Raw genomic sequence first — 54,764 nt, forward strand, 5'->3', positions numbered from 1 at the left:
CTAAGCGGAGAAGAGCCCATATTCTTATCCGCAATATGTATTAATTGATTAATATTGGCTGAATCTTTAGGAAAAGAGGCAATACCGATACTGGTTGAAAGCTTTGCTCCCACTCCATTATCCACGAAGAAATTCTCTTTAAAACACGCTTTAATGTGGCGTTGCATAATGCTCAGTTCCATCGCATCTACGCTATGGATGATCAGGGCAAACTCATCACCCCCCATACGAAATACCGAATAATCAAAGGTTGGAATCGAATGTGTTAAGCGAAACGCTACTTGCTGCAACACACTGTCCCCTGCTTTATGACCATTTTGGTCGTTAATGGGCTTAAAGCCATTTAAGTCGAGAAGAAAGAGAGAGAAGGGGTTGTTGGTAGAAATTTGATTCAGCTCTTCAAACATAGCAAGGCGGTTAGCAAGCCCAGTTAGAGGGTCAGTTAATGCTAAGGTACGCTGAGCAACCGCTTCTTTATGAAAAATATAGCTAACTAAGCCAATGCAACCCAGCATCAAGAACATCAGCAGAAATTGTACCTGTGTTAGCCTATTTGCTTTTTCTTTTTGCTCTAGATAGATAGGGCTTTGCAGTTGAAAGTTTTGGTTTACATAGCCGATAACTTGGTCGTAAATCAAGTGGGCATGTTTTTCAAATACAGCCAATGACTTTTGATCTTTAACGGCCAGCAATAAGCTTTCTAATATTTTGAAATCATCAAAGTTGTTCTTAAAGAAATGCTGGGAATCCGTTCTACCCATAAAATTATCCGATTCCTTACTCGTTAGAATCAAGTCAAAACGGCTCCAAATCAGCTCATACTGCAACCAAGTGTGCGCTCTCTTCTCCTTTGACTCTAGGTAATAAGGAATCGAAGCAACCAGCTCAGAATACTCTTTGGTGAGCTGGAATAAATACCAAGTTGCATAGTTACGTTGGTCGGTATAGGAGTTGGCTAAAGAGCGTGTGGTCGAAAGTATATACAAATTAGCGACGATCAAGGCGACTGACAGGACAATCAACAGTGTTTTTGCCCGGTATAACAAGGGGTGTAAAGTGCTGTGTTTTGTAAAATTCATTATTTACCGTGAATCAATAGTTTTTCTAACTGCCACACCATTTGGGTGTAATAAATGTCATTATCTATTTGTGGATATTTATCTAGATTGTAGATCAGCCAAAATGGCCCCTTGTTTCTTATTTTCATTTCATCGCCATTCATGTGATACGCAATAATGGGTTCATAGCGAGTTAAGTTTTCAATTGCAATATTAGCGGCGTAATCATTAATGGCCAAAAATGATACAGAAGAAACCTGTCCAACTTGCAAATGATTAATTAAATCAATAACTTTAAAACCAGTGAAAGTATTTTCTTTTGGTAACCAAGGAAGCTGAGTCGTGAAGGTTTCACGAGGCAGTATCTCTGCCAATTGTGCAAGAGAATAAGTAACCCGATCTTGGTTTGGGAGGGTAATAGTTAAGCTTGCAGCATGAACAAATAAGCTGAAAAAAATAAGTGGTAAAGCGGTTATCCATCTCATCATAAACTACCTTATTTACTTCTGCTTTTTTCTTAGAGCATAGGCTAAAAGTATAAGGTGATAATTTAATCAATGAAATTATTTTCTATTTATATTTCTGTTAATTTGGTCGAATCAATCTTTAGTTTAGAACAAAAAAATCCCCACATAAGTGGGGACTTGCATATTGAAATGTTATTAGTGCCGTTACTGCCGCATTGTTTACTAAAAAATGAGATGTGCTACACCAGCTATCACTGGCAGTGTAATGAGCGTACGCAGAATAAATATGACAAACAGCTCAAGGATGTTGACAGGAATTTTGCTGCCTAACATTAATGCACCCACTTCAGACATATAGATCAACTGAGTCACTGACATGGCCGCAATCACGAAACGTGTCATTTCATTATCAATGGAAGCTGCAAGAATCGCGGGAATAAACATATCCGCAAAGCCGACCACAATGGTTTGAGATGCTTGAACAGCCTCAGGTACACCAAGTAATTCTAGAAAAGGAATAAACGGTTGGCCCAATACAGAAAATACAGAGGTGTATTCTGCAACAATCAGAGCCAGAGTACCCAAGCCCATCACGACAGGTAGCACACCAAACACCATATCAACAGCGTTACGCATGCCTTCAGCGAAGATCGATTTCGCAGATTTAACTTGGCTTGCTTTCGCCAGTGCTAATTCCATCCCCCATGAGAACGAGGTATGTCCGCTTGGAACTGCATCGGCATCTTTAGCTGGAGAGGTACCATCAATATAAGTGTTCTTTTTGAAACTTAATGGTGGCAGGCGAGGAATGATGATCGCTGCAACAAAGCCTGCAAGGCAAATGGTGCCATAAAAAGGTAGGAACAGATGCTCTAGCTTAACTTGCGCAATAACGACTAAGCTGAAGGTAATTGAAACGGCAGAAAACGTTGTACCAACAATAGCGGCTTCACGCTGTGTGTAGAATTTGCTTTCGTACTGTTTGCTGGTCAGCAAAATACCGACACTACCGTCGCCCAACCAAGAAGCCATGCAGTCGATTGCGCTACGGCCTGGAAGGTTGAAAACTGGACGCATGATTCTGCTTAATAAACTACCAAATAGCTCCAGTAGCCCGAAGTTAAGTAGTAAAGGCAGCAAAAGCCCTGCAAAAATAAATACAGAAAATAAAGTGGGTAATAAACCCTCAAGAACCATACCGCCAGTGTTTTCTTCCCAGATAGCCTTAGGGCCGATTTGGAAAAACGTCATAATGACGGCGATACCACCAAATACACGGACGGCTAACCAAAGAGCAGATGGATTAAAAAGCCCATTTAAGAAAGGACTCTTTGTAATGAATGCAGGTTGAAAAATTTTACATAAAATGGAAGCTGCAGACATAAAGGCGATGATCACTGTCACTATTGCAACAAGGTAATCACCCAAAATAGCTTGGATAGATTTAGCAAGGACGGCAACTGGAATGGTTAAGTCACCTTGGTAGCTAATTGGCGCCATAAACAAAAATAGACCAATTAACGAAGGGATGAAAAACATCCAAAAGCTACTTTGTGTTGGTGCTACAGGAGCTTCAATAGTTTGAGCGTTATCTTGCATGTCGTGTCTCGTATTACTGCGGGTCAATAGTCACCAACTTGTGGCATAAAAATGCACTAAATAGCTCTATTTAGTCATTGCAGGCAAGAATATCTATTTTTAAGATGGCTTGCAATACTATTCATTAATCAAGGTTAAGTATTCAAACAAAAGAGCTGTTATTCTCAGATAACATGGTCATTTGTTTTGTTATTGTTGCATTGGTTAATAATCTGTTGGTGGTTGAGGCGTGCGTTTTAAAAAGAGTTAAGGAGGGCTGAGGAAAATTGGGCGGTTAAGGTAAGAGGGACGGGTCAGTCAAAGGCCTTTAACCGTAGGCTAAAGGCCAAAAATGTATAGGTCCAATGAGCTTTATTGAGCTGTACTGATATTCAAACGTTGTAGGCTAACGCTGAGCGCATCATCGAATTGACTAAAGAAATTATCTTCACCGACCAAATCAACAATCCCCGCTTTTTTCAGTTTCATTGCAACACGAGTATTTGCACCAGAGATCAACACTTGCACATTCTTTTTATGGAAGTTTTCGATCATTTCCTCAATGGATTGCAGGCCAGTAATGTCCATAAATGGAACCCATTTAAGGCGAATAATTAAAATTTCTGGCTGCTCTTGAATGCTGCTCATCACACGCTCAAAGGTTTCAGCCGCAGCAAAGAAAAATGGGCCTTCTAAGGCATAAACGGCGAGCTCTCTTGGTAACTGAGTTTGCCCATGACGAAGCAGCTCAGCACTGAGCTCATGGTGTGTACTGGCTTTTACCTCAACACTAGATGCCATACGTTTTACAAAGTGAAGGGTAGCGATGATCACCCCGATGTTGACGGCGACAACTAAGTCAGCAAACACGGTTAATCCAAAGGTTAGCAACAAAATAACCACATCGGCTTTGGGTGCACGTTTAACCAATTTAATAAAGTGGGGAACTTCACTCATGTTCCATGCTACGACGAACAAAATCGCACTGAGTACTGCCAGTGGAATATTGACGGCTAATGGTGCAAGTGCAATAAGGATAATGACCAGAGTGAGCGAGTGCACCACGCCCGAAAGTGGGCTTGTCCCCCCGTTGCGTATATTGGTTGCAGTACGTGCAATGGCGCCTGTTGCTGCAATACCACCGAAGAGAGGAGCAACGATATTAGCGATACCTTGGCCGACTAATTCTTGGTTTGAGTTGTGTTTGGTGCCCGCCATACCATCGGCGACCACCGCCGAAAGCAATGATTCAATCGCACCTAGCATGGCAATCGCAAAAGCAGGGCCAATCAATAGAATAATTTGAGAGAAGCTAACTTCTGGAAGCGAAAACTCTGGCAGTCCTTGAGGTATGCCTCCAAAAGCCGATCCAATCGTGCGGATCCCTTCAAAGCCAACAAAATATTGCAACACGGTAACTGTGACGAGAGCAAGCAGTGGCCCTGGCACTTTCGAGAGCTTCGGGATCTTAGGACCGAAGATAACCAGCGCGAGTGAAAATAACGAAAGGCCTGTTGTGGCCCAATCCATCTGCGGAAAGGCATGGAAAATAGACACTAATTTTTGATGAAAATGCTCACCTTCGATCTTGGGGAGGCCGAAGAATTCTTGCCATTGCCCAACCCAGATAATGACACCGATACCGCTGGTGAAGCCGACGATTACGGGGTCAGGAATATAGCGGATGATGCTACCGAGTTTTGCGACCCCCAGAACCAATAGAATCACACCGGCCATCATAGTGGCTATCTGCAACCCGCTGACCCCATACTGGCTAACAATTCCAGCGAGTATCACGATGAAAGCGCCCGTTGGGCCGGCTATCTGCACTCGCGAGCCGCCAAACAGTGAAACGATAACGCCTGCAATAATGGCGGTGTATATCCCTTGCTCCGGTTTCACGCCAGAAGCAATAGCGAATGCCATCGCCAGTGGCAGAGCGACAACCCCTACAATCAAACCTGCACTGATATTATTTAGCCACTGTTTTGGTCGTAGCAGACCGGCTTTATAGGATTCATATACGGCAAACATAATTGATAACCTTATTGAAAATAGGGGAAAATAGAAAGCGCGGTGGATTCTACGCTCATTTAAAATGCTGTAAAGAGGGGTGAATATTCAACTGAGGTTATAAATATAGTGGTTCGGCGGCGGAATTTTTACTATTTAGAGTTGTGGATGTGAGTCTATTTTCTTATGATTCATTAGGTAGGATGTTTTTTATACAGAGATGGAGTTTGTGATGATCAATAAACGTTTTTTTAAAACAAAAGAAGAAGTCGAAGTGACCTTTGAAGTGGACGTCCCAGATACGGCTGGCAATGTTGCGATAGTAGCGGACTTTCTTGACTGGCAACCAGAACCGATGAAAAAGGTGGCGAAAAGTAATAGTTTTAAATTTAAAACCCGTTTACCTAAAGATGCTGAATTTCAATTTCGTTACTTGTTGGATGACCAACAATGGGTTAACGATCCTAGCGCTGACCAGTACATTGCCAATGGTTTTGGCGAAGAAAATAGCCTAGTGACGACTTATCAATAGGTTGTTGATAAATCTTGTGAAAGCGTGAAATATGATTAGGACAGTACTCATTTTTACGTGTAATTGTTGATTTATTATAAGGCACTCCGGTGCCTTTTTTGACCATAGAATCACACGATATAGGTGACTTTTGAAACAGAAAGTCTTAATCTTGAGGCTCTTTTGACTTAATCCACAGGATAGATAGTGCTTCCTCGTTCTCTCATTCTGCGCTTTTCTGAGCTTTCACTTCCAAAAAAAGCGTCGATTATTGGCCTACCGATTGTCGCGGCCATCGCATTTTCCTCGTCTATTCAGGATAGCTCCTTACAGCGCCAAATTGAGCTCTCTATTACCGAAACTCAAATTGTTCAGTCGATTTTATCTGATGCTATTGAGGTAAAAAATCTTCCGGATTTTGAATATGAGATTAAATCTGGTGACAATTTAAGTACTATCTTTAATCAACTTGGCTTTGGTTACCAAGACTTGATGAAGATTATGGAAACCGATTTAAACTACCTCGCATTGGATACGTTAAAACCTGGCAACATCCTCAGGTTTTGGAAAGCGCAAAATGGAAATGCGCTTTCCAAAATGGAGCTAGAATTTAGCCTAGTCGAGCGCGCGGTATATTCACGTTTAGATGATGGTACCTATGAGTTTCAAGATGTTAAAATACCGGGTGTATGGAAAGAGTTCGCCATGGTTGGCGAGATCCAAGGCAGTTTTTCTCAGTCGGTCAATTCGATAGGGTTAGGCAGCGCTGAGATAGAACAGATCGTCTCTTTACTTAAAGATAAACTCAATTTCTCTCGTGATCTTAGGGTTGGCGATCGATTTGAAGTGGTTCAATCTCGTCAATTTGTCGGTGAGAAATTGACGGGCAATCGTGAAATCCAAGCGATTAAAATCTACAGTCGAGGCAAAGACGTTTCTGCTTATTTACACCGTGATGGGCAGTACTATGACAAAAATGGTGATAGTTTACAGCGCGCATTTCAACGCTATCCGACGACAAATAAACGCATTACCTCTAACTTTGATGCGCATCGCCTGCACCCAGTCACAAAAAGAGTGGCTCCGCACAATGGTACTGATTTTGGTGTACCAGTCGGTACTCCGGTATTCTCGACTGGCGATGGTACGGTGATCATGACGCGTAAGCACCCTTATGCGGGTAATTACGTGGTGATACAACATGGCAGTACTTACAAAACACGCTATTTGCATTTGAGTAAAATTTTAGTGCGTAAAGGTCAGAAAGTATCGCGAGGTGAGCGGATCGGTTTATCTGGGCAATCGGGCCGAGTCACTGGGCCTCATCTGCATTATGAGCTGATGGTTCGAGATCGCGCAGTGAATGCCATGACCGCCAACATACCAATGGCAAACTCAGTGCCTAAAAAAGAGATGGCGGGGTTTGTTGCAAGGCGTAATGAACTCGATTCTATGCTTCAGCAGCAAGAACTGCGGTATGCCACCAGTGAGTCTTCGGCTGACCAAGAGTCTTAATGTGATAGCATAATGGATATTAGTAATCCCTCACTTTCAGAGTGAGGGTTTTTTATGCGCGCCGTACATGGCTCATGTTGTTCCAGTGAGTCACGATAGAGTGCGGTGTTTCTGGCTTTGAAAAATAGTAACCTTGGATCTGTTCACAGCCCATAGCATAGAGTTTCTCCAGAGCTTCTTGGTTCTCCACCCCTTCTGCGACGAGATCAACTCGAAGTTGATTTGCCAATTGAATAATCAACCAAACTACGCGCTCCGCTGTTTCGTTACACACCATGTTTTTGATAAAAGTGGCATCAATTTTAATGCAATCGATGGGGTAGCTATGGATGTAATTCAAGCTCGAATAGCCAGTGCCAAAGTCATCAAGCGCGATGGTAAAACCAAGTAGTCTGAGCTTATCTAAGATGTATCTAACTTCACTGGTTTGTGAAAGTAGTACTGTTTCGGTGAGCTCAATTGTGAATTCATTAGGCTCAAAGCCGTATTGAGTAATGGTTTGCATTAAGTGTTCGAGATAGCGCTTGGAGTTGATCAGTTCATGTGCCGAACAGTTAAGTCCTAATTTTACCTTGTAGCCTAAGCCCTCCTCTAGCTCAACTTTTGCTAGGCATGCCAGCTCAACAATGCGTTCTCCTAATTCCACAATTAAACCTGACTGCTCAGCAGTATCGATAAACTCAATCGGTGAAATCGCACCCAGAGTTTCGCTATTCCAGCGAGTGAGAATCTCAAAATAGTTCCACTGTTCTTGGTGACGACTGACGATCGGTTGCGCCACCACAAATAGTTCACTATTTTTACTGGTTAACTTATTGAGTTCACGGCGTAGAGCTTCTGTGATTTGGGTTTGACGATGGTATTGGTCACTCAGATGGGTATCATAGCAACGGATATTACTACCGCGAGTTTGCTTACACTCTTTGAGTGCTAAACAGGCATTGAGAATCAGTTGATCGGCCGTGATTGTCTCTTGAGTTTTCCTTGAAATGCCAATGCTTAAGCTAATTTTAATGCGATGTGATGCATCGACATAACCTGTATTTAGCTTATCCAATATACAGCGGCAGATTTGCAACGGATCATTAGAGAAGGTGATAAACGCATATTCATCCCCAGCGATTCGAAATGCCAAATTCTCTTCCGGAACGCTTTTAATGATGGCATTAGCCACAAACTTAATGATTTGGTCGCCAATATAGTGCCCATATAAGTCATTGATCGATTTAAAATTATCGATGTCTAAATAAGCAAGAGTAAACGGTTCATTGGTTGTTTCAACTAAGCGTTCTAATTTGTCAGCTAGATAACTGCGGTTCATTAAATCGGTCAGGTTGTCGTGAGAAACTTCGTAACTAAGTTGATTAACCAAGCTGTCAGAGCGTTCGCTCAACCACTTATTGCGCAGGCTGTGAACGACTATGTTCGCAATGATTCGGTGGTAGCCAATCACGAATTCCTCATCTTCGATGGGAGAATAGAAGGTAGACACGAGCATTCCGAGTATTTCGCCATTCTTGGCACGTAGTGGAATACCGATATAGGCATCAATCTTATTTTCAATTAGAAACTTGTCATCAGGAAAAATTTTGGTCACTTGTGATGGAAACAGACAGTATTCCTGTTTTGATTTCCACACTTGCTCACACGGTGTTCCCCTGAGCGGATAACCCGTGTCGTTGTTGTCTGGCGTCTCACCAGCATGAGATAAGGTGTGAGCTCTGTAATGCCATTTGTCTAACTCGACGATGCATGTACAGCAGGTTTGAAAATGTGTATGCAGCACCAATGTGGCTCGATCATGTAACTCAGAGCCATCGAGCAGCATGAGCTCGTTAATGGTGTTTAGACTAACTGCATCCCTAGCCAATGATGTTTTAGTCATATGTCGTACTCTGTTTTTTTAGAATATGCACTTAGTGACTATGGTCGACATTGTGCAGTTTTGCCACTCGCAATGATGGGTACTTGAGACGCAAAAAAATAAAATATTGGTTATTCAGCGGCTTAGTTGCAGAGTTTTATGAGTACTTTTTTGTCTAGGATAAATTTGCTCTGGTGGACAATTGTGTGATGGAAATAGACGTAACCCCAATTTAGTTACCTAGCTTCATTCGTTAATTTTTCTTTTAAGTAGTTGAGAAATAAATGAGTTCGAGTGTGTTGATAATCAAGTTTAGGGTAATAAGCGTAAACCGTTGCTTGATCAACGGTGATATCGGGTAGCAAACGTACCAGATTGCCCAAACGTAGCTCTTCTTTGACCATCACGTCGTTGGTGACAATCACTCCCATGCCATTTTTGCCTGCATAGAAAAGTGCTTCTGGATTGGTTGTCGCGAAATTACCCGATAACGATAGGCGTTTGCCCGTTGAGGTTTTTAATTCGCGCGTTGTGTGTTCTCCCCAAATCAAGACATTGTGCTGCTGAAGCTGTTCGGCAGATTTGGGCATACCATATTTTTCAATATAGTTAGGAGAAGCATAAAAGCCGGCCCTATGTTCAAATAGGGGTGAGGCTTTAAAACTGAGGGAGTTGAGTTGGTCAATTTCTCGGCTGATGAATAAATCAAGGTGAAGTTCGGGCAATTGCCCCGGAGTTGTTGTGGTCAGTTGGATTCGAATGTCAGGGTAGCGCTGTAGAAATTCATCTAAATACTGCACCAAAAATTTTGAGCCCACAGAGAGTGTCGCCCCAATTTTTAGCAGGCCAGCGGGAGTTTGGCTGACAGATCGTGTTTCATCAACCACCGATTGCCAACTTTCAAGTTGTGCTTTTGCTCTCTCATAAAAGAGAGCACCCGCTTCGGTTTGTGTCACCGTTCGTGTGGTGCGCTTAAGTAACTGCACGCCAATTTTCTCTTCCAGCCAATGTACTCGTTTACTGATGGCTGAGCTGGTGGTATTGAGCTTACGTGCCGCGCCGTTAAAGCTGCCTTCTTCAACCACTCGCATGTATGTTTTTACATTTGGTATCCAATCCATCGTTACCCTACTCATTCCTCATTGGAACTAATTCATTTCCTGAGTGCTTTATTATCAAATCTGAGTTGCCAATATATACTGAAAACGTATTTTGACACCACATCTACCGACGATAAGAGCTCACTTAGCAACCCATGAAAACTCTCGCTAGCACACCATTTAAAAAGACGCCGATGTTATTGGCGATGATGATCATTGCCACGGGCCAAGTTGGGGTGAGCATCTATTTACCTGCACTGCCGTTGATCAGCCGAGACTTAATGGTTGACCAAGCCAGTATTCAATGGCTCGTCACGCTTTTTTTAGTGGCGTTTGGAATGTCACAGCTTTTTTACGGGCCATTGTCTGATGCGGTTGGTAGACGCCCGACATTTTTACTCGGGCAGGGGATCTACTTGGCCGGTACAGTATTGTGTGTCTGTTTTTCGGATAATTTTCATGCGTTGACTGCTGGTCGCCTACTGCAAGGGCTTGGCGCGGGAAGTGCTTCTGTTCTTGGCCGCAGTGTGCTGCGTGACAGTTATGATGGTCTGCAATTAACAAAGGCGCTTTCTTACATCGCCATCACCGCCTCAATTATGCCAATTATTGCCCCCGTACTCGGTGGGTGGCTTGCCTTTCATTTAAGTTGGCAGTCCGTGTTTGTGTTCGTATTAATGTATATCTGTACCATTTTTATTTTAGGTTGGTGGATATTGCCAGAAACGTTGCCATACGCGAAACATCGGTTTCAACCTAAGGCCGTATTGCATAACTACTTGCTACTCTTGACAAATTCCCAAGTGCTGACCAGTGCCAGTTACAACTGGATCAGCTATTTATCTAGCTTAGTAACTCTGTCGGTGCTGCCTTTTCTCTTGCAAAACAAGTTGGGTTTAACGGCCGCTGATTATGGAACTGTAATGATCGTCCCTTCCGCGGGTTTGATGATAGGCAGTGTTGCCGTTAACTTACTCAATGATCGTTTTTCATCCCAGCGTTTACTTGCTTTGGCGATTGTCATTATGGCTTTTGCCGGTGTTTGGTTACTGATAACACCGATGAGCGTGTTCAATTTAGTGTGGGGATTTACTTGGTTAACGATTGCGCAAGGTATCTCATTTCCGTTATCCACCAGCATGCTGCTCGGGCCACACAAAACTCAAGCGGGTTCCGTTGCGGCTCTATCTGGCTCCATTCAAATGTGTTTAGCTGGATTTTTAGGGGGATACTTGGTGGAAAGATGGATCACGAGTCAGATGTCGCTAGGCTGGTTCTATTTAGTAACCAGTTGCGCTATGTTTTTGGTGTTGTGTTCTTCCTATCGCTTACGTCAAACCAAATTCGCTTAATGCTGTTTATACCCTTCCGGTTTGAAGCGGTTTAAGTCTAGTGGTGCATTTACATCGTACATGTCGGCACAAGAGAAATAATTTGAGGTATAATCTCGGCGACATTAATTCGACGGAAAAATCAATGCAACAAGATGAATTTCAAGCATTAGTCAAAAGCTTGTGCGAGCAAAAAACACTTCCTCAAGCGTTAGATATGCTGAAAGTATTTGAAGATCAAGATATTGCTGAAGCAGCCTTATCGTTAGTGGGTCAGTTTGCTTTAGCCGAAGTGGATGGGGAGCAACGCATTTACCACGTCGTGTTGCAAGAAAATGAGCAAGGTGAAGAAGAAGAGTTTGTCGAACACATTATGAATGAAGGCGATGACGTTATTAAGTTTGTTGCTTGGTTTTTTGAAACCATGTTTGAAGTTAAGCAGAAAGAAACTTACTTGGCTGCTGGTAAAACCTATAAGCAGCCTAAACGCGGTTAACTGAAAATTAATTACTTTATTTTGTGACTCAAGTCTTGTTTTTGTTCTTTTTTGGACTAATATACACCTCGTCAGGTAAATAAATTACATGTTGAGGTGATTCATGGGTTATGAATTAGGTGGTGCTTACGTTGGTCAATTGATCGCAAAAAAAGCGATGTATGATGCAATGCATGGCAAACCACAAGCAAAGAAAAAGTCTTTCATTAAAACGCTAGTGAAGAAATTCAGTAAATAGTGAATGCCTAAGAATTAAAAAGCCCTAGCTTGGTAACAAGCTGGGGCTTTGCTTTATTTACTGGGGTAAAAATGACTGTGCAAATTCGTCCACCATTCGTCCACAAAGAGCCCGTATACCATTACTGACTAAAGAGTCGGCGGTTTCTGAGGTGTCAGTACTTTTTCTTCTAAAGTAACCAGATGCTCTGGGGCACTACTGATTTTTTTTGGTTAGCCAATCTTCCAATTTATCACACCCGCCGATATAGCGGCTTTCTAGCCAAATTTGTGGCACGGTGACGGGTGTTTTTTGACCAATGATGGCTTTAACTTCTGGGATCATCCGGTACAGCGCCGCACTTTCTTTGACGACATCATGATAGGTGTATTGAATTCCTGCTTCATCCAGCAATTTCTTTGCTTTTACGCAGTACGGGCAAGTGGCTTTTCCATACACAATATTGCCAGTTAACTCGTCACGTTGTGCCCACTCTTTGATCACAGATTGAACCAAAACACCTCGATTTAACGCTTCTCCTTGGCTGATCACTTTACCTTCAACGACCAATATTGGGGCGTGCCATGCGCCCAATTTCAAGGGTTCCCACCAGTACGATAGCCAGTCTTTGACTTCTAACTCGATGGGAATGCCCTCCAGTTCATTATTGAAGGTGTCAGTCAAAATGTCCTTGGTGAGCGTACACTCGCCGCAAGGGATGGTGACTTTAAATGGACCCCAACTTCCAGCCCATCGGTATAGTGTGATTTTTATCGGTTTTGCCATCGTGTTTTCCTCAAGAAGCATTGCTTAGAGAATAGGAAAGAGTTGAGTGACTTTTTATTTCAACGCGAAGATTTTTTTGTTTCCCAGTGAGTAATAAAGGCCACTGAAGCGATAATGATGGCAGCGCCAAGCCATAATCGCCCGGGTGGTGCCCAGCCAAACACTAACCAACCCGCCAAAACATTCAGTGGCAGCTTCGCGTGATCAAAAGGTTGCACAAAAGACGCATCTGCCACCGCATAGGCTTTAACGATCGCCCATTGAGCCAGTGCTGTCATCGCACCCGCAAAAAGCAATATGAGCCATAGAGTGCCCCCTTGAGGTGTTTGCCAATCTGGTAAAGCGAGCAGTAGATTGAACGGTGTGATCAGTACTAAAAGGTAGACCACCATAGTAGACGGTGAGTCATGGGCAGACAGTTTTTTCACCATCAAAGAGTAACAAGCCCAAAAAAATGCCGCGCCAACAGGCAGCAACGATGCCCAGTTGAAATCGTCAGCCCAAGGTTCAAGGATGATCATCGCCCCGACAAAGCCAGTTAATGTTGCTCCCCAGCGCGCTGTACCCACTTTCTCTTTTAAAAAAAGGCCTGAGCCAATCGTGGCAAACAGAGGAGAGGTCATCAACAGTGCAATACCTTGCCAAATGGGTACGGGATAGGCGAGTGCCCATAACCAGAGTTGTATGCCAATCACAGATAAAAACACACGGAAAATATGCATGCTTAAATGCTTGGTGCGCAGCGAGTAGCGGATCCCTAACGTTGATAAATACGGCAAAATAACGACTAACGCGATGGCATATTGAACCAGCGCCACCGTGGTAGATGACAGGCCATAATTGATACTGGCGACTTGAGCAAGGCTATTGACTATCGCAAAGGCGAGGCCTGCGATTAGCATCCAACTTGCCCCTTGGATTGGGTGGTGAAGTATTTTGGTCATAGAGAAGAGGGTTATAGAAAAAGTCGTTGAATCATACTGACTTATCAGCGTTAAACCAATCTCTGAAATGAATGGAGTGGTTCAATAAATTTGAGCAAGTGTTATCCCTGCTGATTTCCACTTGTCTGAAACGCCAAACATTTTGCGTATGGGCTGTGGTGATGGGATAAAAAAAGCCCCCTAAAAAGAGGGCGAAAGAACATGAACGGCCAGTGCTCTGCCTTAGCACTGAAAAGAAGCACAAACGCTGCCATGCATTTGTACTTATTACAATGCAAGTTGTGTGCCACCTTTAACTTATTGAAAAATAGTGAACTTATATTGTTGGCTCTGTTAAGTATGGTCTAGCCTAGTGCAATGTGTTTCTTTGTGGTGCAATGCGGAAAATAAAAAAGGCCAAGCGGGTGCCTGGCCAAAAGGACAAAATCCTTAGGGAGTATATGCGTTCGTATAATTAAAATTAGAAGTTGTAACGTAGACCTAGGCGAATAGAGTCTTTTGCATCATACGCAGTGCCGAGGTCTTTTTTATCTAGGTTGTTCATTTTGTAGGCAACGTAAGTGTAGATTGATTTATTGAAATCATAACGTCCCGTCAACTCAGCAAAATCACTTTTCGTCGTTGTGACGTTTGCAGTTTCATTTTCCGTTTTTTGATACACACCAATCAAGCGGAAGTTACTTGTGATTTTGTATTGCGCAGCAAATTCAATCCCGTTGAATTCGCTCTTCGCTTTATCGTCCAAATCCCCTTGTGTATAGGTCAGGCCTAAGTACAAATCGTTCAACGTGTAATTCACACCGGCAATAATTTGATTCGCCGCACCTTGGCCTGTTCCATTATCGTTGCTTGCGTAGCCCAAGCCTAAACCAAGGCCGATAGGTAAGTTATAAATTGCAGAAAGACCGAAGCCATCGGTGTCTTTTTCTTCGCCTGCAATAAAGCTTGCTTTCACATTGAGGGCATCAAATGTAGCTGCGTAGAGGAAAGTGTTGTTGATTTGCTCATTACCTGCGTTGATGAACTCTTTTTGAGCGCCAGTATAAGTACCGATGTCTGACATTTGAGAAATTTGCACGCCAGCCGTATCTTGGCGGCCGACAGAAATAGCACCAAAATCAGCTTGTAAACCTGCAAATAGGTAACGTTGGTTGAAATCAGAATTTTTATCGTTGCTGGCGGAGGAATTAACCGTTTGCTCTGCTTCATAGGTTGCAAAACCTTTCAAAGAGTCAGAGATTTCTGTTGAACCTGTAATGTTCAAACGCGCACGGCTTTTGTTTTTCATCGTGCCTTCAATTTCTTTGCCTTTGTCATCACCACCGAAATCGCCACGAAATTCTGCACGTCCACCAACTTTAAGCTCATTTCCATCCGCTTTGTAAACGGTTGCAGCAAAAGAAGAACCTGATACCAATGCTGTAAGAATTGCGGTTGCGATTGTTGTTTTTTTCATTTTATTTACCTTATTCATAATCAATGAGCTTCAGTGCTCGAACGGTTTGATGTGAGTAAAGTAGATGTTTTAAATGAATGTTTAATTACTGATTCATGATGTTTACATGTTGTTTTTATTGATGATTTATTAAAGAGAATGTTATGTAGTGATGTTCAAAATAGTCAAGGTGCCATGAATTTTGAGTCGAAGATCTTACTTTTATCTAATGAAGATGCAAATCCATTCACTCGCGCTGTAGATGAGGTAAACTCGACGATCTTAGTCATCTCAAGGAAGAGTATATGTATTCGGTTCGTTTGGATAAACAGAAGATAACCCCGTCTAAAGTATTGTGTGTTGGACGGAACTATATTGAACATATTCAAGAGCTTAATAACACAATTCCAGAACAAATGGTGGTGTTTAATAAACCCAACACGAGCATCACAACCACTCTATCCTCGTTTCACCAAGAGACGCTTCACTATGAAGCTGAAATTTGTTTTTTGATCAAAAAAGGTCAATATAGCGCGGTTGGCTTGGGGTTAGATCTGACTAAGCGAGTACTGCAATCTCAGCTTAAAGCAAAAGGTTTACCTTGGGAGAGGGCGAAAGCATTTGACGGTTCAGCAGTACTTAGCCGATTTGTGCCATTGCATGGTATCGACATCAATAAGTTGCAGTTAGAGCTATTCATCAATTGTGTTCGGGTTCAGTGCGGTGGTGTAAACCAAATGATCTATTCACCCGCCATCATTTTAGAAGAGCTGAAATCTTACACATCGCTGCGTGATGGTGACGTTGTGATGACCGGAACGCCACAAGGAGTTGGAGAAGTGCATTGTGGCGATCTCTTTTTAGGGCGTCTTAAATGTGGAGAGCAGACCTTAATCGAGATTGAATGGCTAGCGCAATAAAACTGATTTGCGCTATTCGGGCTGCGGTTATTATCAGTATTCACCGCAGCCTCTGTCTTTAATGGGCTAAGAGCGTTAAATTTAGCAAAAAGAAAGTCGCCATGCTGATGATCGTGGTCAGCAGGACATTCTTGGTTTTCCATGCAATCAGTCCCGCTAATGCTGCGGCCCACAAGTAGGGATTATGGCGATCAAGCCAAAGTGTTTGCTCTGGCAGGAACACAATCGGAGCCCAAATAGCAGTTAATACAGCAGGGCTAGAATAAGTGAGTAAGCGCTGGATAACTGGGTTGAGACGCAGCGGTAATTTAGGCTCTAAGAATAGATAACGGCTCATAAAGACCAAAGCGGTCATGGCGAGGATAGAAAGCAGAATCATCGTTGGTTCCTCCTGCTCGAACAGAGTAAAACGTCAGAAACATAACCTGCACACATTGCGCCAATGCTTGCTAGCATTAAGCTACCTTCAACTTGCCAAAGAGTCAGGCTTACCGATAACACCAGGGCACTGATGACAGCAACGAGTATCGGTATGCTTTTAATGTTCGGAATGACAATGGCGATAAAAGTAGCCGCGACTGCAAATTCCAACCCCAACTCGTTTAAAGCGGGGATGTAGCTGCCCGCAATAATGCCGACCAGTGTGGCCAAATTCCAAACTAAATAGAAGCTTAAACCCGCACCAAGCGCGTACCAACGGTTAAACTGTTTTTCATTTTGTTGTCCGCAGACCGCAAACAGCTCATCAGTGAGCAGAAAACCCAGAATTAAACGCCAACGTGTCGGGAGTGGGCTGATTTTGCTGCGCATGGAAACGCTGTAGAGAAAATGGCGAGAAGTGATGAAAAATGTGGTGATCAGCAGAGTCAACAGCCCTGCACCTGTTTTAAACATCCCCGTGGCGACGAGTTGCGCTGAGCCTGCAAATAAAACCGCAGAGAGTGCTTGGCTCTCTAATACGGTCAGGCCACTTTCAATCGCAAATGATCCCGCCAATAAGCCCCATGGTAAAACGGCAATACTCAGCGGTAGCATGGCCAGTGCGCCTTGCCCAAAGAGGCGACCTCGAGGTTCTAAATGTACGTGGTTCAATAGTGTGCTATCCATAGTAAGTCCTTTGCTGGAAGTGATGAATCTATCAAGCCACAAGGTTGGGTCAAGCGATTGTACAAAATTGCGCTTGCTATTTGGCTAAGAACTGTTTTGGCGTTAAGCCCATTGCACGCTTAAAGTGGCGATGTAGATGACTTTGGTCATGAAACCCAGATTCTTGCGCAGCATCTGAAATGGGATGACCACTTCTCAATAGTGTTTTAGCATAACGCAACCGCGCTTGAATTTGATAGGCATGCGGTGGGAAGCCATACATTTTTTGAAATGAACGAACCAAATGATAGGGGCTAACTCCAGCTAGTTTTGATAAATCTTCTAATGAGACATCGGCCTGAGGAAAGTCATCTAAGAATTCTTTAACCGTATAGAGCGACTGCTGAATTTTAGTTTTAGGTAGTGAGATAGGAGGACTTTTGGCATGACGTGCTACCAGTTTGGTTAGGGTCGCGTACACTAATGTTTCGCGTAATAGACGGTTACTCGACTGCTCTAACGTATCAAAAACTAAACGAAATTGGTTTGCTAATTCAGGATCGTAGACTACGGGTTCTGGAAAATAAGGAGCGCATGAGTTAAAGGAACCTAACTCTTGAAGCACGGTACTAAATTGTTCTGGAAGTGGATACATGGCTTTATAGGCCCAACCACCTTCTACAGCAGAATGGCCATTATGGATTTCTTCGGCATTAACCAAAATAATGCTGTCTTGTGGAGCAATATGATGACCACCGGTGCGGTAAAATCGTTGAGCACCGCGTTCAATTACTCCAACCGTGTATCCTTCGTGGCTGTGGCGCGAAAAGTTTTGTGTTTCGTATTGTGCATCGAGAAGCTCAATTCCGCCAAGTTCATTAGCGATATAAAACTTGGCTAGTTCTCTCTTTTTGCTTTTCTGCTTGGGCATTTCATATCCTACCTTTTTGCAACAACCAGTGTAGCCGATTTATTCAGAATGGTTTTGTACAAAATTGCGCATATCAGTGTTATCCACTGAAGGCAAAAGAGTGTCGCGATGGTGCGCAACCTAAACAGATGAAATAAAAATGCCGCCAACAGTGAACTGAAGGCGGCCTGTTATTTCGTTGTGCCTATCCGGCAATGAGCGCTACAAACTGTGTTGGTGCTCTGCGATGAGCATCGCCATTTGCTCGTCGGCTTTTTTCTCGGCGCTGGCGAAATCTTCTTCTGCTTCGAAGGTTCCAACGACCTCGTAATAGCATTTCAATTTAGGCTCAGTGCCCGACGGGCGCACAATCACTCTCGCTCCACCTTCCAAGTGATAGGTCAATACATCGCTAGCAGGAAGTTGAATCGCTTGCGTTGTTCCATCGGCAATATAACGTGTTAGTGATTTGAGATCGTCGATCATGAGCACTTTTCGACCGGCGATTTCCGTTGGCGGTGTGGCGCGAAGCTTATCACCGATCGGCGGTGAGTTAGGGTCTAACTTAATGCTACGTTGTGCATTAATGTAAAAACCGTGCTGGCGGTAAATGGTTTCGAGTTGATCCCAAATAGTCTTACCTTGGCTGTATAATTCGGCCGCTAGTTGTGCAAATGCCACCATGGCCGAAAGGCCATCTTTATCCCAAACGGTTTGCCCTATGGTGTAACCCAATGCTTCTTCATAGGCCAATAAGAACTGCTGTTCATCGCTTTGTTGTTGCATCGCCACGTTAGTCAACCATTTAAAGCCAGTCAAGGTTTGGTAGTATTTTGCACCTTTCGCCTGCGCAATATTACCGAGTAAACTGGATGAGACGATGGTGTTGCCAACCAACTGCTTTGAGGCATCGGTTTTGGAGAGCAAATAGTCCCCAAATAGTGTGCCAACTTGATCGCCAGTCAGCATTTGGTATTGACCATCCGCTCGTTGTACGGCAACGGCAAATCGGTCGGCATCTGGGTCGTTGGCGCAGGCCAGTTGTGCATTTTCAGCATGAGCTAACGCGATAACCATATCCATCGCCCCCGGCTCTTCAGGGTTGGGGAAGTTGACGGTCGGGAAACGGCCATCTGGTTCGCGCTGTTCTTTCACACTGATGACATGGGTAAACCCAGCGTCATGTAGCAAAGTTTCAGCCATCTCAGCGCCGACACCATGCATCGCGGTATACGCAATGGTAAGGCATTGCGGATCAGTGTGGTGGTTCAACAATGGGCTTTGATTGAGGATACGACGGTAAGTTTGGTAATACTCTTCTGTTAGCCATTGCAAAAGGCCTTGTTGGTGCGCGTTGTCTAACGGCATCAGAGAAATAGCTCGCGTTGCCGCTAAGTCGATTTCTGCTGCAATACCTGAATCGTGAGGTGGGATAATCTGGGCACCATTTTCCCAGTACACCTTGAAACCATTGTATTCGGGTGGGTTGTGACTGGCGGTGACTACGACGGCGGCGGCGGCATTAAAGTGTTTTACCCCAAAAGCGACTACAGGGGTCGGTGCCACTTTATGCGTGAGATACACTTTGATCCCCAGCGCGGCGAGTACGGAGGCGGTATCATGTGCAAATTGCTGAGAATCTGGCCGGCCATCATAGCCAATCACCACCCCACGTGTTTTGGCATTGCTGACTTGCTGAATGAGATAGTGTCCTAAACCCGTCGCCGTTTCTTGAATTACCAGGCGGTTCATACGATTAGGGCCGCATCCCACCATGCCGCGTAAACCCGCGGTGCCGAACTCAAGGCGTGATTGAAAGCGAGCTTTTATCTCATCTAACTGATGCTGATCGACTAGTGCTTGTAGTTCTTGGCGAGTTTTAGGATCGGGATCTTTTTCTAACCACTCGGAAACGTGTTGCATCATGGTTTCACCTTCTTACATTCATGTTGAATTGATTCTAAATGATATTCATTCTCAATAATGGGGGCGCAATCGCTAAACATCGTTCTTCTTTTGTTTCTCATCACGTGTTGCTTCTCTTTGATTGGTTGCGCAACTGACGCTGACAAATTCCTTGTTATCTAGTTAGAGTGATGAAGCGAGAGATGGCGTAAACTGCGTAGCTCGAGCCGCCTAAACAGTAAAGAGAGGCTTAAACATAAACCTAAGTATGCACCGCCCACTAACAACCATATTTCAAAAATAAGCCCAGAAGAGTTAGCGATTTCTGTGCCAACAAACGTCATTTCTTGAATTGAAATTAGCGATACAATCGAAGAATCTTTGACCAAAGAAATTGCTTGCCCAGCTAAAGCCGGCGTGATCGCCGCCAATACTTGAGGGGCAATGACGTATCGGTATTTTACCCATCGAGACAGCCCTAAAGAGTGCGCTGCTTCCCATTGACCTTGAGCGATTCCGGCCAAACCTGAACGAACAACTTCAGCGATGTAGGCCGATGAAAGCATCCCAATACACACAATTCCAGAGAACAAATTTTCCCATAGATGAGAAGGACCAAACAGCCAATGCTGAATGGCATTGGTTGGCTCATGGTGTTCCCGTAGTAGGTTTTCTAGGCCCAACAACGGGATCAGTTGATTGGAGACAAAAAAATAAAAAATGAACACGAAAACCAGCGGCGGAATGTTCCTAACTAATTGCACAAAAGCGTTAGCCGGAATTCTGAACCACGAAAACTGAGAGTGGCGTGCTACGCCAAGCAGTGTGCCTAACACAAGGGCCAGCACCATCGCCCAGACACTTAAGCGCAAAGTGGCGACCAAACCTTGAAAGAAATAAGGAATGTCGCCATTGCTGGTGGGAGTGAAAATCAGAGCAAAAGCTTCTCGCCAACGCCAATTATAATTCACCCCAAGCTCAGCTCGGTGTGTTAACCAAATAACAAAGCCTAACAGTACTACGAGTAACGCATAATCGAGCTTATTGAGCGATAATCGTAACCATGGTTTAAGGCTCCGTTTTTCATACAGCATGGTTTTTGTTCTATTCACATCCGCCCCTCAGGCTATTGCCCTGAGACGATTTGGTTTTGCCAATCTAGTGTTGAGAACCAATATTCGTAGCGTTCACTCAACCAGCCGTCATTAGTTCTTTCAATAATCCATTGATCAAAAAAGGCTTTTTTGTCCTCTTCACCTAAGCGAACGGCAAACGCTTCGTTCCCTTTGGATAACCGTTCATTAAAAGGAATGAACAGTTTGTCACTGTGTTTCACTGTTTCATGCTCAGGTTTAGGGCTTGACGCAATCACGGCGTGTGCTTGGCCGTTTAATACTTCTTGAAAGGCTTGTGCATCGTCATCAAATTGCAGAATTTTGGCTTTGGGGAAGGTTTCACGAGCGACTTGAACGGTAAATGCTCCGCGTCGCGCTGCGATAGTCACTCGACGAGAGTTGAAGTCTTCAATGGTGGAAAATCCTTTAGCGAGGGACTGATTAGCGGCAAGTTGTACTCCTGAATGTGAATAGGGAGCAGTGAACAGGACGCTTTTCGAGCGTTCTGGCGTGATAGACATGCCACCGATAATGACATCAAATTTCTGTGCTAAGAGTGCTGGAATAATGCCATCCCACGCGGTAGGTACAAATTCCACTTTCCAACCTGAATCTTCAGCAAGACGTTTGGCAACATCAATTTCAAAGCCAATTAGGTCGCCTTGCTTGTCGCGCATTGCCCAAGGCACAAACGTAGACATACCCACACGCAATGTGCCTCGTTCAGTGATTTTATCAAGGCTAGGCGTTTCACTGGCAAAGGCGGGTATGGAAATGGTTATCCCTAGTAACATAGTTAACCCGAGCGATAGAGCGGCGATAGCCTTCAACCCAGCGCGTTGCCACGCTTTTGTTGCAGATTGCTGCATGATGTTCTCCTTTTAAGGATGATTATTGAGCGCGCCATTGCGCCCCGAGTTTGTGTTCTAACCATGCTGAAAACCCTGATAAAGACAGAGTTAACAGTAAATAAATTGCAGCGACGGTAAACCATATTTCAAATGGCATCGCCGTTTCTGAGACAATATTTCTACCTTGAGTGGTTAAGTCAAAAATAGCCATCACACTGACGATAGACGAGTTTTTAATTAATGACACGACTTCATTGGTCAGTGGAGGTAATGTACGTTGGATAAGTTGCGGTAAGATCACATCAACATAGGTATAAAAACGAGAAAGCCCTAATGTTCGTGCCGCTTCAAACTGTCCCTTCGGAATGCTGTTTAAACCACCACGAAACACTTCGGCAGTATAAGCGCCTTGAAACAGTGCCAAAGCTAAAATGGCGGTAGAGAAGCGATCTAAGCCCAGCACTGGGCCAAACACAAAATAGAGCAGGTATATCTGCACCAGTAGCGGCGTATTGCGGATAAGCTCAATATAAATATTGGCCAGCCAACGCCCTACCACGGAATTGGAAAGCTTCAACAAAGCGGTTGTTAAGCCAATGACTAGCGTAAAAAATAGGCTGACCGTTGAGATTTGCACCGTAACGGCTAACCCTTCGAGCAGTTCCGCGGGCCACCATTCCCCCTCGTCGTAAAAAGCGATGAAATCAGGCACACGATGCCATTGCCACTGGTAACCCATAGCATGTGCGCCAGAATCAAGTAGCCATACCATCCCCGCCAGCAGTAGAACTATCTGTACTAGAGCGGAGAAGATCGGTTTTATCAGTACTTTTATCATCAATGGCTCAATATTTGGTTGAGAAACTGTTGAGTTCTTGGGTGTTTTGGCTGACGAAATATCTCTTCCGGCGTAGCGATCTCGAGAATTCTTCCTTCATCCATAAAAATGACGCGATCCGCTACTTTTCGGGCAAAACCCATTTCATGAGTGACGCACATCATGGTGATGCCATCTTGAGCAAGATCTACCATGACATCCAGCACCTCCTGGATGGTTTCAGGATCGAGAGCTGAAGTGGGTTCATCAAACAATAAAATTTCTGGTTGCATACAGAGTGAGCGTGCAATGGCAACACGCTGTTGCTGACCGCCAGATAATTGCACCGGATATTTGTCAGCTTGGTCAAGAATATTCACTCGCTGTAAAAAATGGCTCGCTCTTTGTCTTGCGGCTTGCTTACTCAATTTCAGTGTACGAATTGGAGCTAAAATAAGGTTTTCAATCACCGTCAAGTGAGGGAAAAGGTTGAAATGCTGGAAAACCATACCGATTTTTCCCGCAGGCTGTGTGATGTCGGAATGGTTAGAGTTCAGGGTGATCTTGCCCGCGGTGATAGCTTCTAACCCATTGACCGTTCGGATTAATGTTGATTTTCCTGAGCCTGAAGGGCCACAAACGACTAAAATTTCCCCTCGACGAACCTGAAGAGTAATGTCTTTCAAAGCGTGAAAATTATTGTACCACTTGTTTACTTTTTCAAACTCTATCGCATTCATGGTTGAATATCTTGTTGCTATTTTGTTATCACCTACCTTAGCAATATCAACGAGATAATGCACCTACGAAGCTCATATTAGCGTTAATTTGTGGGTTCCAGCATAAAGGTGTAACTATTTTTTTACGCAATGATAATTCTGTAAAAAAGTAGCCAATATTGCCTTTTGTTGAAAATAATGATTGAAGTTGTGGTTTTTAGTAGATAAGTTACAGGGGAGAGCCGAAAGCAAGGCTGCGTATAGATCCAACCTGTCCGTTGTTCGGTAGGCAGTAGAAAAGAATAAGGAAGAAGTAAGCAATGTTTCAGACTGATGATGTAAAAATTAAACGAGTTAAAGAGTTATTACCTCCTGTTGCGGTTCTAGAAAAGTTTCCGGCAACAGAAGTTGCTTCTTCAACCACATTTCAGGCTCGAGAAGCCATTCATAATATTCTACAAGATAAAGATGATCGCTTATTGGTGATCATTGGCCCATGTTCAATTCATGATCCTCAAGCGGCTGTTGAATATGGAAAACGTCTTAAAGTGTTACGCGATGAACTAGGTGATCGCCTTGAAATTGTCATGCGTGTCTATTTCGAAAAACCTCGTACGACCGTCGGATGGAAAGGGCTCATTAACGACCCTTATTTAAATGATACCTATAAAATTAACGATGGTTTACGCATGGCGCGTAAGTTACTGCTTGATTTGACCGATATGGGGATGCCGACAGCGAGCGAATTTTTGGATATGATCACACCGCAGTATGTGGCTGACCTTATCAGTTGGGGGGCTATTGGTGCTCGTACAACAGAATCTCAAGTTCACCGTGAACTCGCATCGGGTCTATCTTGTCCGGTTGGGTTCAAAAATGGGACAGATGGCAATATCAAAATCGCTTCTGATGCGATTCGCTCTGCCAGTGCATCGCACCATTTCTTGTCGGTCACTAAGTATGGTCATTCGGCCATCATTCAAACGGCAGGCAACCCTGATTGCCATATCATTCTACGAGGTGGTAAAGAGCCAAACTACAACGCTCAACATGTCGCGGCTATCAAGCAGGAACTAGAAATCTCCGGTTTACCACAAAAAGTGATGATTGACTTTAGCCACGCAAACAGCTCTAAACAGTACCAGCGTCAACTGTTGGTATCACAAGATGTGAGCGAGCAGATTGCATCGGGTGAACATGCTATTTTTGGTGTGATGATTGAGTCTCATCTTGTTGAAGGACGTCAGGATCTCGTGGATGGTTGTGCGGCCACTTATGGTCAATCGATTACGGATGCATGTATTGGCTGGGATGACACTGAAGTGGTATTGCGTCAGTTGGCTGATGCCGTAGAGGCTCGTCGCGCACGCTAAATATGGCGTCACTCTATAATATAAAGTGTCAACAGAGCTCCCGATTTGGGGGCTTTTCTATTTAGGCTTAGACTCAGCCCTGATCGCGTCACTTTAAGCACTATGGTTGTGAAAAGTGCTCAGATAATGCTGAACGACGATTTTTACTTGGGTCGCCATTTTCATCGTTTTCTACCGTGCTTTCATAGCCTTGTTTGATAAAGCGTTGTAAAGGCATGACAGGTTCAATACGCTTGAGTTGAGGGGAGTTTGTTGTCCCAGCAAGTTGGTAAATGGTCACACCACTACCAGTGTTAATCACAATTTTATCCCCATCATATTCAAACTGAGTGCTGACTAAGCGATTATTTCGAAACACGCCATTTGAATTGAGAGTGAGAACCTCAGTGCTATAACTGGGTGTACCGATTTCGATCCATGAACCATAGACATTTTTAGGGCTTGTATACTCTTGATAGCTCACTAAAAGTAAAGTGGCAAAACTAGCTGCGATAGTGAACAGCACTATCCAAAAAAGACTTTTTAATACCCACTTTTTTTTCATAGGGTGACCTGAAGAGGCTTTATTTGCATGCGTGAAACCCTTAACTGCCATTCCCACTCCATAACGTAAGCAATCAGCGACTAGTACCGGTAAGGCTAACCAATTAAAACAAGGTTAGAGAGTGGAATATGTCGTGTGGTTTAGCAAATGTCACACTGGAAAATATGATCTTTTTTCCAAAACTAGTACTAATGGATGACAAGATGAACATTGCACCATGAATTTTGTTGACTTACCGATCAGTATAGGTCGCGTTTCACTATTTGTTTAATCCCAATTGCCACTTGTGTATTTTTACGATTTCAGATAAAACGGCTTACAAACGTGTTATTCACCATATTTTGGTGGTTTATTTTACAAGGAAGAGAAATGATCAAAGAAAACACATACTTCGATGGGGCGGTTAAATCTTTAGGTTTTGCTCACCAAAGTGGTGACAGTTCGGTGGGCGTAATGGCTCCTGGCGAATACACCTTTGGCACGGCCGCTCCTGAGCGTATGACAGTCATCAAAGGTTCGTTAACGATAAAGCGTTTAGGGGATGAACATTGGTCTACATTTAAAGCGAATGAATCTTTTGAAGTCGCTGAGAATTCTTCCTTTGATTTGAAAGTTGCCGAAGCAACAGCTTATTTGTGCGAATATTTGTAGTTGAAATAGGGCTTAAAAGCCCTATTTCTTATTGAGCTGTTAAGCCAAATTTTGCATAGATGGCTTCGATCCTTCCACTTTTTACCATTTCAGACAGAGCGTCTTGTAATGCATCCGCTTGTGGATGGCTTTTAGGCATACCGTAATAGTTGCCGATAGTGTTTGGATAGTAGTAGGTTGCTACTTGGTAGTTACTAAAATTGATTGTTTTTAATTCCACTTCTAGCGCAGGTAAATCCAATACGATAACGGTATCTATTCTCTTTGCCTCTAGCATTCTTGCTAGGTTGAAGTCATCATTAACAACCGTTCTATTTATCTCTTTGTCTTGATCAAACGCTTCGAAATAAGCGGTACCTCTTTTCACACCGACATTCAGCTCTCGTAAATCTTGATAATTGTTGATTGCTGGCCCATCACTGCGAGTGACAAAAACAATATTCCGTGTTTGCTCACTTATAGGACCGATAAAGCGAACAAATGCTTCTCTGTCTGCTGTTCGTATGACACGTGGAACAATGTCAACAGTACCATTTTCTAAAGTAGCAAGGCTGCGAGGAAATGGAATGTTTCGCCACTCGATATCGAAGCCTATATTTTTTGCTGCTTCTTCAATGATTTCCTTTAATGGGCCGCTGATTTTTTGACCATCTGGACTGATCACCATTTCTGGTGGTCGATGCCTAAAATCAGCTTTAAGGGTGTTAGCAAAAAGCGTTGAGCTGAGCAGCACTGCTGCCAATGAAATGAGAATATTTCTAGTCAATACCCACATATTTCGTGCCTCTCGTCAAATTTACTACTTGAGTATAGGCAAACTTTCTGAGAACCCCAAAATGACACTTAAGATCAGCCGGATGGTTACCCTATGATTAATACTGTTCAAACACACCTGAGTTGTAGTCTTTAATTGCTTGTTCTATCTCAGAAAATGAGTTCATTACAAACGGCCCATAATGCACGACAGGTTCATCAATGGGTTGCCCCATTAGCAACAATACTCCGCTCGTATCATTGGCTGTTAATGTTAAGAACTCACCTTTTGAGAGCAACGCTAGCTCGCCTTGCTCCAACACTTTACTGCCTAGCTGTGTATTGCCTTTGTAGGTAAATGCCATGACATTAAAGTGATTCGGAGTGACGATCTCTAATTGGCTACCCGGTGTTGCTTGCCAGTCGGCCACACTCAATTTAACGCCCGTTTTTGTTAATGGGCCTGTTACTATCTGGTTGCCACAAGTGACATCACCCGCGAGTACTCTCAGCAGGCCAGTCTCTTGGGAGTGGTATTCGGTAATGGTTTCGGGTTGAAAGTCGTGGTATTGCGCTGGCGCCATTTTTTGGCTAGCAGGCTGATTGATCCAAATCTGAAAACCGTGCAACTGACCTTCAGTCATGATTGGCATCTCGCTGTGAATAACACCTCTTCCTGCGGCCATCCATTGGGCACCTCCAGAGCGTAATTCACCGACATTACCCATATGATCTTGATGTTGGAAATGCCCATTTAGCATATAAGTGAGAGTTTCGATTCCTCGGTGTGGATGAGGAGGGAATCCGCCAATATAATCGGCTTTTTGATCAGATTTAAATTCATCGAGCATTAAAAATGGTGAAAAATTAGCATTATTAAAGCCAGCAACGCGGCTAATTTTTACGCCATCTCCATCCGAAGTGGGTTGTGCGGGGATTATCTGTTTTATTTCACGTTGCGTTAGCATAATGATTCTCCTTGTCGGTATAACATCAGTCTAAGACAAGGTGCTGATAAAGAAGAGCGCTGTGTTTTGAAGGTCTTCGTCGAGAAATTCGAACATATATTGAGGGGGGCTATAATTAGAGTAGGTTGGATCACGAGGAGGATGCCCAATGTCTATGTTGCCCAAACATGAAGATCAGAATCCGCATTATGATCCCAAAGAGGATTTTACGCTTGAGCAGATGCACCGATTTACCAAGGTGGCTAATCAAGCGCAGAAAAATCGCGATACGCTTGAACAACTCAGTGACAAAGACGTTTCCATTGTTGAAGCAGCAAGGCGTGCGGCAATGAGGCCAGTGATTCACCCTAAACCAAATAAACCTAATACAGCACGCTACGCCGCATGGATGGTGGTGGTATGTGCAGTAGGTTTGTGGATTATGTATATGACTCGCTAGCTTTCTTTATTGGTGTCACTGTTGCTGAATGGGTTGCAGTAGATGCTTCAGTATGGTCAAGTGAAAGATGTTGGTAATACTGATATTGATTTTTGCCGTTGTGTTTTGCTGCGTACATCGCTTTGTCTGCGCACCGAGTCAGCTCGGCCAAGTTATCAGCATCAGAAGGAAACAAAGCAGCGCCGATGCTGACGGTGAGGTTATTGATCATTTCTGACCCTTGATATTTATCCTCAAACAGATAACAAATCCGGTTGAGAACACCATCCAAATCCTTAACCGTTTTGATATCGTAAAGTAGTAGCACGAACTCATCTCCGGCAAATCTCGCGATGGAGTAATCGTGTTTATCGGTCTTCCGGTCTTTATTTCGGACGTTGTTTTTTAAACGATTGGCGAAATATTGCAAGACTCGATCCCCGACCTCATGTCCGTAGCTGTCATTAATGGACTTGAAATTATCAATGTCTAGAAAGACGAGTGCGGTGATGGTTTTTTTATCAGTCTGCTGGGAGAGTTTTTCACGTGCCCAAGTTTCGAAACTCCAACGATTGGCGAGCCCAGTCAGTTGGTCGGTGTAGGCAAGGTCTTCAATTCCCTCTTGATAAAGATGCTGGATATAGCAAACCGCTTTGTTGTAGTAGTAAGAGGAAATATGACACATGCAACAGAGTGCGATGAGACTGAGAAAAAACCGATCTATGGGGAGATATTGAGGAAGAATATCGGCACCGGAGAGTTGTACTGAGACGCCAATCAGCATAAAGAAACTGCAGCTAAAAACTAAGCCTATACGAAAGTCATTAATGAAGATCACCGCCGCAATAATTGGAAACAACCACAGCACATTGCCGACCATATGCTGTCCATATAGTAGTAATATGACCCCTTTTGTTAACAAGATGGCACTGAGGAATAAATCAGCATAGGAGGTATTATCAGAGTGATGGTAGAAATAAAGGTAATTAGAGGCAATGGCGATCAAGCATAATAAATTAAAAGTGCTCAGATAATATTGCTGTTCAAGAAAATGAAGAATGCCATAAAAGGCGAAAAGTAGCACAGACACAAACGAGCATAAGGCAACGACCCTACGCTTGCGTGACGCTCGCATATTGGCCATCTCTTCTAAATGTCTACCTACCAGTTCAGTCATACTCGATCTCGATGCTATCCTAAAGTATTAGGTACCGAGTTAAGTCTAGAATAAATAACAGAGTTTTGTGGACGAAGTGCATGGAGTCAGTTAAAAAATACAATGGCTAATCATTTTGCGTTTTCGTTAAGTCATTAGGCTATTAATAATCGGTGATCAATGGTCTTATAACTTATTGTATTATCAGCATGTTTTGTCGATTATTTTAACGTTGTCCAAATAAGCCATTATTTAAGCCATTATTTTTTTATAAAAAAATGAATATAAGCAAATGTGGATATAGCAAAAAAATCTAAGCCGTCCTGTCGTTACATTACAAATTTAGTTACATCGCAAATTCTTTTTTGATCCAACTTCTTAGCACTAAGATACTCTCTTGTTTCAGTTGCTCTTTGGCACAAACGAAGTAGTAGTCTTGATAGGGATTAGTCACTGCGGAACCGAGTTCTTGTAGTAGGCCTAACTTGATGTCATCTTTTACAAAGAGGCGATGGGTAACGAAAATACCTAATTGGCGGATAGTTGCTTGTACGGCTTGTGCTGAAGAAACAAATGATAGGTTTTTGCGACTTTCTGGCATGGTAAGTTGATAAGCATCGCACCAAATTTGCCAGTCTTTTTTGCGGCGCTCGTTTACAGCGATAATCGCTGGGTGGCATTTAAGTATGGATGAAAGCGTCTGCTTATCACCTTGTTTTATGAGGTCAGGTTTTATGAGTTCAGGGCTGCATACCAGCACCAATTCATCTTCGGCAAGTTTCTCACAATAGTAGTCTTGCCACTCATCTTGTTTACCATGAACAATCGCGATATCAACGTTCTCTGATGTTAGAGAAAAAGTGCCTGTTAAACTCGATATTCTCACGTCTATATGTGGCGCATGCTCTTGAAAGCGGTTAACTCGTGGTATCCACCAGTGCAGCGCTAATGAGTTGACCATGTTGAGTGTCAGTCGGTTATGGCGCTCATCTCTCATAAGCACTTCAGTTGCTTCAACGATTTGCTCCAAAGCAGGCGCAATTCTCCGATAGTATTTTTGACCAGCATTATTGAGTACGACGTGACGCCCAGCGCGATTGAATAGCGGCTGGTTTAGCTGGTTCTCTAATGCTTTTATTGATTGACTGACGGCTGAATGACTAACATTAAGGTGCTTTGCTGCATCCGTCATGCTGCCTGTTTCTGCTACGGCAATAAATGAGTAGAGTGACTTGAGCGGAGGTAGTTTTCGCATTGGTAAGTTTCTCTTACAGGTTTGGTTAATATTACTCGTTATTTTTCCTTTCGTCATTGTTCTATGATGGCTGTACTAGAGGAGAGTTGTATGAACCCACGAATTTTGGCTCCATTATTTATGTTGTCCTCCACATTTAGCTTGTCATTGACAGGGCTACTGTCTAAGTTTCTTGCACATGAGATACCGCTACAAAGTCTCAGTTTTCTCCGATTTTTACTCCCCGCGCTTATATTGTTGGGAGTAATGAGCTTGACTCATTTCCGTTTTCCTCCCAAAGGTATGAAACGGGCTCTGTGGGTTCGCTCAGTATGCATTGCAGGCTGTCAGCTCTGTTTTATTTACTCACTTCAGCACCTTTCTTTGGTGGAAAGTGTCGTATTGTTCAGCACTGGTCCACTGTTTATTCCTTTGTTAGAAAAATTAATATTTGGTGTAGTGATGAAAGCAGGCACGGTTGTGAGCTTGGCCATTACATTTATCGGGGTGTTACTGCTGGCTGGCGATGTTTCGGGCATCCATTTACGGATGGAGTTATTGGTCGGTTTACTTGCGGGAGCGCTGAATGCGGGATCGCAGTTAAGCTTGTATCGAGCGACGAAAAGTGATATGCGATCTATTGATATCAATGCTTGGACGTTTGTGTGTGCATCAATCTTATTACTACCTTTGTTATTTCTTCCTACCTCGGACGCGAATGTACTTCAACAAACCTGGGGCAGCTTGCAGCAGTTAGCTGTGGTTATTGCCTTGAGCGGAGTCTCTATATTAGTCATCAACACTCAAATTTTTCGAGCCAAAGCCTACCGTCTGGCACACTCTGGCTCGCAGCTCGCTCCGTTAATTTTTACCAATTTGCTTTTTACCGCTTTATGGCAACAGTTGTTTTTTAATGTGCAGTACTTGCCAACACAAATGGTAGGATTGGGCTTGATTGTGATGGCAACTTTTACCGGAATTCTTATCCCGAAGCTATTTAAATCCTCAGTATCGTCAAACCAGCTTAAATCAGCTTAACCCGCTTATTGCTACTGTCTGATGAGCCCATAAGGCAGGCTAGAAAATACCTTAGGATTATTTTTCACTGTGGGCGCTTGGTTGGTTTTCTGCCAGTCAAGTAACATAATGGCAAGTACATTGCGGTGCTCTCCGTCGGCAAGGTCAAACACACCTGAGGTAGAGGGGATCATCCCTTTCTTTTTATCAATCGCTTGTTGAATTGCGAGACGAGTTTTTTCTACAACAGGATCCTTTTCTAAACCTGCGAGTAGAAAAGTGATCCCAACTTCAGCAACCACATCTTCCTTCGCTCTTAGCAAAATGGTATAGATATTATTGCGAAAGTAGTCGAAGATCCATTGATGCTGCTGCTCTTTAATGGGATTTTGATAGTATTCCGAATCGGCAAAAATAATGTGTGTCATGCCATACAGTTTATTGCCATATTGTTGCGCGGAGAGTGCTTTATCAGCAGAATCTGGGTATGTTTTCCTAAAGCTATCAATGAATGGTTGTACGACATCTTGTTCACCTAACTGGCGTAACCAATAGACTTGGTTAGCAAGTTGTGCGGCCCACGCTTTAATCATTTCTTCATCAGTGGCGTACTTAGTAAAATCATAACGGCGGATCACTTGGCGCAAAAGCTGATCTTCTTTATGTTTCAAACCATATTCGTTGGCACGGGCCATAGAGCCTAATAGGTCGACGCCTAAGTAGAGGTATTCTGGCATATGTTTAGTGGCGATATAGCGTAATTGGCTGCGTTCATCTGCGTCATCGAAGTATCCAGCCAAACGTTGCTCAGAGTAGAGAAAAACCTGTTCAGCAGTTGAAACTTCTGCGGAAAATTGATTAAGTCGGCTCGCCACGCGAGCAAGATCACTCCACACCGCCGCTGAATATTTAGGGTCTAGAGTTTGGCGATACATCCGTAACCCATAGTGCCCCTCTTTGAATGCCGGCAATGTGAAAAGTTGCTCTTCATAGGTTTGACGAATAAGCTCCGCAGATTCAGAAAAAGTGTTATTCGTTGTTGGCGCCGGCTCTGCATAGCCAGAGGCAGGCAACCACAATGCAATAGCTAATCCCAGAAATAGGCCACTCTTTTTTAATAACATGATGAAAACACACCTCTAAGCTAATATTCATAATAATATTAGCATTTCATGGATTTATTATTGTTGGTGATATGTCAGGTGTGCGTAAAATGACCGCTTTGAGCCGTCGTTAGGATAATGCGTTTAGCTGATTGTGCTTTTTACGCTATGCAAATGGATGAATTAAAATCTTACTATGTTAGCAAAAAGCTACGAGTTCATTTGGTTATATCAATAAATTTGTAATTAATTTGGGTATTCCCTCATTAATTACGTTAATCTTAAGTAAGAAGCACTATTCTAAATAGAGCAAGTAAAACCATACACATGTAGTGATTGCTACAGGCTAGTGAGGGAGAGTTGCATGAGACATATCTCAGGCAAACAGTGGTCTGTCAATTTGCTTCTCGTTGCCTTCATCATTTTTTGTGGAGGGTTGATCGAAATTATCAATTTCAATCAACGAAGTTTTATCCGAGATAATCTTCAAACCAGAGCAAAGGAAGAGCTTTCGATTATTCGAGCTCAGTTAGAAGCTGCCATTTTGTCTGACATCTATGTAGCAAATGGGTTAACCAGTTTAATTGCGATTAACGCCCATTCTCAGTTCGAAGATTGGGAAAAGATTGCGGCTAATATTTTACATGAAGGTAGACATTTGCGCGTGATTGGGCTTGCGCCTGATGATGTGATTCGTTACACCTATCCATTGAGTGGAAATCACAAAACGATAGGCTTAGATTACCGTACCGTTCCCAAACAGTGGGCCACGATCTTAAAAGCAAGGGAGATCCAAGAGATCTTCATTGCAGGCCCTGTGAACCTAGTTCAAGGTGGGCGAGGCCTTGTTGCTCGGATTCCTATATTTACTGACCCTCCTGATAACCAACAATATTGGGGGGTATGCAGTGTCGTGATCGATTTAGATTCTCTATTACTTTCCACTGGCGTTGAACGTTTTACTCACCGCTTTAATTTGGCGATACGTGGGGTAGACAGTACTGGTTCGGAAGGCGAGGTATTTTTTGGTGAACAAGAGGTGTTCACGAAAGCTTTTGCAAAACAAAGTGTTCATTTTCCCTATGGCGGCTGGGAAATTGCTGTTGCGCAGAAAAGCGATGTTTTAGGTCAAGTGCCTTGGTATCAGGTTCACATTGTACGGTTGTTAGGTTATCCGATCTTAATCTTGTTGGTTGCGGCGTTTATTACGATATATCGCTTGTACTCTATTGCTAATGAAAGAGCACTTCATGATGAATTAACTCAGCTTCCTAACCGTCGGTACTTCATGTATACGCTTGATCGATATTTTGAGCAGGCTATAAAAATGGACCAATCGGCTGGTTTTGTCATCCTCAACATTGATATTGATAAGTTCAAATCGATCAATGACACCTATGGGCATGCGGCGGGTGACAAGGTGTTGATTGCTTGTGCGGAGCGAGTGAAAAGCGTATTGCGTTCTTCGGATTTAGTTGCACGTATTGGCGGTGATGAGTTTCTGGTTTTGCTGTCTCGAGTATCGGACAACGATGATATTGAGCGGATCAGTCTCAAAATAAAAAGTGCGTTGTGTAATGCGCCAGTCATTTATGAGCAGCACTTAATTAACCTACATGTCAGTGTAGGCGCAGCCGCATTTAGCCCAGAATTTGATAATGTGGATGCGATGTTGAAACTGGCTGATGAGCGGATGTATCAAGAAAAGAGGCAGCAGTACTACTAAATTATTTATTCAGATTTGCATTTTGAAATTTAATTGCAAAATGCAAATTTATTATGCGACACGTTGTAATGAAACCGCTCATAAAGTAGACAGATAAGGTGTTTTTTGGCAGTTTTAAAGTTGGCATGCATCCTGCTATATAGTAAGTGACCCTTCTAAGCCGAGGGTCACCTAGCCAACTGACGTTGTTAGTGAACCTTATTTTTGTTCACACTTATTAATAGCCAATCATACTTTTTGTGATTGGCTTTTTTTATTTTTACGCTCTGCAACTAGCCAGCACATTTCTCATAGCAGCTTGGTTTTCTTGGACAGACAGCACCGCGTGAGCAGATTAAGCGCGCATTATTTTCAATTCCGCGTTCAATCCAATTAATATTAAGAATTTTAGCAATAGTCGTGAGATCTTTTTTAATATGTCTTGGAATAAGAGAGCTTCCGCCGTTGCTGACGCATAACGCTTTGAGCTCCTCAGCAATTGAGTGAGCATCCCCACCTTGTGCATTGATGGCTGGATTCAAATCTATTCCTGCGCATAGCACTCGATTATTGCCTGCTGGATCGATCATATTGACGGATTCACAGCAATATATTCTCGGCTCATCACCTACATTCAAAATCGAAATTTGCGCAGAGCTGCCACTTTGCGGCTCTGAAAGACGTCTAAACACGGCCCAATGCTGGCAAGGGTCATTCACTTTACGCATATTCCCCCACGGTAGAGGGATCCCATTGCCACGATAAACCGCTTTTAATTTGCCTTCACCATAAGCATCGAAATAGTGCCAATGCGGATAGGGTGACACGACCGTCATGCGCCTCATCGCAACGGAAGGAGAAACCCCCGCTTTCAAATGTACATCGATTTCGTAACCGCTGCGATCAAGAAGTTGCCGATAAGGCACTTTGGGGCACAGCAGTGCGCCAGCAAAAAAACTCGATTCAAAATCTCGCCATGCCTGAAGGATATCTTGGGAATTTAATTCACAGGTGGCGGTGGCATCCGGCGTTTCTTCCCAACTGTTTGTGTGGCCAACCGTTAAGACACTTTTTAGTCCCTCTTTGCTGTGCAGAATATTATGGCCAATATACACTGCGAGGTCGTACTTTAGGCGAGTTGGGTACTCACGTAGAATTTCATTGAGGTAGATCGTGCATGGTGGTTCAAAAAAAGAGGTAATAAGTTGTTTGGCGCTAACACCAAGCTCATCAACAACATCTTGCGGGGTTCTCGTGACCCAGCGGATAACCAAACCAAGGCTTTTGGCGATGTCGATAAGATCTTCAACAGCTAAGTTTAAGCGTTTTAAACCCACTTCTTCTGCTGCTCGCTCAAGATCTGGGAAGTGGTTTTGTAAACTCTCTTGGTGAGCACGGATCAATAGATGAGCAAACTGTTTGCCAGTGATCCCGGTTTGGGAAAGCATCTCTGGGATTGCGATTTGTAAAATATCATTTGAGAATAAAAAGCTAGGTTCAAGAGCCATACCGCTGATCCCACCTCTGTTACCCTTGTCAGGAGTAATATCCGTTTGACCTGGTTCATCATCTAAAAACCAAGCGGGATCTTTTTGGAAAACTTGGGCAATGACCTCCAACATATCAACACTAGGCACCCGTTTTCCACGCTCAATCATCGAAAGGTATGAAACGGAGGGGGCGTATTCTGGGTTGATACGAATACAGCGTGCCGATAAGTCTTCCATCGTTAGGTGATTGCGCTTTCTTAAGTTTCTGACTTTTGTCCCTAAGAAATGTGACTGACGAACTAAGCTTTTTGATAAGGCCATTTTGTAAAATTCACACTGTAAAATTTTTGTTGTGAAATTGTAGTAAAAAATTGGTTAATCTACCAAGTAAGCAAGGTCACAAATTTGCACAAAGGTTAAACGCAAGTTTGGAATAATTGCTCTAGAACACAAAATGTTGAGTTACCTATAAGGAAAAGACGATGAATATGCTGACATTCGATAAAACAGAAATCCAAAAACTAGATAAACCCTTTATCGCTGAAGCCGTCTTCGCCGTCGAGACTATCAGTGCTAATCAACAAAATGAAAAGCAGAGTAGAGCGAAGCAACTACTCGATAGATTGTTCCCTTTGGCGACGGGCTCTCATCAAGATGTGACCAGTTATGTGATCGATTACCGCCATGTGTTGGCTTATTTCAAGGATGGGCGTCATAGTGGTTTGAAGCATCCAAAACATTTTGTTGCCTTCAATGGTGAAAAGGAGTCACCATGTTCGATCTTGTTCCGTGATGGAAGTGGTAGCCATGTTGAAGTGATGTTAGGCTGCACTAAAGGGACTGGGCGCGTTGAACTGATAGAGATTAATGATATTCAGTTAGAAACGTGTACCACATTTACCCAATCGGTGGAAGAAATGCCCAGCGCCGCAATGCGCCACTGGGTAAGCCTAGTCAAAGGTGATGAAAAGGGTAAGCCTCAAGCTTGTAGTGAAGATAAGGAGTACACCGCAAAAGATGGTGAAGACTATTACTTAAACTACAGTTTTAACCTTGCTTAGGTTATAGATGCGTATTGGGATTAAATGGGGCGTGGCGCCCCTTTTACTTTTCTATCCATAAATTGAGGTTTATGGAAATTGTGATTGCTTTTCAGCTACCCATAAGAGGTTGAAGCGATTAAAGCGGCATAACACGGTTGCGGCCTAATTGTTTTGCTTCATAGAGCAGTTTATCGGTTCTTTCTATCAAAGACTCGGACGTATCACCTAGTTGTAATTCTGTCACACCAAAAGAGGCGGTAATATTACCAACTTGGTTTCCTGAACGGCGATCCTTCACGCTCATTTTTTCTATCGAACGGCGCAGTGATTCTGCAAACTGTCTGGCAATGCGCAGTGTTTTATTTGGAACAATTAAAACGAACTCTTCGCCGCCAAATCGGTAGGCGGTAATGCCATCTCGACAGCTACTCTGAAGCTTTTTAGCGATGCCTTTGATGACGGTGTCACCAAATAGGTGGCCATAATTGTCATTAAAAGATTTGAAGTGATCGATATCTAATAAGATCAGGCTTATTGGTTGCTGCGCGCTTATTAGGGTAAAGAGATCATCATTGAACGAACGGCGGTTATATAAACCGGACAATCCATCGAATAAAGCCTCTTTTTGCACCTCGGCAAGCTGCTCTTTCAGTCGATGAATTTCTTTACTGGCACTATTAAGTTGACCATTTAAAAACTGAGTTGAATGGCGAATATCTCGCGATTCAGTGACCAATTGGCGAACCACTTTCATCACCTCTTCGATCGATAAATCATCGTTTTCGACTCGTTCTAATTCACTAAAACTTTTATCAATCACTCTGGCAAATTCGCTGGTATCGGTTAGGGTATCTGACATTGAACTTGCGACTTCATTGACTAACACTTCAATGTTGTTGCGTAGCGTGCTTAAACTGGTTTCAGAGCGCGATGCGACATAGCTGTTATAGAGTTGAGAGCTTGCCGCGGGAGGACAAAGGCCAAAGTTTTCCAATACAGAATCGAGTTCTCGATTGAGTTGAGGTATGGCGTTGTCAACATAGGTATACCAAAGTGCATAGTTAGCAGGTGTCGCCGCCACATGATTTTTCATCATCAACGGTACTGCTTTTTTTAAATTGGCTGTAGATCTCTTAAAGTCGTCGCTGGTCATTATCGTAAAATTAATAGACAGTCACAGATATTCATACCGCTAAGATTAGCGGATATCCCAAAGTTATGCGCTAAAAAAATGCAACTAAAGTTTGAAGTTGAATTTTTATTTACGGTGAACAATCGATTCTTGATGTAGATCAAACACAACAGACAGACATAGTAGGGGGTTTTTTATATATTGAATCGCTGAATGATTAAAATAAGTTGGTTACTGAATCAAGGAGTAATAGATGGAGATGTATGATATTGAATCATTTTTGGATATTTTACCTCAGGTAGAAAGTAGCTATCCGTTTGGTCCTGACGCGTTGGTTTTCAAAATTCGCGGTAAAATGTTTGCCTATACTTCTCAGTCGAGAGAAGAGCCGTTTGTGACATTGAAGTGCACTCCCGAAGATGGTGAAGTTCTGACCAGTGCCTTTTCCGCTATTCGTCCTGGTTATCATATGAATAAAAGACACTGGATCTCCGTTAAGTTAAACGGAGATGTTGACCAGATGATGTTAGAGGAATTATGTGAACGCTCTTATCAGCTTGTAGTGAGTAAACTGAAAAAATCAGATAGAGAAGCGCTTCAGGCTCTGTTTGTGCAAGCAAAACTTGATTAAGCGGTATCCTTACGTTGTTCCAGTTTTTTTGCGCCACGCAGCATCGCTTCTATCAATTCTGTCGCGTTAAATTTTTCCAAAGCTTCGTGGGCTCCGACTTGGTGAGCTCTATCCAAACAGATCTCACTGGAAAGCGAGGTGTGAAGAATACAATAAGCATGGCTCAGCATTGGATCATTTTGAACCTCAAAGGCCAGTTCATATCCATCGAGGCCCGGCATTTCAATATCACTGACCAGCAAATCGATCGCACGTTGATGTTGAGCGTCTTGACGCATCAGCTCAATGGCATCAAGCCCATTTTTACAGATTTGGTAAGGGATGTTGATACTGTCTAAGGCATCTGACAATTGTTTACGTGCAATAGATGAATCATCCACCAGTAAAATACGCAGTGCTTTTAATCGCTCACGTTCAATATCAGTCAGCATCGGGATCTTAGTTGATTCATACTGTGGATAAATTTTTGAAAGTAATAATTCGACGTCAAGTAACTGCACAATCTGTTTTTGATAGCGGGTTATGCCAGTGACAAAAACATCTTTTCCCGCCACTGCAGGTGAAGACTCGATTGTTCGCCAGTCACACTCGATGATTTTTTCAATGCTACGTACCATAAACGCAACTACGGTTCGCAGGCAGTCCGTCACGATTAAGTAGCATTGTTTATATTCGCTAGGTTGAATTGCTCTAAAGCCAATGGCGGCAGCCATATCAATGACAGGTACCGTCAAGTTACGGATAGTCACGGTTCCGATCACATGGTGATGAGAATATGGGATTTGTGTCATTGGCATGTAAGGGACAATCTCTCGTACTTTCAGAGTCCCGATAGCAAAAAGCTGTTTCTGAGTGTTCAATGTGAACATCAACATGCCTTGGGATTGGTTTGCCTTACTGGGGGTTTTAACCATAACACCTTACTCAACGTTGTTTCTTATGCTTAATACTAAACGATCTCTTACTGACGGCAATGCGTTAAATGCAAATAAACAGTATAACCGTATGTTTATTGATCTTTTGCACTCTTACATTGGGGTTGGACTCTTGAAAAGCATCCGTTACACTATTTGCAGTAGCAAATTTATTGAGAAAAATGATGGCAAGAACGGCAGCGGCTCTTCACATTTTAGTGAAGCATAAAGAACAAGCTGAAGATATTATCGCTCAGTTAAAAAAGGGAGCGAAATTTCAAACATTAGCCAGAAAATATTCTACCTGCCCTTCGGGTAAAAAAGGGGGTGATCTGGGTGAGTTTCGTCAGGGGCAGATGGTACCTCAATTTGATAAAATCTGTTTCACTGGAGAGGTACTGACACCCCATTTGGTGAAAACCAAGTTTGGTTGGCATGTTGTAAAAGTTCTATATCGGACCTAGCCTCAATAGGGTGATTTTCTCATCGACGTTGATTTTTAAAGTAATAACCAATGAGCAGTGAGTGGCACGCTTTTTCTCAAAACCAGAAGTGCGTGGTGCTTTTCATTCGTTAGGAATGACACTCGATTCTTTATCTTTTTATTCCATTACCATTTTATAGAATGGCCTACTACACCCAAACTACTTCAAGTAGTAAGGTATATAAATAAAACAGTCATTTGTTCTCATAAATAAGAATGCACAATAACTTCATGAATTAAATGGATTTATTCATGAGGTTTTTTATTAAAATGAGAGCGGGTTATTTTGAGATATTGACTTATAATCGCTTAACGTTAGTTTTATCAAGTGAGCGGTATGATCTAGGAGTTTAAAATGAGTGAAGAAAAAAAAATTAACGTTCGATTGCTTTCTGATGTTTGTATGCAGTCTCGCTTACTTAAAGATTCGCTAGAGTCAAAGTTGCCGATTAGTATTGATATCTCTCCGCTTTGCGATACGTGGATGAATGATAACAGTCTATCATCCTATAAAATTCAATTGGTTATCATCGACTATTCTCGCGTTGATGAAAATAATTTTGCTGATTACTCAGCATTTAAACGCTTATCCTGCCCTGATGCAAAAGAAGTGCTTATTAATTGCCCGCTAGATATTGAACCTAAAATGCTCTTTAAATGGCAGAATCTTGTGGGTGTATTTTATACCAATGATCAGCTTGAATCTTTAGTTAAGGGCATGGAAAAAGTGCTTGATGATGAAATGTGGTTTAATCGAAAATTGGCTCAGGAATATATACAGCATTATCGTGCAGGTAATTCATCTATTACCTCTCAAGCTTATGCTAAATTAACGAAAAGAGAGCAGCAAATAATTAAGCTACTTGGCTGTGGTGCATCTAATATGCAAATTGCAGATGAGTTGTTTGTAAGTGAAAATACAGTAAAAACACATTTACATAATGTATTTAAAAAGATAAATGCTAAAAATAGACTTCAGGCATTATTATGGGCAAAAGATAATATTGGTATTGAAGAGTTTAATTAAATTTTATTTATTTTTAAATAAGACAGCCCCTTTGATAGGGGCTGTCTTATTTTCTTAACTGAATTTCTTTTTATTCGGCTTCGATGCCTTTTTCTTTGTAAAGGCGGCGGCATGCACGTCCATCGCTGTGGAAGAGATGGCAGCGATGCCCTGGAATACCAATTGTCAATGTATCACCTGTTTCAACACCCAAAGTATCAGGCTGGCGGTAAATTACATCAGAATCAGAGCCTTTCAAGTTCATGTAGACTTGTGTTTCATTGCCGAGTTTCTCAACCATCATCACTTTGCCTTCAATTTTCGCGTCACCATCTTCAGCGCTCAGCAAGTGCTCTGGACGCACACCTAATGACATACGCTCGCCGCGAGTGATCGTGGTGCCATCGACCAAAATCCAAAATGAGGTTCCATTAGAGAGTTGAACTTTCACACGTTCGGCTTCGACATCTTCGATGAATACGCTCATGAAGTTCATTTTAGGAGAACCGATGAAGCCTGCGACGAAACGATTTTCTGGGTAATGATACAACTCAAGTGGTTTGCCTACTTGTGATACGAAACCAGCATCCAAGACCACGATTTTGTCAGCCATTGTCATTGCTTCGACTTGGTCATGGGTAACGTAAATCATAGTGCAGCCCAATTTGCGTTGCAGTTTGGTTATCTCTGAACGCATCTGTACGCGCAGCGCTGCATCTAGGTTAGACAGCGGCTCATCAAGCAAAAATACATTCGGTTGTGAGACTAAAGTACGCCCAATCGCGACACGCTGACGTTGGCCACCTGAAAGAGACTTAGGTTGACGTTCAAGCAAATGGCTGAGCTGGAGAATATCGGCGGCGTGCTCAACACGTTGCTCGATCTCCTTTTTATCGGCTTTGGCCAACTTTAGGCCAAAAGACATGTTGTCGAAAAGATTAAGGTGCGGGTAGAGCGCATAGGATTGAAATACCATGCCGACGCCACGTTTAGAAGGTTCAACATCATTCATTCGCTTATCGCCAATAAACAAGTCACCCGAGGTGATATCTTCTAGGCCTGCGATGCAACGCAGTAGGGTGGATTTCCCACAACCTGATGGACCGACAAAGACGACAAATTCGCCTTCTTGAATTTCTAAGTCGACATTTTTAGAAATTAATACATCACCGTATGCTTTACATACATTTTTTAACGTGACACTCGCCATAGAGCTCGTCCTCGATCAATATTTTTTATAAATCACTGCCCATCATTATATGAGTTTTCTTGCAGGCAATGACAGCAGGAATTGGGTAAGGTGGTTAATAATGTAAGAAAAAGGGTGATGTCTTCAAATTAAGGGAGTTTGAAGAAAGCATCACCCATCCATGCCAATGATTTAGTTCACTTCCCCTGCACATTGAGCGTCTCCCCCGTTATAAAATCAATTACCACGAACGCTCATTTATGACAGCAAACCAATCTAGCGATGTAAGCCAGTAAACGACGAGTTACTGGAAAAGGCTCTTACTATCCACTCTGGGATGACTGTATTTTGTGTGATGTGTGTGTTTGATACATCCTCCTAATTGAGTTTTTTATAGGGGGGAGTAGCGATGGATGCGATGGAGGAGGGGTTTAAGGGCTGAGTTAGATCCAGTTCAAATAATTAATGGCTGTTAAGTGGAAGCATGTCACAAAAAGGTATTTTTTTGTGATTGAGCTCTCTAACCTTGAGCGATGATGATCACGAAAATAGTCCATAATATCGAGGGCGTAGGGCGTAGGAGGATGAGTCAAGTTAGGTTTTCTCTGATTATATATGACGAAATACGGCGAAACCTGTTGGTGAGCCCTACAACACAAAAATAAAAAGGATATGAACATGAAAAACGCCCTAAGCACAGTCGCGCTAAGTACTCTAGTTGCTCTTGGTTCGTTTGGTGCACATGCTGCTATTGAAGAAGGACAACTCACCATTTGGATTAATGGTGATAAAGGCTATAACGGTTTGGCTGAAGTGGGTAAGAAATTTGAGGCGGACACGGGTATCAAAGTGACCGTGGCTCACCCTGACGCACTTCAAGATAAATTCCCACAAACCGCAGCAACGGGTGATGGACCTGATATTGTGTTCTGGGCTCATGACCGTTTTGGTGGTTATGCAGAAGCTGGCTTGCTGGCTGAAATTAAACCTTCAAAAGCGATTCAAGAGGGTATCGTGGATTTTGCCTGGGATGCGGTGAAATACAACGGTAAAATCATCGGCTACCCAGTCGCGGTAGAATCCTTGTCTCTCATCTATAACAAAGATCTTGTGCCAAACCCACCGAAAAGCTGGGAAGAAGTGGAAGCGTTGAACGCCAAACTTAAGAAAGAGGGCAAAACGGCCATCATGTGGAACTTGAAAGAACCGTATTTCACATGGCCTCTTATGGCTGCTGATGGCGGCTACGCATTCAAATACACGATTGATGGTTATGATGTGAAAGATGCGGGTATCGCGAATAAAGGCGTAAAAGACGCGATGAACTTCGTGAAAGGCTTAGTGGACAAAGGCGTGATCTCTCCGGATATGGACTACTCTGTTTCTGAAGCTGCGTTTAACCAAGGTAAAACGGCAATGACGATCAACGGTCCGTGGGCTTGGGGCAACATTGAAAAATCAGGCATTAACTACGGTGTGACGACATTACCGAAATTTAACGGGCAATCTTCCAAGCCGTTCGTGGGCGTATTGACGGCTGGTATCAGCACCGCTTCTCCAAATAAAGATCTCGCGATTGAGTTTATCGAAAACTACTTACTCACCAATGATGGTCTGCGCATGGTCAATAATGATAAACCTCTTGGCGCGGTGGCTCTTAACTCTTTCCAACGTGAGCTTGATGCAGATACACGCATCGCCGCGACAATGGATAACGCAATGAATGGCGAAATTATGCCGAACATCCCTCAGATGAATGCATTTTGGGGCAGTGCGAAAAGTGCAATTATCAATATTGTAGATGGCCGCCAAACTGTCGATGCCGCACTGGCTGATGCAGAAAAACAAATGACTAAATAATTCGGTTTTGGTCAAGCCCTTAAGGAGAGGGTAACCTCTCCTTCATTTTACGTTTATATCGCTAGCAGGTTCTTCTATGCAGTCAGTTCAAGGTACAGATGCTTTGTCAGCACCCGAAACGGCACTTCCTTCCAGTAAAAATGTGCTCATTAAATGGGCATTATTAGGTACGGTTGGTATCGTTAACGGTTACGCCACTATTCTTATGTATTCTCGCGGTGAGCTCGCCTTTGCGCTGCTTACTCTCATTCTTACCGCTCTGGCCCTTTATATTTTCGGCAGTAAACATACTTACGCACACCGCTATATTTATCCGGGTATCGCGGGAATGATCTTATTCATCCTCTTTCCTTTGGCCTACACCGTTGGTCTGGCTTTTACTAACTACAGTGCTAAAAACCAACTCTCTTTAGAACGTGCACAAACCGTGCTGTTGGATCGAACTTATCAGGGCGGGGAAAGCTATCCTTTCACTCTATACAAAACGGAAAGTGGTTATCGAATTGCAATCGAAGATGGAGAGCAGACGCTCGCTACCGACGTGTTTTCCTTAAATGGCTTATCGGTGACCGATATGGACCTTCAACCTATTGAGGGTATTGAGGGCACCAAAGAGCCGATTAAAACCATTATTAATCACCGTGCTACGTTGAGCTCAATTGATCTGCATTTCCCTAGTGGTGAAGATGTACGCATGAGTGGCTTGCGCAAGTTTGCCGCCGTATCGCCGCTTTACACCATGCAAGATGATGGCGAAACGCTGGTCAATAATCAAACAGGCGAAATACTACGGCCGAATATGGATGTTGGCTTTTATCAACCAGTTGACGAAAGTGGTCAATTTATCGGTGCGACAGTATCGCCTGGTTTTGTGGTGAAAATTGGGACACATAACTTTGAGCGTGTATGGAAAGATGACGGTATTAAAGAGCCTTTCATCAATATCTTTATCTGGACGGTCGTTTTCTCGACTTTAACCGTGATTTTTACTCTCATGATTGGTTTGGTGCTAGCCAGTGTCGTGCAATGGGAAGAGCTTAAAGGTCGCGCCGTTTACCGAGTACTGTTAATCCTGCCTTATGCTGTTCCTGCCTTTATTTCTATTCTGATCTTCAAAGGCTTGTTCAACCAAAGCTTTGGTGAGATCAATATGGTGCTCAACAGTATTTTTGGCATTAGTCCTAGCTGGTTCTCAGACCCCTTTCTCGCTAAAAGTATGGTGCTGATCGTCAATACTTGGCTTGGTTTTCCTTACATGATGATTTTGTGTATGGGTCTTTTGAAAGCGATTCCAGAGGATTTATATGAAGCATCGGCGATTGATGGCGCAGGTTTTTTACACAACTTCACCCGTATTACATTGCCGCTCATGATCAAACCAATGACTCCGTTACTTATTGCAAGCTTTGCGTTTAACTTTAACAACTTTGTGATGATTCAACTTCTGACACAAGGTGGCCCGAATATGATTGGTACTTCAGAGCCAGCCGGTTACACCGATTTACTCGTAAGCTATACCTATCGTATTGCGTTTGAAGGAGCTGGTGGTCAAGACTTCGGTTTGGCTAGTGCCATCGCAACCTTGATCTTCTTACTGGTTGGTGGGTTAGCACTACTCAATTTACGTTTTACGAAGCTGTCACAGAATTAAGGAGTAATCGTTATGGCGATGGTACAAGGTCAATCTCTCAAATATCGCTTATGGGCGACTCATGTTGCTCTGTGGGCATTTTTATCGCTGATCATTTTTCCACTATTGATGGTCATTGCGATTTCATTTCGTGAAGGGAACTTTGCCACGGGCAGCTTGATCCCAGATAACCCATCTTTAGAACACTGGAAATTGGCATTAGGTTTTGCTGTCACTAATGCTGATGGCTCTGTTACACCGCCGCCATTTCCGGTTCTGACTTGGTTATGGAATTCAGTGAAAGTAGCAGGCATTACTTCAGTGCTCATTGTGGCTCTATCGACAACGTCTGCTTATGCCTTTGCGCGCATGCGTTTTAAAGGTAAAGACACCATTCTAAAAGCGATGATGATTTTTCAAATGTTCCCAGCGGTACTGGCACTGGTTGCGATGTATGCACTGTTTGACAAATTAGGTCAATACATCCCATTTCTTGGCTTAAATACGCATGGTGGTTTAATTTTCTCCTACCTAGGTGGTATCGCACTGCACGTATGGACGATCAAAGGCTATTTTGAAACGATAGATAACTCATTAGAAGAAGCGGCTGCTTTAGATGGAGCTACACCATGGCAAGCCTTTAGACTGGTGCTGCTACCACTCTCTGTGCCGATTCTTGCGGTTGTGTTTATTCTCTCGTTTATTGGGGTGGTTGGTGAAGTACCAGTGGCATCTTTGCTACTTTCTGATGTAAACTCATACACATTAGCGGTGGGTATGCAGCAGTATCTTTATCCTCAGAACTATTTGTGGGGAGATTTTGCAGCAGCAGCAGTGTTGTCTGCTTTACCTATCACTGTCGTATTTTTGCTTGCACAGCGCTGGTTAGTCGGAGGACTTACGGCCGGTGGTGTGAAAGGATAATAACGATAGGGCGACCGTGAGGTCGCCCATATTGTATTAGCTTAACGTATTTGGTTTGGCCGCCGATCAGTTAAGTAATATGCAAATCTGGCGTTACGCATAGCTGGCTGTTAGCTTTATTCCTTACTATCCAACAAACTAACAGTTTTTGTAACCAAGACCCGAGCATTGCTTGGGTTTTTTTATATCTGTATTAAAGGGTGCTATTGGTAACGCGCATGCAGTATATGATGAATTGAATGTCTCAAAAGTGAAATGGTGTTTGGATGCGACTCACATCTGAAATCTTTGTGTAACGTCGTAAAGGAAAGCTAAAAAATTAGAACTCACGGCTAGAAGGGGCGCAGCCTAAGTATTGCAAAAGGACATACAAGCTCTCTTGCTGCAGCGCAACGCGGCGAAACAAATCGGCGAAGGTGTCATCTCCGCCAAAGCAGGCACGGATATAGTGGTTAATTTCTTGGGGTTGGTAACCTTCAACGTAAAGCGTTCGGACCCAGTGATACTCAATTGATTTTGGGTCGACTAACGTTGATTCGCTCAAGGTAATCTCTCTGAGAGTCAAAGTTTTTTCCTATCATCGATGCAAAATGTCAGAGGACTCGATTTAAGCAAATAAAGATGAAGAAAAAATGACAACTGAGCGCATCATGGGTGGTTATTTTAAGTACTTAACGTGAGCTTCCATCTCTTCCCCTATCTCTTTACGCATGTTCATTAAGCGTATCGCTGATTGGCGTAGAGCAATATCTTCTGCTGTTTGCGGCACCCATTCAGGTATAGGGGTGGGCTTACCTTGCCCATCGACAGCCACCATGATGACAATACAATGGGTAGTCAGCTGGTTTTTCAACTCTTTTGGATCGCTCGCTTGCACATCAATGGCAATATGCATTGAGCTCGTTCCCGTATAAATGACTTTTGCGCTGACTTCAACGAGGTTCCCTACGTGGATAGGAGCGACAAAGCGGATCCCTCCAGCATAAGCGGTGATGCAATATTTACCGCTCCAGCCTGCAGAGCACGCATAGGCCGCTAGATCTATCCATTTCATGACAGCACCACCGTGGACTTTACCACCAAAATTCACATCACCGGGCTCTGCTAAAAAACGCAAAGTTATTGCACGTTGGCCACTACTCATTGGGGAATCCTTGTTTTTTATTAACGGAATCATAAATAACAAAGCGTTAACCAAACTGCAATATTATTTTGAATGCAGCAGATATAAAAAATCCTCTTAGTTGCCTAAGAGGATTTTTAAAGCCGAGCGGTACGAGTTATTTACTTTATGTTGTACCTTATTGAGCCAACTGAGCGTTAGTTATTCAGTTGCGTTAATAATAGTTTAAACAGTATTTCGACGTAACTGTTCGATCGAACAGGTTCTATCTCTGATGAGATTGTTTAGCGTGATTTCTCCAATAACCTAAGGAGAAGTCACATGACTATTTCAATTTATTCACATACCTTTCAAAGTGTCCCTCAAGCTGATTATGTGTCATTGCTGAAGTTACGCTATAAAGTTTTTTCGCAACGCTTGCAGTGGGAACTAAAAACAAATCGAGAAATGGAGACTGATGAGTACGACGTTCCAGAAGCACACTATTTGTATGCCAAAGAGGAACAGGGTCATTTAGTGGGGTGTTGGCGAATTTTGCCAACGACGTCGCGTTATATGCTTAAAGATACTTTTTCAGAATTACTCGGTGTGCAGCAAGCACCCAAAGCAAAGGAGATTTATGAGCTGAGTCGTTTTGCGGTCGATAAAGATCATTCGGCGCAATTGGGCGGCGTGAGTAATGTTACGCTGCAGATGTTTCAGTCGCTGTATCATCACGCCCAGCAATATCACATCAATGCCTATGTAACGGTCACATCGGCCAGTGTGGAAAAATTGATTAAGCGGATGGGGATCCCATGCGAAAGACTCGGTGATAAAAAAGTGCATCTTTTGGGAAGTACACGTTCTGTCGCTTTGCATATTCCAATGAATGAAGCATATCGTGCAAGTGTCAATGCATAAGCCTTATAAATAGGGATTGATATAGCCACCTAAAATAGCTTTAGTGATCGCTTGGTAGCGATTCGTCGCGCCAAGCTTTTTACAAGCATTACTGAAATGGAACTTCACGGTACGTTCTGACGTATTAATAATCGTGGCAATTTCCCATGCGCTTTTGCCTTCGGCCGCCCAAGCTAAGCATTGTACTTCACGTGCGGTGAGCACCGCTCTCGGTTTTGCGTCTTTATGGTAACGGGTGATGTTGCCAATATTATGAGCCAGTAACGGTACAATGAGCTGTGAGGTATGGATACTTTGTTGATTCAAATCGTAAGACTTGGTATCTGAGGTTGCAAAACTTATCATGCCAAATTCCCCCCTAAGCCCATGGATTGGAATGCTAAATCCCGCTTTGAGTCCATTGCAACGCGCCTCTTCGAAAATGACTCGTCCATCATCATTGACTCGTTTAGCGTCATCCCAGCGAATGGGCAAAAAATTGGTAATACTGTATTTGACAATTGGATCGATATGCATGAAGCCTGATTCATCATATTGCTGTCGCCAGCTATTGGGGTAATTGTCCGTGACAAGCGTTTCACTGGTTTTTAACGTGGGTTGAAAAGAGAGGCCAAAGAGGAAAAATTCATGATCAATTAAGTTATTGAGCCCATTGAGTACATTTTCCAAATCATCGTGGCTAGTGATTTGTTGGTTCTCTTGGATCAGTCTCAGAATTTTGTACATAAGCCGAAAGTTCTAAATTGCGTCGTACTATATTGGCACTTATATCAAAAAAAACCGTAACAGTACGAGCAAATAATGAAATAGTTTATCTATTTGGCGGGAAAATCTAGTTCAAATATCGGTTTTGGCCTCAATCTATCTATACCACCTGAATGGTTACTTCATTTTCACGAGCGAATGCATCAATTTCTTCTGGTGGTTGAGCATTGGTAATGATCAAATCTACGTCGGCAATTGTGCCTAGCTTAACCATGGCATTACGTCCGAATTTGCTGTGGTCGACACCGAGATAAACACAGCGACTATTTTCGATGATCGCCCGTTTGACTCTCACTTCGTGATAATCGAAATCTAAAAGTGAGCCATCATAGTCAATGCCGCTAATCCCTAAAATACCGAAATCGAGACGAAATTGTGAAATGAAATCCAAAGTGGCTTCACCCGTCACGCCACCGTCTTTATTGCGCACTTCACCGCCCGCTAAGATGACATTGAAATCCGGTTTGGCCATTAAAATCGTCGCCACGTTAATGTTGTTGGTGACAATGCGCAGATTTTCGTGATTGAGCATTAATGCCCGAGCGATAGCTTCAGGTGTCGTGCCTATGTCGATAAAGAGCGTTGCGCCATCGGGAATGTGTTTGACTAGCTCGGCAGCCACTTTCTCTTTTTCTTGCTGATAAGTTACTTGGCGAGTGTGGTAAGAGGAGTTTTCAGAACTAGACGCGATGGTAGCACCGCCGTGATTGCGTCGTAACTTATTGGCATCTGCAAGTTCGTTGAGATCTCGGCGGATGGTTTGTGGGCTGACATTGAATCGCTCGACTAAATCATCGGTACTCACAAATCCGTGTGTTTGAACTAATTCGATAATTTCTTGATGGCGTTTAACTGCTTTCACCTTAAATATCCTTATTCATTGAAGCTTAAATAGGTCAATACCTTGAATGCTTACTGTGCGTAAGGCACTACGACTTTGTGAGTGTACGGTTTAATCGACCAAATTCAATCATTAGTGAATGGGATACGCGAGTATTTGCTCGTTTTAAGTGATAATTCACATTAAACGAACATTATAGGCTCTTTATGGAACATAGTTATGTTTCTTGGAATGTGGCACATTGATTCCGTCCAGCGAGCTTGGCTTTATAAAGTGCTTTGTCTGAGCGGCGATAAATTTCGAAAAAATCGGCATCGTTGCCCGCAATTTCAGAGATACCGCAACTGATACTAAAGTGTGCGCCGTTGTCAAAAAATGCGTATGCATAAAATTCTTTACGTAAACGATCTGCCACTTGAAAGGCCTCATGCGCATTGGCCTTATGCAGAACAATCAGAAACTCTTCACCACCAATTCTACCGCAGGCGTCGCCATGGCGTGTGTGCTTTCTCGCCATCTCTGCTAACTGCCAAATCACGTCATCTCCTCGCTGGTGGCCATAGGTGTCGTTTACTAACTTGAAGTTGTCGATATCAATGGCAATACAACTTATCGGATAATGATCACGCTGAGCCAACGTAAATTCATTGCACGCTTCCCGCCACAGCTTGCGGCGATTGTAGAGCTGCGTTAAGTCATCGGTATTGGCCAGAGTGTGTAGTTGCTCTCGCAGTTCGACAATATCGGTAATCTCAGTAGAAACACCGATAAGGCCAATCACTTCACCGGTTTGTGTACTTAGAATAGGTTTCTTTATGGCGCGGTAGACGCGTACTTTGGTATCAAATTTTGCTTGTGCACGTTCTTCACTGATGAAAGGCTGTTTGGTATCAAATACCATTTGATCGCTGTGTAAAATATCGGCGAGTAGGTCATCTTGAAAAAAATCATGATCAGTTTTGCCTCTGAGTTCTTCCAAAGTTGTGCCAAACAGTTTAAGTGTTAGCTGATTTGCATACAGATACTCACCTTGGCGGTTTTTTACGAATACGTATGAACCGAGCTCGTTTAAAACAAGCTCATGCAAGGCAAACAAATTATTGCTATACACATCTTCGATGTTATCAAGAATCATTATCTGGCCACCAAATTTGCTAGGTTGCCTAACGGATCTGACGTAAAGGATCCCTCAATACATTTCATTTTTGTTTATTTTTATTCTTCTTCCATAAACATAGCTCGAATCGATGCTAGATGCTCAATTTTATGGTTGTATTGCGCCCTCGATAGCTGTTGTACGGCTTTTTGTCAGTTTTATTTGGGATAAAATAACCCCGGAAATTACCATCGTTCCACCTAAAAGATGGTAGTTTTGCACTGTTTCACCTAACAGGGTTGTGGCAAGCGAAACTGCTACCACAGGTAACAGATTCATAAACATCGCACTAGAGTCTGCACCAATTAAATCGATCGCTTTTACCCACATCCACGGAGCCAACAAGGATGCAGCGACGGAAGCGTAAGCGATTAGGGGCAGTGAGCCTTCCGTGGGTAGGAGATGTTCACTGGTCAACCATAATGGTGTCAGCATTAAGACAGCAAACAACCCTTGCATATAAATAAGCGTCCAATTGCTTAGCGGCATTTTCCACCGTTTAAGTAACACACAATAAAGTGCGTAAACGGTTGCAGCCACCACCATTAACGCATCACCATGCGTAATATCTTGATGCAAGAAGAAGCTTATATCGCCTTGACCTAGCATAAAAGCAAGCCCAGCGAGAGAGAGGACTCCTCCGACAACACTCAAAGCTGAAATGCGCTTATGGAGCAGAGGAACGCTGATGAACACACTGAGCAGTGGTACCAGCGAAGTGATCAACGACATATTTGATGCAGTAGTCGTTAGCCCTGCGTAATAGCCAAGAGACTGATTCAGTACCATGCCTAACATGGCTAAAAAAGCCAGTTTAGTTAAATGGGGCTTGATGATTACCCATTGGCGGATCACGGTGGGTAAGCAAAAGGGGGTAAGCAACAGCATCGCGACAAACCAGCGATAAAAACTCATCGCACTTGGTTCAATGGTTTCTGCGGCGAGCTTGTTGATGATAGAGTTACCACCCCAAATTAGAACCGTGAATAGTGGAAGAAGATATACCATGTGAGCCTCGTCGCAAATTGTGCTTTGGAGTATAGTGTGGCAGGTCTCTATAATTATATATATCTCCAAAACGACATTGCGAGCGATAGGAAGACAAGTTTGAAAAAAGCGCCCAGAAATCTTCACCCTTCACTATCGATTGACAGTGCGCCATCGGATGTCTTTATGAATTTCGATGCGTTTTTGTCAAACACAGAAACGCGAACTCATAGCCATCCATGGGGACAAGTGCAGCTAATTTCCGGCGGGATTTTGGAAATGGAAGCGCAAGAAACGCGATTTCTCGCACCGCCTCATCTAGCTATTTGGGTTCCTGCGGGGGTGAAACACTGCAGCTATAATCGTAAGCCAATTGAATATTGTTCGCTCAATATTGATCGGGCTCTCACCCATGGTTTTCCCAAGCACACCAGTTTGATAAAAGTGACGCCCATCGTTTCTGCCATCATTGAGGATTTTCGATCGCGTGAAATCAGTGTGGCTCAAAACGCGCAAGATAAACGTTTAGTTCAAGTATTGCTCGATCAATTGGCAACGCAAGAAACGCAGCATCATTTTTTGCCCTCCACTAATCACAAATATTTAGCCCCGATTCTAGCGGCGGTAGAAGAAAACCCGACCGATGATACGACATTGGCTTTATGGGCTGAAAAAGTACATACCACAGAGCGAACATTAGCGCGTCATTGCCAAACGGAACTAGGGATGAGTTTTACCGAATGGCGATTAAGAGTACGCTATCTCTATTCCATGGATTTACTGCGTACAGGGCATTCAGTGAAAGAGGTAGCATTAACTCTTGGCTACAACCAAGCCAGCCCTTTTATTACCATGTTTAAAAAATACTCCGGCCAAACGCCGGAACAGTATAAAAATCGCTTGTTATAATATTGCTTAAGCGTATGTAGGCACTTCATCCTGATCAAACTATAAAGAAGTGCCTTAGACTTAATTTGGTAATTTTTTACAACGTCTATTACTCATGAATCCATGACATAGGTGGTTGGGTACTTTATCGTTTTAGCGGCACACGTAGTCCAAAGCACCAACAATGGCGGCGACTTGTGCGTCATTACACTCTTGCGCTGTGACTTTTGGGCTATCTGGGTACACTTCGGTGGTGGTGCCGAAGTAGCAATTTGTGATGCCACCGCATAACCCTAATGCTTTCATTGAGTAATTAATTACTCCCTCTTGAGTGATCGGAGAGCCGATGATCTCGCCTTTACTATCGGCTGGTGCAATGTGCGTGACTTTGCGTACCGATTCAATAATGGCTGCTTGGAATTCTGGCTGCGGATTTTCCGTATCGCCGACAGTATAAAACCCATCGGGAATTGTATCGGCTTCATATCCAATGCCATCGCGCGCTGCTAGTGCAGGGCGAAACTCGCTTTCATCACTGTCTGTAGTTTCATGTAAATCAATATGCACCAACACGTCACCTAAGCTTGCGACCCAGCGCATTAAGCTTGCCGACTCTTCGGCTGGGCTATTGGTGTAAAATGAGCGATTAGGGTCAAGCGCTGATGGGTTCCAACGATTGATCGTTTCATAGCCCCAAGGGCTTACGCACGGGGCAACGGCAATGTTGAAATGAGATTGATAGTGCTGTGCTTGAGTCGCTAAAAACTGCAACGCGCCGTGCACTCCGCTGGTTTCGTAACCGTGTACGCCACCTGTGATCAACACCGTTGGTTTGTCAGGGTTCCATGAGCGACTTTTTAAGGCAAATAATGGGTAGCGATCTTTGTCTATTGATAGTGCACCGTATTGCTCTACCTCAAAATCCGTTGCCAAAGCGTTAATCTTCGGCACGACTTCTTGCTGATATTCTCGTTTAATCGTCGTTTGCGCGAGCCACGCTTCGCGTTCGGTTTGCGTCCATTTTTGTCCGGGAGTACCTATAGGGTAATAGTGAGAGTGCTGCATGACATTCCTTTAAATCTCGGTGTAATGGACCAGAAGCTTAATGCGCAGATTAACCTGATGCAACACTCTTACCTTGATACAAGAGCATATATACCCTTCCTACTTTTGAAGCCGCAGCGGTGTTGGCTACGTTCGTTCACCCCAATCACATAGTTTGCCTATGCTCATGGGGA

General features: G+C 43.2%; 54 protein-coding genes. 20 read left to right on the forward strand and 34 right to left on the reverse strand.

Going from position 1 to position 54,764, the window contains the following annotated elements; all coding sequences use genetic code 11:
- The 4 genes from PL85_RS02755 to PL85_RS02770 all read right to left on the reverse strand — a co-directional run.
- Window positions 1-1,079, reverse strand: a 1,079-nt coding sequence (locus tag PL85_RS02755) for a GGDEF domain-containing protein (RefSeq protein WP_194573134.1), incomplete at its 3' end; no start/stop codon positions are given.
- On the reverse strand, window positions 1,079-1,546 hold the full coding sequence (locus PL85_RS02760) for a putative pterin-binding protein (RefSeq protein ID WP_064626470.1): 468 nt from the start codon (window positions 1,544-1,546) through the stop codon (window positions 1,079-1,081). The genes PL85_RS02760 and PL85_RS02755, both read right to left, overlap by 1 nt.
- A 201-nt stretch (window positions 1,547-1,747) precedes the next feature.
- The gene (locus PL85_RS02765; protein WP_026027937.1) at window positions 1,748-3,124 is read right to left on the reverse strand and encodes a YjiH family protein; all 1,377 of its coding nucleotides are present in this window, start codon (window positions 3,122-3,124) and stop codon (window positions 1,748-1,750) included.
- A 351-nt stretch (window positions 3,125-3,475) separates the two neighbouring features.
- Window positions 3,476-5,137, reverse strand: coding sequence for a SulP family inorganic anion transporter (locus PL85_RS02770; RefSeq protein ID WP_019281935.1), 1,662 nt, complete (start codon window positions 5,135-5,137; stop codon window positions 3,476-3,478).
- A gap of 211 nt (window positions 5,138-5,348) precedes the next feature.
- Here PL85_RS02770 and PL85_RS02775 point away from each other — a divergent pair, with 211 nt between their 5' ends.
- Together PL85_RS02775 and PL85_RS02780 are read left to right on the forward strand one after the other, a co-directional pair.
- Window positions 5,349-5,648 carry an isoamylase early set domain-containing protein gene (locus PL85_RS02775; protein WP_026028657.1) on the forward strand — a complete coding sequence of 100 codons (300 nt, stop codon included), beginning with the start codon at window positions 5,349-5,351 and terminating at the stop codon, window positions 5,646-5,648.
- A 186-nt stretch (window positions 5,649-5,834) separates the two neighbouring features.
- The gene (locus PL85_RS02780) at window positions 5,835-7,142 is read left to right on the forward strand and encodes a peptidoglycan DD-metalloendopeptidase family protein (protein WP_017050287.1); all 1,308 of its coding nucleotides are present in this window, start codon (window positions 5,835-5,837) and stop codon (window positions 7,140-7,142) included.
- 52 nt (window positions 7,143-7,194) lie between these two features.
- Here PL85_RS02780 and PL85_RS02785 read toward each other — a convergent pair whose 3' ends face one another.
- Window positions 7,195-9,027: a putative bifunctional diguanylate cyclase/phosphodiesterase gene (locus PL85_RS02785; protein ID WP_013868105.1), complete on the reverse strand. Its 1,833-nt coding sequence runs from the start codon at window positions 9,025-9,027 to the stop codon at window positions 7,195-7,197.
- Window positions 9,028-9,242: 215 nt separating this feature from the next.
- Window positions 9,243-10,127 carry a LysR family transcriptional regulator gene (locus PL85_RS02790; protein WP_174223887.1) on the reverse strand — a complete coding sequence of 295 codons (885 nt, stop codon included), beginning with the start codon at window positions 10,125-10,127 and terminating at the stop codon, window positions 9,243-9,245.
- A gap of 134 nt (window positions 10,128-10,261) precedes the next feature.
- Here PL85_RS02790 and PL85_RS02795 point away from each other — a divergent pair, with 134 nt between their 5' ends.
- The 3 genes from PL85_RS02795 to PL85_RS18975 all read left to right on the forward strand — a co-directional run bounded on the left by PL85_RS02795 (window position 10,262) and on the right by PL85_RS18975 (window position 12,171).
- Window positions 10,262-11,458 (forward strand): multidrug effflux MFS transporter, encoded by a 1,197-nt coding sequence (locus tag PL85_RS02795; protein WP_115340318.1) that lies wholly within the window; start codon window positions 10,262-10,264, stop codon window positions 11,456-11,458.
- A 124-nt stretch (window positions 11,459-11,582) separates the two neighbouring features.
- The gene (locus tag PL85_RS02800) at window positions 11,583-11,933 is read left to right on the forward strand and encodes a hypothetical protein (RefSeq protein WP_026027570.1); all 351 of its coding nucleotides are present in this window, start codon (window positions 11,583-11,585) and stop codon (window positions 11,931-11,933) included.
- Window positions 11,934-12,036: 103 nt separating this feature from the next.
- Window positions 12,037-12,171 (forward strand): hypothetical protein, encoded by a 135-nt coding sequence (locus tag PL85_RS18975; RefSeq protein WP_013868100.1) that lies wholly within the window; start codon window positions 12,037-12,039, stop codon window positions 12,169-12,171.
- A 195-nt stretch (window positions 12,172-12,366) separates the two neighbouring features.
- On the opposite strand, the gene PL85_RS02805 is transcribed toward PL85_RS18975, so the two are convergent.
- From PL85_RS02805 to PL85_RS02815, 3 genes are all read right to left on the reverse strand, one after another.
- Window positions 12,367-12,936 (reverse strand): glutaredoxin domain-containing protein, encoded by a 570-nt coding sequence (locus PL85_RS02805; protein WP_174223886.1) that lies wholly within the window; start codon window positions 12,934-12,936, stop codon window positions 12,367-12,369.
- A 59-nt stretch (window positions 12,937-12,995) separates the two neighbouring features.
- Window positions 12,996-13,880, reverse strand: a complete 885-nt coding sequence (locus tag PL85_RS02810) for a DMT family transporter (protein ID WP_069211986.1) — start codon at window positions 13,878-13,880, stop codon at window positions 12,996-12,998.
- 460 nt (window positions 13,881-14,340) lie between these two features.
- Window positions 14,341-15,336, reverse strand: a complete 996-nt coding sequence (locus PL85_RS02815) for a porin (RefSeq protein WP_174223885.1) — start codon at window positions 15,334-15,336, stop codon at window positions 14,341-14,343.
- Window positions 15,337-15,620: 284 nt separating this feature from the next.
- On the opposite strand from PL85_RS02815, the gene PL85_RS02820 reads away from it, so the two are divergent.
- Window positions 15,621-16,235, forward strand: a complete 615-nt coding sequence (locus tag PL85_RS02820) for a fumarylacetoacetate hydrolase family protein (RefSeq protein WP_013868096.1) — start codon at window positions 15,621-15,623, stop codon at window positions 16,233-16,235.
- Window positions 16,236-16,293: 58 nt separating this feature from the next.
- On the opposite strand, the gene PL85_RS02825 is transcribed toward PL85_RS02820, so the two are convergent.
- The 8 genes from PL85_RS02825 to PL85_RS02860 all read right to left on the reverse strand — a co-directional run bounded on the left by PL85_RS02825 (window position 16,294) and on the right by PL85_RS02860 (window position 23,659).
- Window positions 16,294-16,614 carry an AzlD domain-containing protein gene (locus PL85_RS02825; protein ID WP_013868095.1) on the reverse strand — a complete coding sequence of 107 codons (321 nt, stop codon included), beginning with the start codon at window positions 16,612-16,614 and terminating at the stop codon, window positions 16,294-16,296.
- Entirely contained in the window at window positions 16,611-17,342 is a 732-nt protein-coding gene (locus PL85_RS02830) for an AzlC family ABC transporter permease (protein WP_115340317.1), read from the reverse strand. Before PL85_RS02830 ends, PL85_RS02825 begins: the two co-directional genes overlap by 4 nt.
- Window positions 17,343-17,418: 76 nt before the next feature.
- A complete protein-coding gene (locus PL85_RS02835) occupies window positions 17,419-18,252 on the reverse strand; it encodes an AraC family transcriptional regulator (protein ID WP_115340316.1) in 834 nt (277 codons plus the stop codon).
- Window positions 18,253-18,453: 201 nt separating this feature from the next.
- Window positions 18,454-20,157, reverse strand: a complete 1,704-nt coding sequence (locus PL85_RS02840; protein WP_115340315.1) for a phospho-sugar mutase — start codon at window positions 20,155-20,157, stop codon at window positions 18,454-18,456.
- Between the two features lie 158 nt (window positions 20,158-20,315).
- Entirely contained in the window at window positions 20,316-21,230 is a 915-nt protein-coding gene (locus tag PL85_RS02845) for an amino acid ABC transporter permease (RefSeq protein ID WP_214649637.1), read from the reverse strand.
- Between the two features lie 32 nt (window positions 21,231-21,262).
- Window positions 21,263-22,045 carry a transporter substrate-binding domain-containing protein gene (locus tag PL85_RS02850; RefSeq protein WP_088721593.1) on the reverse strand — a complete coding sequence of 261 codons (783 nt, stop codon included), beginning with the start codon at window positions 22,043-22,045 and terminating at the stop codon, window positions 21,263-21,265.
- Between the two features lie 97 nt (window positions 22,046-22,142).
- Window positions 22,143-22,940, reverse strand: coding sequence for an amino acid ABC transporter permease (locus PL85_RS02855; RefSeq protein ID WP_026027335.1), 798 nt, complete (start codon window positions 22,938-22,940; stop codon window positions 22,143-22,145).
- Window positions 22,940-23,659, reverse strand: coding sequence for an amino acid ABC transporter ATP-binding protein (locus PL85_RS02860; protein ID WP_047687789.1), 720 nt, complete (start codon window positions 23,657-23,659; stop codon window positions 22,940-22,942). The genes PL85_RS02855 and PL85_RS02860 overlap by 1 nt, the downstream gene beginning before the upstream one ends.
- Window positions 23,660-23,958: 299 nt before the next feature.
- Here PL85_RS02860 and aroG point away from each other — a divergent pair, with 299 nt between their 5' ends.
- Complete coding sequence (gene aroG, locus PL85_RS02865; RefSeq protein ID WP_115340313.1) at window positions 23,959-25,011, forward strand: 3-deoxy-7-phosphoheptulonate synthase AroG; 1,053 nt, start codon at window positions 23,959-23,961, stop codon at window positions 25,009-25,011.
- 100 nt (window positions 25,012-25,111) lie between these two features.
- Here the strand turns inward: aroG and PL85_RS02870 are convergent, their stop codons facing one another.
- The gene (locus PL85_RS02870) at window positions 25,112-25,555 is read right to left on the reverse strand and encodes a DUF2850 domain-containing protein (RefSeq protein ID WP_026027942.1); all 444 of its coding nucleotides are present in this window, start codon (window positions 25,553-25,555) and stop codon (window positions 25,112-25,114) included.
- A 369-nt stretch (window positions 25,556-25,924) separates the two neighbouring features.
- On the opposite strand from PL85_RS02870, the gene ppnP reads away from it, so the two are divergent.
- On the forward strand, window positions 25,925-26,206 hold the full coding sequence (ppnP, locus tag PL85_RS02875) for a pyrimidine/purine nucleoside phosphorylase (RefSeq protein WP_026027338.1): 282 nt from the start codon (window positions 25,925-25,927) through the stop codon (window positions 26,204-26,206).
- A gap of 28 nt (window positions 26,207-26,234) precedes the next feature.
- Here ppnP and PL85_RS02880 read toward each other — a convergent pair whose 3' ends face one another.
- Window positions 26,235-26,981 carry a substrate-binding periplasmic protein gene (locus tag PL85_RS02880; protein ID WP_115340312.1) on the reverse strand — a complete coding sequence of 249 codons (747 nt, stop codon included), beginning with the start codon at window positions 26,979-26,981 and terminating at the stop codon, window positions 26,235-26,237.
- A gap of 97 nt (window positions 26,982-27,078) precedes the next feature.
- The gene (locus tag PL85_RS02885) at window positions 27,079-27,927 is read right to left on the reverse strand and encodes a pirin family protein (RefSeq protein ID WP_115340311.1); all 849 of its coding nucleotides are present in this window, start codon (window positions 27,925-27,927) and stop codon (window positions 27,079-27,081) included.
- A 148-nt stretch (window positions 27,928-28,075) separates the two neighbouring features.
- Here PL85_RS02885 and PL85_RS02890 point away from each other — a divergent pair, with 148 nt between their 5' ends.
- On the forward strand, window positions 28,076-28,366 hold the full coding sequence (locus PL85_RS02890; RefSeq protein ID WP_013868082.1) for a hypothetical protein: 291 nt from the start codon (window positions 28,076-28,078) through the stop codon (window positions 28,364-28,366).
- Here the strand turns inward: PL85_RS02890 and PL85_RS02895 are convergent.
- Together PL85_RS02895 and PL85_RS02900 are read right to left on the reverse strand one after the other, a co-directional pair.
- Window positions 28,347-29,522 (reverse strand): GGDEF domain-containing protein, encoded by a 1,176-nt coding sequence (locus PL85_RS02895; protein ID WP_115340310.1) that lies wholly within the window; start codon window positions 29,520-29,522, stop codon window positions 28,347-28,349. The two genes, PL85_RS02890 and PL85_RS02895, sit on opposite strands and share 20 nt — an antisense overlap.
- Before the next feature lie 325 nt (window positions 29,523-29,847).
- A complete protein-coding gene (locus PL85_RS02900; protein ID WP_115340309.1) occupies window positions 29,848-30,756 on the reverse strand; it encodes a LysR substrate-binding domain-containing protein in 909 nt (302 codons plus the stop codon).
- A gap of 90 nt (window positions 30,757-30,846) precedes the next feature.
- On the opposite strand from PL85_RS02900, the gene PL85_RS02905 reads away from it, so the two are divergent.
- Entirely contained in the window at window positions 30,847-31,773 is a 927-nt protein-coding gene (locus tag PL85_RS02905; protein WP_017045989.1) for a DMT family transporter, read from the forward strand.
- Between the two features lie 11 nt (window positions 31,774-31,784).
- Here the strand turns inward: PL85_RS02905 and PL85_RS02910 are convergent, their stop codons facing one another.
- Window positions 31,785-32,876, reverse strand: a complete 1,092-nt coding sequence (locus PL85_RS02910) for a DUF3541 domain-containing protein (protein ID WP_115340308.1) — start codon at window positions 32,874-32,876, stop codon at window positions 31,785-31,787.
- A gap of 328 nt (window positions 32,877-33,204) precedes the next feature.
- Here PL85_RS02910 and PL85_RS02915 point away from each other — a divergent pair, with 328 nt between their 5' ends.
- Window positions 33,205-34,581, forward strand: a complete 1,377-nt coding sequence (locus PL85_RS02915; protein ID WP_017045991.1) for a diguanylate cyclase — start codon at window positions 33,205-33,207, stop codon at window positions 34,579-34,581.
- Between the two features lie 272 nt (window positions 34,582-34,853).
- Here the strand turns inward: PL85_RS02915 and PL85_RS02920 are convergent, their stop codons facing one another.
- Window positions 34,854-36,371 carry a DUF3612 domain-containing protein gene (locus PL85_RS02920; protein ID WP_017047432.1) on the reverse strand — a complete coding sequence of 506 codons (1,518 nt, stop codon included), beginning with the start codon at window positions 36,369-36,371 and terminating at the stop codon, window positions 34,854-34,856.
- Between the two features lie 161 nt (window positions 36,372-36,532).
- Here PL85_RS02920 and PL85_RS02925 point away from each other — a divergent pair, with 161 nt between their 5' ends.
- Window positions 36,533-37,111 (forward strand): aldolase/citrate lyase/malate synthase family protein, encoded by a 579-nt coding sequence (locus PL85_RS02925; RefSeq protein ID WP_013868075.1) that lies wholly within the window; start codon window positions 36,533-36,535, stop codon window positions 37,109-37,111.
- A 118-nt stretch (window positions 37,112-37,229) separates the two neighbouring features.
- Here the strand turns inward: PL85_RS02925 and PL85_RS02930 are convergent, their stop codons facing one another.
- Window positions 37,230-38,246, reverse strand: coding sequence for a GGDEF domain-containing protein (locus PL85_RS02930; RefSeq protein WP_017045993.1), 1,017 nt, complete (start codon window positions 38,244-38,246; stop codon window positions 37,230-37,232).
- A gap of 232 nt (window positions 38,247-38,478) precedes the next feature.
- On the opposite strand from PL85_RS02930, the gene PL85_RS02935 reads away from it, so the two are divergent.
- Entirely contained in the window at window positions 38,479-38,856 is a 378-nt protein-coding gene (locus PL85_RS02935; protein WP_017045994.1) for an MmcQ/YjbR family DNA-binding protein, read from the forward strand.
- On the opposite strand, the gene PL85_RS02940 is transcribed toward PL85_RS02935, so the two are convergent.
- Window positions 38,853-39,770 carry a chemotaxis protein gene (locus PL85_RS02940; RefSeq protein WP_094145671.1) on the reverse strand — a complete coding sequence of 306 codons (918 nt, stop codon included), beginning with the start codon at window positions 39,768-39,770 and terminating at the stop codon, window positions 38,853-38,855. The two genes, PL85_RS02935 and PL85_RS02940, sit on opposite strands and share 4 nt — an antisense overlap.
- Window positions 39,771-39,955: 185 nt before the next feature.
- Here PL85_RS02940 and ppiC point away from each other — a divergent pair, with 185 nt between their 5' ends.
- Both ppiC and PL85_RS02950 read left to right on the forward strand, forming a co-directional pair.
- The gene (gene ppiC, locus PL85_RS02945; protein WP_026027858.1) at window positions 39,956-40,234 is read left to right on the forward strand and encodes a peptidylprolyl isomerase PpiC; all 279 of its coding nucleotides are present in this window, start codon (window positions 39,956-39,958) and stop codon (window positions 40,232-40,234) included.
- A gap of 375 nt (window positions 40,235-40,609) precedes the next feature.
- Window positions 40,610-41,281, forward strand: coding sequence for a LuxR C-terminal-related transcriptional regulator (locus tag PL85_RS02950; RefSeq protein ID WP_013868071.1), 672 nt, complete (start codon window positions 40,610-40,612; stop codon window positions 41,279-41,281).
- 70 nt (window positions 41,282-41,351) lie between these two features.
- Here PL85_RS02950 and malK read toward each other — a convergent pair whose 3' ends face one another.
- The gene (gene malK / locus PL85_RS02955; RefSeq protein ID WP_017045996.1) at window positions 41,352-42,470 is read right to left on the reverse strand and encodes a maltose/maltodextrin ABC transporter ATP-binding protein MalK; all 1,119 of its coding nucleotides are present in this window, start codon (window positions 42,468-42,470) and stop codon (window positions 41,352-41,354) included.
- Window positions 42,471-43,127: 657 nt separating this feature from the next.
- Here malK and malE point away from each other — a divergent pair.
- The 3 genes from malE to malG all read left to right on the forward strand — a co-directional run bounded on the left by malE (window position 43,128) and on the right by malG (window position 46,863).
- Complete coding sequence (malE, locus tag PL85_RS02960; protein WP_026027705.1) at window positions 43,128-44,309, forward strand: maltose/maltodextrin ABC transporter substrate-binding protein MalE; 1,182 nt, start codon at window positions 43,128-43,130, stop codon at window positions 44,307-44,309.
- A 76-nt stretch (window positions 44,310-44,385) separates the two neighbouring features.
- Window positions 44,386-45,960, forward strand: a complete 1,575-nt coding sequence (gene malF / locus PL85_RS02965) for a maltose ABC transporter permease MalF (protein ID WP_013868068.1) — start codon at window positions 44,386-44,388, stop codon at window positions 45,958-45,960.
- A 12-nt stretch (window positions 45,961-45,972) separates the two neighbouring features.
- On the forward strand, window positions 45,973-46,863 hold the full coding sequence (malG, locus tag PL85_RS02970; protein ID WP_010317575.1) for a maltose ABC transporter permease MalG: 891 nt from the start codon (window positions 45,973-45,975) through the stop codon (window positions 46,861-46,863).
- Between the two features lie 319 nt (window positions 46,864-47,182).
- On the opposite strand, the gene PL85_RS02975 is transcribed toward malG, so the two are convergent.
- Window positions 47,183-47,428, reverse strand: a complete 246-nt coding sequence (locus PL85_RS02975; RefSeq protein WP_017047197.1) for a hypothetical protein — start codon at window positions 47,426-47,428, stop codon at window positions 47,183-47,185.
- A gap of 93 nt (window positions 47,429-47,521) precedes the next feature.
- Window positions 47,522-48,007, reverse strand: a complete 486-nt coding sequence (locus tag PL85_RS02980; protein ID WP_026027856.1) for an acyl-CoA thioesterase — start codon at window positions 48,005-48,007, stop codon at window positions 47,522-47,524.
- Window positions 48,008-48,307: 300 nt separating this feature from the next.
- On the opposite strand from PL85_RS02980, the gene PL85_RS02985 reads away from it, so the two are divergent.
- Window positions 48,308-48,889, forward strand: a complete 582-nt coding sequence (locus PL85_RS02985; RefSeq protein WP_017046000.1) for an acyl-homoserine-lactone synthase — start codon at window positions 48,308-48,310, stop codon at window positions 48,887-48,889.
- 3 nt (window positions 48,890-48,892) lie between these two features.
- Here PL85_RS02985 and PL85_RS02990 read toward each other — a convergent pair whose 3' ends face one another.
- The 4 genes from PL85_RS02990 to PL85_RS03005 all read right to left on the reverse strand — a co-directional run bounded on the left by PL85_RS02990 (window position 48,893) and on the right by PL85_RS03005 (window position 52,659).
- Window positions 48,893-49,615: a helix-turn-helix transcriptional regulator gene (locus tag PL85_RS02990; protein ID WP_017044271.1), complete on the reverse strand. Its 723-nt coding sequence runs from the start codon at window positions 49,613-49,615 to the stop codon at window positions 48,893-48,895.
- Between the two features lie 139 nt (window positions 49,616-49,754).
- Window positions 49,755-50,516, reverse strand: a complete 762-nt coding sequence (locus PL85_RS02995; RefSeq protein WP_013868063.1) for a DeoR/GlpR family transcriptional regulator — start codon at window positions 50,514-50,516, stop codon at window positions 49,755-49,757.
- A 196-nt stretch (window positions 50,517-50,712) separates the two neighbouring features.
- Entirely contained in the window at window positions 50,713-51,630 is a 918-nt protein-coding gene (locus tag PL85_RS03000) for a GGDEF domain-containing protein (RefSeq protein WP_115340307.1), read from the reverse strand.
- 129 nt (window positions 51,631-51,759) lie between these two features.
- Window positions 51,760-52,659, reverse strand: coding sequence for a DMT family transporter (locus PL85_RS03005; protein ID WP_115340306.1), 900 nt, complete (start codon window positions 52,657-52,659; stop codon window positions 51,760-51,762).
- A gap of 99 nt (window positions 52,660-52,758) precedes the next feature.
- On the opposite strand from PL85_RS03005, the gene PL85_RS03010 reads away from it, so the two are divergent.
- On the forward strand, window positions 52,759-53,547 hold the full coding sequence (locus PL85_RS03010) for an AraC family transcriptional regulator (protein ID WP_026028665.1): 789 nt from the start codon (window positions 52,759-52,761) through the stop codon (window positions 53,545-53,547).
- A 132-nt stretch (window positions 53,548-53,679) separates the two neighbouring features.
- On the opposite strand, the gene PL85_RS03015 is transcribed toward PL85_RS03010, so the two are convergent.
- Window positions 53,680-54,591, reverse strand: coding sequence for a M14 family metallopeptidase (locus tag PL85_RS03015; RefSeq protein WP_115340305.1), 912 nt, complete (start codon window positions 54,589-54,591; stop codon window positions 53,680-53,682).
- Window positions 54,592-54,764 lie beyond the last annotated feature (173 nt).

The organism is Vibrio anguillarum (assembly GCF_001989995.2).
GTDB lineage: Bacteria > Pseudomonadota > Gammaproteobacteria > Enterobacterales > Vibrionaceae > Vibrio > Vibrio anguillarum.

Excerpts from the sequence above, each read along its gene's own strand:
- PL85_RS02925 (WP_013868075.1), top strand. The coding sequence starts at position 36,533 with ATGAATATGCTGACATTCGATAAAACAGAAATCCAAAAACTAGATAAA.
- PL85_RS02850 (WP_088721593.1), bottom strand. The coding sequence starts at position 22,045 with ATGTTACTAGGGATAACCATTTCCATACCCGCCTTTGCCAGTGAAACG.
- PL85_RS02815 (WP_174223885.1), bottom strand. The coding sequence starts at position 15,336 with ATGAAAAAAACAACAATCGCAACCGCAATTCTTACAGCATTGGTATCA.
- ppnP (WP_026027338.1), top strand. The coding sequence starts at position 25,925 with ATGATCAAAGAAAACACATACTTCGATGGGGCGGTTAAATCTTTAGGT.
- PL85_RS02910 (WP_115340308.1), bottom strand. The coding sequence starts at position 32,876 with ATGTTATTAAAAAAGAGTGGCCTATTTCTGGGATTAGCTATTGCATTG.
- PL85_RS02860 (WP_047687789.1), bottom strand. The coding sequence starts at position 23,659 with ATGAATGCGATAGAGTTTGAAAAAGTAAACAAGTGGTACAATAATTTT.
- PL85_RS02790 (WP_174223887.1), bottom strand. The coding sequence starts at position 10,127 with ATGGATTGGATACCAAATGTAAAAACATACATGCGAGTGGTTGAAGAA.
- aroG (WP_115340313.1), top strand. The coding sequence starts at position 23,959 with ATGTTTCAGACTGATGATGTAAAAATTAAACGAGTTAAAGAGTTATTA.
- malE (WP_026027705.1), top strand. The coding sequence starts at position 43,128 with ATGAAAAACGCCCTAAGCACAGTCGCGCTAAGTACTCTAGTTGCTCTT.
- PL85_RS02855 (WP_026027335.1), bottom strand. The coding sequence starts at position 22,940 with ATGATAAAAGTACTGATAAAACCGATCTTCTCCGCTCTAGTACAGATA.
- PL85_RS02795 (WP_115340318.1), top strand. The coding sequence starts at position 10,262 with ATGAAAACTCTCGCTAGCACACCATTTAAAAAGACGCCGATGTTATTG.
- malG (WP_010317575.1), top strand. The coding sequence starts at position 45,973 with ATGGCGATGGTACAAGGTCAATCTCTCAAATATCGCTTATGGGCGACT.
- PL85_RS03015 (WP_115340305.1), bottom strand. The coding sequence starts at position 54,591 with ATGCAGCACTCTCACTATTACCCTATAGGTACTCCCGGACAAAAATGG.
- PL85_RS02870 (WP_026027942.1), bottom strand. The coding sequence starts at position 25,555 with ATGAAAAAAAAGTGGGTATTAAAAAGTCTTTTTTGGATAGTGCTGTTC.
- PL85_RS02950 (WP_013868071.1), top strand. The coding sequence starts at position 40,610 with ATGAGTGAAGAAAAAAAAATTAACGTTCGATTGCTTTCTGATGTTTGT.
- PL85_RS02835 (WP_115340316.1), bottom strand. The coding sequence starts at position 18,252 with ATGCCCAAGCAGAAAAGCAAAAAGAGAGAACTAGCCAAGTTTTATATC.
- PL85_RS02990 (WP_017044271.1), bottom strand. The coding sequence starts at position 49,615 with ATGTACAAAATTCTGAGACTGATCCAAGAGAACCAACAAATCACTAGC.
- PL85_RS02845 (WP_214649637.1), bottom strand. The coding sequence starts at position 21,230 with ATGCTGTATGAAAAACGGAGCCTTAAACCATGGTTACGATTATCGCTC.
- PL85_RS02920 (WP_017047432.1), bottom strand. The coding sequence starts at position 36,371 with ATGGCCTTATCAAAAAGCTTAGTTCGTCAGTCACATTTCTTAGGGACA.
- PL85_RS02800 (WP_026027570.1), top strand. The coding sequence starts at position 11,583 with ATGCAACAAGATGAATTTCAAGCATTAGTCAAAAGCTTGTGCGAGCAA.
- PL85_RS02935 (WP_017045994.1), top strand. The coding sequence starts at position 38,479 with ATGGAGATGTATGATATTGAATCATTTTTGGATATTTTACCTCAGGTA.
- PL85_RS02825 (WP_013868095.1), bottom strand. The coding sequence starts at position 16,614 with ATGATTCTGCTTTCTATCCTCGCCATGACCGCTTTGGTCTTTATGAGC.
- PL85_RS02885 (WP_115340311.1), bottom strand. The coding sequence starts at position 27,927 with ATGCTAACGCAACGTGAAATAAAACAGATAATCCCCGCACAACCCACT.
- PL85_RS02830 (WP_115340317.1), bottom strand. The coding sequence starts at position 17,342 with ATGGATAGCACACTATTGAACCACGTACATTTAGAACCTCGAGGTCGC.
- malF (WP_013868068.1), top strand. The coding sequence starts at position 44,386 with ATGCAGTCAGTTCAAGGTACAGATGCTTTGTCAGCACCCGAAACGGCA.
- PL85_RS02900 (WP_115340309.1), bottom strand. The coding sequence starts at position 30,756 with ATGCGAAAACTACCTCCGCTCAAGTCACTCTACTCATTTATTGCCGTA.
- PL85_RS02760 (WP_064626470.1), bottom strand. The coding sequence starts at position 1,546 with ATGATGAGATGGATAACCGCTTTACCACTTATTTTTTTCAGCTTATTT.
- malK (WP_017045996.1), bottom strand. The coding sequence starts at position 42,470 with ATGGCGAGTGTCACGTTAAAAAATGTATGTAAAGCATACGGTGATGTA.
- PL85_RS02840 (WP_115340315.1), bottom strand. The coding sequence starts at position 20,157 with ATGATGCAACACGTTTCCGAGTGGTTAGAAAAAGATCCCGATCCTAAA.
- PL85_RS02810 (WP_069211986.1), bottom strand. The coding sequence starts at position 13,880 with ATGACCAAAATACTTCACCACCCAATCCAAGGGGCAAGTTGGATGCTA.
- PL85_RS02895 (WP_115340310.1), bottom strand. The coding sequence starts at position 29,522 with ATGACTGAACTGGTAGGTAGACATTTAGAAGAGATGGCCAATATGCGA.
- PL85_RS02905 (WP_017045989.1), top strand. The coding sequence starts at position 30,847 with ATGAACCCACGAATTTTGGCTCCATTATTTATGTTGTCCTCCACATTT.
- PL85_RS02765 (WP_026027937.1), bottom strand. The coding sequence starts at position 3,124 with ATGCAAGATAACGCTCAAACTATTGAAGCTCCTGTAGCACCAACACAA.
- PL85_RS02930 (WP_017045993.1), bottom strand. The coding sequence starts at position 38,246 with ATGACCAGCGACGACTTTAAGAGATCTACAGCCAATTTAAAAAAAGCA.
- PL85_RS02880 (WP_115340312.1), bottom strand. The coding sequence starts at position 26,981 with ATGTGGGTATTGACTAGAAATATTCTCATTTCATTGGCAGCAGTGCTG.
- ppiC (WP_026027858.1), top strand. The coding sequence starts at position 39,956 with ATGGCAAGAACGGCAGCGGCTCTTCACATTTTAGTGAAGCATAAAGAA.
- PL85_RS02775 (WP_026028657.1), top strand. The coding sequence starts at position 5,349 with ATGATCAATAAACGTTTTTTTAAAACAAAAGAAGAAGTCGAAGTGACC.
- PL85_RS02940 (WP_094145671.1), bottom strand. The coding sequence starts at position 39,770 with ATGGTTAAAACCCCCAGTAAGGCAAACCAATCCCAAGGCATGTTGATG.
- PL85_RS02820 (WP_013868096.1), top strand. The coding sequence starts at position 15,621 with ATGTATTCGGTTCGTTTGGATAAACAGAAGATAACCCCGTCTAAAGTA.
- PL85_RS02890 (WP_013868082.1), top strand. The coding sequence starts at position 28,076 with ATGTCTATGTTGCCCAAACATGAAGATCAGAATCCGCATTATGATCCC.
- PL85_RS18975 (WP_013868100.1), top strand. The coding sequence starts at position 12,037 with ATGGGTTATGAATTAGGTGGTGCTTACGTTGGTCAATTGATCGCAAAA.
- PL85_RS02805 (WP_174223886.1), bottom strand. The coding sequence starts at position 12,936 with ATGGCAAAACCGATAAAAATCACACTATACCGATGGGCTGGAAGTTGG.
- PL85_RS02785 (WP_013868105.1), bottom strand. The coding sequence starts at position 9,027 with ATGACTAAAACATCATTGGCTAGGGATGCAGTTAGTCTAAACACCATT.
- PL85_RS02770 (WP_019281935.1), bottom strand. The coding sequence starts at position 5,137 with ATGTTTGCCGTATATGAATCCTATAAAGCCGGTCTGCTACGACCAAAA.
- PL85_RS02980 (WP_026027856.1), bottom strand. The coding sequence starts at position 48,007 with ATGAGTAGTGGCCAACGTGCAATAACTTTGCGTTTTTTAGCAGAGCCC.
- PL85_RS02985 (WP_017046000.1), top strand. The coding sequence starts at position 48,308 with ATGACTATTTCAATTTATTCACATACCTTTCAAAGTGTCCCTCAAGCT.
- PL85_RS03000 (WP_115340307.1), bottom strand. The coding sequence starts at position 51,630 with ATGATTCTTGATAACATCGAAGATGTGTATAGCAATAATTTGTTTGCC.
- PL85_RS03005 (WP_115340306.1), bottom strand. The coding sequence starts at position 52,659 with ATGGTATATCTTCTTCCACTATTCACGGTTCTAATTTGGGGTGGTAAC.